This is a genomic window from Aeromonas sp. sif2433 (assembly GCF_019218705.1).
GTDB lineage: Bacteria > Pseudomonadota > Gammaproteobacteria > Enterobacterales > Aeromonadaceae > Aeromonas > Aeromonas encheleia.
In genome coordinates this window covers 56,840-105,532 of the sequence record NZ_JAHUXD010000013.1, presented here as the reverse complement: position 1 = coordinate 105,532, position 48,693 = coordinate 56,840, and the positions used below count along the sequence as shown (strand labels likewise).

The window sequence follows — 48,693 nt, the reverse complement described above, 5'->3', positions numbered from 1 at the left end:
TGCTAACAAGTCGTTTTGGTCACTTCATCAGACATTGAAAATCAAAAATTGTTTTTGATGCTCGATGCTGTGAGTGCCCACACAGATTGCTTGATTCAAATTGTTAAAGAGCGTCACGCTTATCGCGTTGAGGAGGCGCATATTACGCTCCTCACTTCGAAAGTCAAGCGCTTGTTTTCGCTTTTCTTTCGGCGCCCACTTCACTAAGGAAGCTGGCTCATCAGTCCGGCGTGTTCTGCCGTGCTGGTAGGGGCGCATTATAGGGAGCCAGGCCGGGATGACAAGGGCTTTTTGTGAAAAAGATCTCGTTTGCTGAAAAAGCAGGCTGACACGTATAAAACTCGAACTTTTCTCCAATTTCATGCCGCTTTTTTGTTCACCCCTTCGCTCTGGGCCTGGATATAGTTGACCCAGCTGGTCGCGCGCTGCTGCCAGTTGCTTTCCCGCTGCAGCTCCAACGCCAGTGTCAGCGCCTGGGCATACTGCTCCTTATTAAGGTATGCCTGCACCAGCAGCGCCTTGGCCCTGTTGCCCTGCTCACCCTTGGTCGACTTGATGACGGCCAGCTGGCTCATGGCCGCATCCGTCTTGCCCTGTTGCAGCAACAGCTCGGCGGCACGCATGCCGGCCTTGGGGTGCGCATATTGCTTGGCGAGTATCTGCCAGCTATCCACCGCTTTTGGCCACTCACGGGCACCTTCCCACAGCTGGGCCAGCAGTTGCTGGTTCTCGGCACTCGCCTGCATCTGTCCCTTGGCCATGGCCGCCTCCAGCAGGCGGGCGCCGCGATAAGGCAGCCCCTGCCAGGCATAGAGGCGAATGAGCTGATTGCGGGCGGCAGCGTCGTCCATCAGTTGACGATCGATGGCGGTCTGCAGCAGGGCCAGCGCCTGGTCCCCACGCTTGGCCGACAGGTTCAGCGACACGGCCTGCTGCCACCACTTGTTCTCTTTGGGCTCGTGACGGATCAGCTCGCCGACCTGATCGGCCGCCATCCCGTAACGCTGCTGGGCGGTGAGGGCAGAGAGGCGAATGATGGCAGCCTGCTTGTGCCAGCCTTTCTTCAGCAGCTGTTCGCTCTGGCTCGCGGCCTCACCGTACTGCTTGTTGTGGTAATAGAGGCCCGCCAACCGCAACCGCAGCGCATCGTCCGGCTTCAGTGCCAACGCCGCCTTGTAGCTGGCGATGGCACCGGACCAGTTGGATTGCTGGGCCTGGATGTCGCCACGCAGGCGCAGCAACTGAAGCTGCTGTTGCTCCGGCCACTCTTTATAGGCCAGCGCCTGCTCGACGTAGCGGCTCGCCTGCGCGGTCTGCTGCAAGTTGGCGGCCAGGGAGGCCTGCAACTGGGCCAACCAGGCCCGCTCGGCATCTGAGCCAGGCTTGAGCCCGGTGGCCTTGTTCTGGGCCTGTTGCCATTGCCCCGACTGGTAGAGCTTCATCACGGGTTCCAGCTGGCGGGAGAAATGAGGGCTCACCTCCATGGCCAGGCAGGCTTGGCTGACCAGGGCCAGCAGGCAGATCCAGATCCGCAGCATCGTTATGACTCCAACTTGAATTTGAGATTGATGACTTGCTCCAGCTTGTCGGTCGCGCCAGGCCGTGGCTGGTAGCGCCACTTGCTGACCGCCTGAATGGCCGCCCGCTCGAACTGGCGCTTGGGCTTGGCCTCAATCACTTCCACATTCTCGACCCGCCCCTCGCTGTTGATGGTGAAGCGAACCGTCACCGACCCTTCGATGCCAGCCTGCTGGGCACGGTATGGATAGACCGGTTCGACCCGCTGCAGCGGGGTCAGCATGTCGCCAACGCCGACCCCCATCCCTTCCGATTGACCATGAAAGTTGCCGCTCGCCACCGGAGTGGGACTGGTGGCCACCCCGGGGGCAGATACCTGCACGGCACTCAGGCTGGACACCAGATCCAGGCTGGGTTGTACCGAGGGCAGGGGCGCCGCCGCCGGCATGGGCAGCGGCGTGGAGGCCAGGGCGGCAGGAGGCTCAGGCAGTGGCTCGGGCTCTTGCGGTACCGGCCGCTCGCGTACCTGTACCTCGTTCACCTCGGTCTGCATGTTGATGACGATGGACTTCTGCTCGGCCGAGGCCTTCTCCCCCCTGGGGGGCTCCACCAGGGTGGCCATGAACAGCAGGATCCCCAGACTGAGGGCGACCCCCAGTCCCAGGCTCATCAGCTTGAATTTCATTTCGGTGCCACCGCCACGGCGATGTTGGCTATTCCGGCGGCCTTGGCCTCATCCATCACCCGCACTACCTTGCCGTGAGGCACCCGCTCATCGGCCTGGATCACCAGGCTGGCGTCGGGCTGCTCCGACTGCAGACGGGCCAGGCTGGCCTGCACCCGCTCCACATCCACCTGTTTGCGGTCGAGGAATATCTGCCCCTGGGCGCCGATCGCCAGCATGATGCTGGAGGACTTCTGCGCCTTGGCCTGGCTCGCCTGGGGCCTGTGCACCTCGAGCCCGGCTTCCCGTACGAAGGAGGTGGTCACGATGAAGAAGATCAGCATGATGAACACGATATCCAGCATGGGAGTCATGTCGATCTGCACTTCATCACGCTGGCGTTTGGATTGCCGTCTCATTGCATTACCTTCTCTTCTCGCAGGCCGTCCCTGGTCTTGGCCAGCGCACGCTTGGCCTGGCTCTCGAGACGACTGAGTAACAACACGCCGGAGAGCGCCACCACCATGCCTGCCATGGTGGGGATGGTGGCACGGGAGATCCCGCCCGCCATGCTCTCCGGGTTAAAGCGGTTGGCGGCGGCCAACGCATCGAATACGCCTATCATGCCGGTCACTGTGCCGAGCAGACCCAGCATGGGGCAGAGCACCACCAGGGTGCGGATGAAGATCAGATGACGGTTGAGCTCCAGCTCGGCCTCGGCCAGCCAGCGGCCACGAATAGCCTGAGCATGCCAGCTGTGGCGCTCGACGCGCCCCTGCCAGCGACTGAACAGCTGCTGCTGCAGCGGGCCAAAGCCCAGGTTGAGGTAGAGCAGCCGCTCGATCATCAGAATCCACATCAGCACCAGCAGGGCCAGAATGACCCAGAGCACGGGGCCGCCACGGCCCATGAAACTCTGCAACTGCTGCCAGATGTCGAGCATCATGCCACCCGCTCCATCCCGTTTCCGTTGCTCTCGGCGCGCTCGGCCAGGATGCCGGCGACCTGTTGCTCCAGCACATTGGAGAGCTCGGTGAAGCGGGATTGCAGCAGGCTGTGGGCCAGGATCAGCGGAATGGCGGCCACCAGCCCCTGTACCGTGGTGATCAGCGCCATGGAGATGCCGCCCGCCATGATCTTGGGATCGCCGGTGCCGAACTGGGTAATGGCCTGGAAGGTGCCGATCATGCCGGTCACAGTCCCGAGCAGACCCAGCATGGGCGCAATGGCGGCGATGACCTTGACCATGCCGATGCCGCGCTCCAGCCGTGGAGTCTCCTGCAGGATCGCCTCATCGAGCCGCAGCTCCAGGGTCTCCATGCTCAGCTCGGGATGTTGCTCTGCCACTGTCAGCACCCGGCCGAGGGCATTGTTGGCATGGTATTCACCGCTCTTGAGCTGGCGGCGCACCAGGGTCAGTTCGCGGGACAGCGTCCACAACCGCACCCCGGCAATGCCCAGACCGATGGCGGCCAGCAGCACTATGATGGCGCCGACCTGCCCCCCTTGCTGGACTTGCTGCCAGAAGGTGGGGGCCTGGGCCAGCATGTCGAGCAGCACGCCGTGGGAGGGATCCAGCGGCAGGGCCTCACCTTCCTTGCCCTGATAGGTGGTCAGTTCGGACAGCAGGCCGCCGGGCAGACCCAGTACCGGGCTCAGCCCTTCACCACTCGGCTGCAGGAAACCGGCGCTCCCGAACAGCGCGAAGCTGCCGATCCGGGTCAGCGACTGTTCGCTGGCCGCGCCCTGGGCATCGAGCACCTTGCCGCTGAACTGCGCCACCCGGCCCGATTCGCGGATCTCCTGCAGCAGGGTGGCGGGCAACAGGGCGAGGGCGGCGCGATCCGGCACCTGCTTGTCCTGTGCCAGCACCTTCAGCGCCGCCAGTCGATCCGGGAACTGACCCTGCACCGAGGATTCGGCCAGCAGCTTGACCGCATCGCTCGCCCCCTGACGGGTGACGGCGAAGATCTCGTTCATGTCGCCGGAGGCTTGCTCCCACTGAGCGTTGAGTTCAACCAGCTGCTTTTCATTGTCGGCAAACTGGCTGGCCAGCTGCTTGCTCAGGCTCTGGGCCGCGGCCAGCCTGGCGCGAGCACCGCTCAGCTGATCGGCGACCGAGGCCAGATCCTGCTGGGCATTCTGCTCACGAGCCTGCTCCTGCGCCTGCCAGTCGTCGTTGGCGAGGGCCGCGTGAGAGCCGAGGGAGAGCGTGATAAGAAGGGGGAACCATTTCATGACTGAGCCTCCTGGCTACGCGCGACAGACAGGGGCACATGCAACAGTTGCGGGACTCGCTTGTCGGCAGCCATGTCCAGCGCCTCGGCGATGGGCTCCAGCCACTGGCTGTCGAGTGCCAGCCACTTCTTGCTCTCCGCAGACCAGCGCCAGGCCTGGCTGCGATCGGCCGTCATCGCCAGCAGGGAGACGCGGCCCAGCGCCAGCACATCGACCCGACGCTCGGCACCATCCAGCTCCAGCTGAGCGGGATAGGCATCCATCCGGCTGCCGTACTCGGCTTCGATCTGATAGGCCTGCAGCAGCTGGCGGAATTTCTCGGCCTCGCTCACGTCGGCACGGGCCATGGTCAACTTGAGCTGCTCGATGCGCGCCAGACGATCGTCCTTGCGCAGGGGGATGTCCTCCTGCACCAGCTGCTCCAGCTCGGCCTGCATCTGCAGCATCAGCGGGATCAGCCCCTGCCGGGTCTGCTCTACCGCCGCCAGCTGGCTGCTGAGCTTGCCCAGTTCATTTTGCTGATCGGCCACCAGTGACTGCATGTAGCTGTTGTAGGCTTCCAGATCGCGCAGCTGCAGCTGCGCGTTTTGCAGCTCCATCCTGGCGGAAACGGCCGCATCGGCCGCCTTTTCTACTCGCTGCTGGGAGGCTTTCCCGGCAGCGATGCTGTTTTTCAGTGCGGGCGCGACCAGTTCGTCGGCACTGGCGACGAAGTGGGCGGCCAATGGCAACAAGGCCAGACCCCAGAGCTTTTTCATGGTACATAATCTTAACAATGATAACTATTCTCATTGTCTCAAAGAGTCGTGCCAGTGGCAATCAGATGATTTCCTTGGCCTGCGGCCGAAAAAACAGGATAATTTTTAGACAAGCACGGGAGTTACTGGCGTTGGTACTAACAACACCACATTAAATAACTAAAAAATATCTTTTCGATCAGGATGATAAGGGTCGAAAAAGGAGAGTGACATGTTTAACGATGCGATCTGGGAACACATAGATCGGTTCACCAAGGCCAAGAAGACCAGCGATATCCAGCAACAACTGGAGCGCTTCAGTCACCAGATGGGATTTGATTACTTCCGTTTGCTGATCATTTTCCCCATCAGCATGCAAAAATCCCACGTAGCCTTGTTCAACAACTGTCCGACCAGCTGGTTTGATGCCTACACGGAGCGGCACTACCTGACCCAGGATCCTGTGGTCTTCCTGGGACTGAAGCAGACCCAGCCCATCTTCTGGAACAAGCTCGACTGCGACTCGCCCTGGCTGCCCAGCGCCAGCCGGGAGGTGATGAACCTCGCCGCCGATTTCGGGGTGCGCAACGGCGTCTCCTTCCCGCTGCATACCCCCCAGGGGGAACACGGCATCCTCTCCTTCATCAGCAAGGAGAAGTCCAACTCCGACCTGATGTTTGAAAACGTTCCCCTGCTGTCGTTCTGTGCCAGCTACATCTTCAACTCGGCACTGCAACTGATAAAGAGCAGGCCGGATCTGATGAAATGCCTGGCCGAGCTGTCGGATCGGGAGAAAGAGTGCCTGTTCTGGGCCAGCGAGGGCAAGACCTCCTGGGAGATCGCCACCATACTCGGCATCAGCGAGCGCACCGTGAACTTCCACCTCAATCAGGTCACCAACAAGACGGATTCGAAGAACCGCAACCAGGCGATCGCCAAGAGCATCTCCAGCGGCATCATAGTGCCCTCGCTGAACGATGTGACCATCACCAACCTGCGGCTGTCATAGCCGGGTATCCGGCCAGACGAGCCCATAAAAAAGAGCCGCAATGCGGCTCTTTTTTCATTTCCGACAATGGCTTATTCCACGGTCACGGATTTCGCCAGGTTGCGCGGCTGATCCACATCCGTGCCCTTGATCAGGGCGACGTGGTAGGAGAGCAGCTGCAGCGGCACCGTGTAGACGATGGGGGCAATCATCTCTTCCACGTGGTTGAGGCTCATCACCCGCATGGTGGCGTCGCTCTTGAAGCCGGCATCCGCATCGGCGAACACGTAGAGGATGCCGCCGCGGGCACGCACCTCTTCCACGTTGGACTTGAGCTTCTCCAGCAGATCGTTGTTCGGCGCCACCACTATGATGGGCATCTCGGCATCGATCAGCGCCAGCGGGCCATGCTTCAGCTCACCGGCGGCATAGGCCTCGGCGTGGATGTAGGAGATCTCTTTGAGCTTGAGTGCCCCCTCCATGGCGATGGGGTACTGGCTGCCACGGCCGAGGAACAGGCTGTGCTGCTTGTCGGCAAACTCTTCGGCCAGGGTCTCGATCTGCTTGGCCAGCGCCAGGCTCTCCTTGATGCGCAGCGGCAGGGCTTGCAGCGCCTTGACCAGCTCGGCCTCGGCGGCGGCACTCAGGTTGCCACGGCAGTGACCGACGGAGGCCACCAGCATCAGCAGGCCGGCCAGCTGGGTGGTGAAGGCCTTGGTGGAGGCGACGCCGATCTCGGCCCCGGCCCGGGTCATGAAGGCAAGATCCGATTCGCGTACCAGGGAGGAGCCCGGCACGTTGCAGATCGCCAGCGAACTCATGTAGCCGGACTCCTTGGCCAGCCGCAGGGCGGCCAGGGTATCGGCGGTCTCGCCGCTCTGGGACAGGGTCACCAGCAGGCTGTTGGGGCGCACCACCGACTTGCGATAGCGGAACTCGGAGGCGATCTCCACGTCGCAGGAGACACCGGCGATCTCTTCGAACCAGTAGCGGGCCACCATGCCGGAGTTGTAGGAGGTGCCGCAGGCGACGATCTGGATGTGCTCGACCTGGTCGAAGATGGCGCGGGCGCCGTTGCCAAACGACTCGATCACCACGTGATCGGTGCCGAGGCGGCCTTCCAGGGTATTGGTGATGGCCTTGGGCTGCTCGTAGATCTCTTTGAGCATGTAGTGACGGTACTCGCCCTTGTCACCGGCATCGTGGGAGAGCTCGGACTCCAGCTCCTCGCGCACCACGGCGTCGCCGTGAGTGTCGAAGATGTGCACGTCGCGACGGGTCACCTCGGCCACGTCCCCCTCTTCCAGGAAGATGAAGCGGCGGGTCACCGGCAGCAACGCCATCTGATCGGAGGCGATGAAGTTCTCGCCGATGCCGCGGCCGATCACCAGCGGGGAGCCGGAGCGGGCCACCACCACGCGGCTGTCGTCGCGGCTGTCCATCACCACAGTGCCGTAGGCGCCACGCAGCTGCTTCACCGCCACCTGCATGGCGGCCAGCAGGCTGGGGGCGGATTTCAGTTCGTGGTGTACCAGATGGGCGATCACCTCGGTGTCGGTGTCGGAGCTGAACTCGTAACCCATGCCCTGCAGCCTGCTGCGCAGCTCTTCGTGGTTCTCGATGATGCCGTTGTGCACCACCACGATATGTTCGGAGACGTGGGGATGGGCATTGCGCTCGGACGGCTCACCGTGGGTCGCCCAGCGAGTGTGGGCGATGCCGGTGCCGCCGTGGACGGACTGCTCTTCCAGCGCCTTGGCCAGTTCGGCCACCTTGCCCAGACGACGCACCCGCTGCAGCGGCTGGTTGGCGCTGAACACGGCCACCCCGGCGGAGTCATAACCGCGGTACTCGAGACGGCGCAGGCCTTCCACCAGAATTTCAGCCACATCACGTTGGGCCACGGCCCCGACGATGCCACACATAGACTTCTCCTTGAACTTGAACTGTTAACAAACAATGGGATAGCAGGCGAGATTCAGCCTGCGAGGGGGGCGCAGATCAGCGTCACCCCTTTGGATTCGAGTAGTTGCCGGGTCTCGTCGGCCAGGCCGGCGTCGGTGACCAGGGTATGGATCTGTGCCCAGGGCAGCTCCAGATTGGGGATCTTGCGGCCGATCTTCTCCGACTCGACCATGACGATGACCTCGCGGGACACCTCGGCCATCACCCTGGACAGGCCCACCAGCTCGTTGAAGGTGGTGGTGCCTCGCTCCGGGTCTATGCCATCGGCACCGATGAACAGCTGGTCGAAGTCGTAGGAGCGCAGCACCTGCTCCGCCACCTGGCCCTGGAAGGATTCGGAGTGGGGATCCCAGGTGCCGCCGGTCATCAGCAGGGTGGGCTCGTTCTCCAGCTCGCGCAGGGCGCCGGCCACGTTGAGGGAGTTGGTCATGACGATGAGGCCGCGCTTGTTGCCCAGCATGGGGATCATGGCACTGGTGGTGCTGCCGCTGTCGATGATGACGCGGTTATGATCGCGGATGCGCTCGGCGGCGGCGCGGGCGATGGCCAGCTTTCGTTTCGAAACCTGCTCCGGATTGCTGTCGACCACCATCTCGCTCGGCAGGGGCACGGCACCACCGTAACGGCGCAGCAGCAGGCCACCGGTTTCCAGCACGGCCAGATCCTTGCGGATGGTCACCTCCGAGGTGGAGAAGTGTTTGGCGAGGGTATCGACGCTCACTTCGCCCTGTTCCTGCACCAGGGTCACTATGGTGTGGCGACGCTGTTGAGTGTTGCGTTTGGTCATCTTAAAGTTTCGATTCGAAAGAATGTCGAAATGTTAGCGCCTTTTTTGGAAAAATAAAACCGCAAATAGGATCCAATTTGGTTCGATGCCAGAATGGGCAGGCCGATTTGCGACGAGGACGCCATGCAAAAACGAGTCATCTGGCTGGTGGAAGATGAAGCCAGCATCGCCGATACCCTGATCTATGCGCTGCAGACCGACGGCTTCGAGGTGGAGTGGTTCCCCCTCGGCCAGCCTTTATTGGCGCGACTGGAACAGACGCGACCGGATTTTCTGATCCTGGATGTGGGGCTGCCAGACATCGGCGGTTTCGAGCTATGCAAGCAGGTGCGGGCCCGCTGCGACACGCCGCTGATGTTCCTCACCGCCCGCAGCGAGGAGATAGACCGGCTGATCGGGCTGGAGATAGGGGCCGATGACTACGTGGCCAAGCCGTTCTCGCCGCGGGAGGTGTGCGCCAGGGTGCGGGTGATACTGCGCCGTAGCCAGCCGGTCGCTCAGGCCACCAGCCAGCCGCTGGTGCTGGACGAGGAGCGGGCCCGTATCTGCTTCCACGGCCAGGCGCTGGCGCTCACTCGCTACGAGTACCTGCTGCTCAAGACCCTGATGCAGGCGCCGGGCCGGGTCTACTCCCGCCAGCAGCTGATGGATCTGGTGTGGAGCGGGGCCGAGGAGAGCCTGGATCGCACCGTGGATACCCACATCAAGACCCTGCGCGCCAAGCTGCGGGAGCGGGACTCGGAAGCAAATCTGATCCTGACCCATCGCGGGCTGGGCTACAGCCTGGAGTTGGCATGAGAAGCGGGATTGCAACGGCTGCGTGGACTGAGGCTCACATGACAAGAGAACGGCAACAGCTGTGCAGCCGGGTGTGGGCATGAGAATAGGGCTGCAACTGCTGTGCGGACTGGTGCTGATCTTCGCGCTGGCCGCCTGGTTCGTGCTGGAGATCTTCGTCGAGGAGATAAAACCCGGGGTGCGCAGCGCCACTGAGGACACCCTGGTCGACATGGCCCAGCTGCTGGCCCCGCTGGCGCTTGACGATCTGCAGGAAGGCAGGATGGAGGATGGCCGACTGGCCGGCGCCTTCGCCCGCCTCAACCAGAGCCCCATCAACGCCCTGATCGACGGCCACCTCAAGCAGCAGGCGGAGTACCGCATCTACGTGGCCGACGCCCAGGGCAAGGTGGTCTATGACTCGAGCGGTCAGGATCTCGGCAAGGACTACTCCCGCTGGAACGACGTCTACCGCACCCTGCGCGGTGAGTACGGCGCCCGCAGCACCCGCAGTGACCCGGACGATCCCGCCAGCTCGGTGATGCACGTGGCCGCCCCGCTGCGCTCGGGTGAGCAGATCCTCGGCTCCCTCACGGTCGCCAAGCCCAACCGCACCCTGCTGCCCATGATAGAGCGCAGCGAGCGCCAGCTGCTGCAGGGGGCAGCGGTGCTACTCTGCCTCGCGCTGCTGATCGGCGCCCTGCTGGTGTGGTGGCTCACCCGCGCCATCGGCAAGCTGGTGCACTACGCCGATGCGGTCAGTCAGGATCAGCCCGCCAGCCTGCCCAGGCTCCACAGCCCGGAGCTGGACCGGCTCGGCCGCTCCCTGGAGACCATGCGCCGCCAACTCGACGGCAAGTCCTACATCGAAGGCTATGTGCACAGCCTGACCCACGAGCTGAAGAGCCCGCTGGCGGCCATTCGCGGGGCAGGGGAGATACTGACCGAGGCGCCACCACCGGAGGTCGCCCAGCGCTTTATCGGCAACATCAACCTGGAGACGGCCCGCATGCAGCGGCTGATCGAGCGCATGCTGCAGCTCGCGCGCCTCGAATCGGGTCAGGGGCTGGACAGACAGGCCATCGCACCCGCCAGGCTGGGCAGGCGGACCCTGGATGCCCGCCAGATAGTCGCAGAGCGTCGCCAGATAAGCCTGCAGGCCGAGCTCGGCGAGGCCCCCAAGCAGCGATGGGATCCCTTGCTGGTGGAGCAGGCCCTCGGCAACCTGCTGGATAACGCCCTCGACTTCTCCCCCCTGGGCGGCCGAGTCTGGCTGAGCGGCGAGATGAGCGCCGACGGCTACTGCTTCCGGGTGCGGGATCAGGGGCCCGGCATCCCGGACTATGCGCTGCCGCGGATCTTCGAGCGCTTCTACTCCCTGCCCAGACCCGACAAGGGCAAGAGCAGCGGCCTCGGGCTCAGCTTTGCCGCCGAGGTGGCCCGCCAGCACGGCGGCCAACTGACCCTGGGCAACCTGCCGGAAGGCGGGGTACTGGCCGAGCTGTGGCTGCCGGCCGGCTGACTTCACACCGAGCACACAGAGCGACGCTAGGCTGTGCCTCCTCGAGAGCTTGCCCCACCAGGGGCATAGACGCGTATTCAGATGAATCAAGGAGATATTCATGTCCCGCATCCTGCTGTCCGGCCTGCTCGCCGCCGGCCTGCTCTGCTCATTGCCCACCAGCGCCGCCTCCGGCTGCCTGCTGTTTGCCGATGGCACAGGCAAACCACTCAGCGCCGAGGGTGACTGCGCCAGCCAGCTGCCACCCGCCTCCACCTTCAAGATCCCGTTGGCCCTGATGGGCTATGACAGCGGCTTCCTGGTAGATGAACAGCTGCCGGCCCTGCCGTTCAAACCCGGCGATGCCGACTTTCTGCCCGAGTGGCGGGAGACCACCAGCCCGAGCAGCTGGATGAAGTACTCCGTCATCTGGTACTCCCAGCGCCTCACCGAGTGGCTCGGGGCGGCGCGCCTCCAGCAATACGTCGACCGCTTCGACTACGGCAACCGGGATCTCGCGGGCAACCCGGGCAAGCACGACGGTCTGACCCAGGCCTGGCTCAGCTCCAGCCTCGCCATCAGCCCGCAGGAGCAGGCCCGCTTCCTCGGCAAGCTGGTGAGCGGCAAGCTGCCGGTCTCAGCCCAGACCCTGAACCACACCAGCGCCATACTGCGCCAACCGGACATCGATGGCTGGCAGATCCACGGCAAGACTGGCATGGGCTATCCCAAGCTGCTGGATGGCAGCCTCAACCGGGAGCAGCAGATCGGCTGGTTCGTCGGCTGGGCCAGCAAGCAGGACAAGAAGCTCATCTTCGTCCACACCGTCATCCAGAAGCCGGGCAAACAGTTTGCCTCGCTCAGAGCCAGGGAAGAGGTGTTCGCCGCCTTGCCGGCCCAGCTGAAGAAGCTGTAACCCCTTCCCTCAACCGGCGCCTGGCGCCGGTTTTTTTATGGCCCTTCACCCTCACTTCACAGGGCCCCATCACCCCTTCACCCTGACTCTGCACCATGGCGCCCATCAACAAGGAGATGCGTCATGGTCAAACAGATACTCACCCACAAGATTGTCCTGCTGCTACTGCTCAGCCTGCTGTTGATGATCCCCGTTCACTCCATCATGGAGCTGAACCGGGAGCGTCAGGCTTATCTCAGCCAGGCCATCCACAGCATCATGGCCAGCAGCAGCGGCCCACAGCGCTTGCTGGGACCCGTGCTGGTGAAACCCTATACCAGGGCCGTCACCGTGGAGCAGGACGGCAAGCGTTTCGTGCGCGAGGAGCGGGTCTATCGCTACCTGCTGCCGGATCAGCTGGATGTGCTGGCCAGCATGGAAGTCACCCCGCGCAAGCTCGGCATCTATCAGGCTCAGGTCTATCACAGCCGCCTCTCCCTCTCCGGCCGCTTGCCGGTGAGCCTGACCGACAAGGCGCTGGTGGCCGGCAATCCGGATCTGAGTTTCGACGGCGCGGATCCCGCCCTGATCCCGGGCAAGCCCTACCTCAGCCTGGTGCTGTCCGATGCGCGCGGCATCAACAGCGTGCCCGAGCTGCGACTCGGGGAGCGGCGCATCCCCTTCGTGCCCGGCGCCCTGCTGGGGGATGGGATGGCTGGCATTCATGCTCAGCTCGAGGCCCTGCCCGGCGAGGACGGGCGCTTTCACATCGAGCTGGATCTGCAGGGCATGAACGCGCTGGAGGTGGTGCCCCTCGGCCAGGACAGCAAGCTTAGGCTAAGTGGCAACTGGCCCCATCCCAACTTCATCGGCGATTTCCTGCCGGGCAGCCGCACCCTGAACGAACAGGGCTTCGATGCCAGCTGGCAGACCAGCTGGTTCGCCACCGACATGGAGACGCGCTTCAACCGCATGATGAAGGGGGTGGGGACCGAGCTGCCGAGTTTCAGCGTCAGCCTGGTACAGCCGGTGGATCACTATCAGCAGAACGAGCGGGCCGCCAAGTATGCCCTGCTGTTTATCGGCCTCAGCTTCCTCAGCTTCTTCATGTTCGAGCTGCTCAAGGGGCTGCGGGTTCACCCGATCCAGTACACGCTGGTGGGCATGGGGCTGGTCATCTTCTATCTGGTGCTGCTGGCGCTGACCGAGCACCTCGGCTTTGGCCTGGCCTATCTCGTCGCCAGCCTCGCCAGCGTAGCGCTCAACGGCTTCTACCTGAGCCATGTGCTGGGCGGGCCGCGTCAGGGGCTCGGCTTCGCGGCCCTGCTCGGACTGGTCTACGCCATCCTGTTCGGGCTGCTGCAGGCGGAGGAGATAGCCCTGCTGCTCGGCGCCCTGCTGCTGTTTGCCATACTGGCGCTGCTCATGATGCTGACCCGCAAGCTGGACTGGTACCAGGTGATGGCCACGCCCTCCTCCACCCGCGAGTCATAGCCGACAAGCCAAAAACAAAACCGGCGCCCAAGGGCGCCGGTTTCATTTCATTGATCGGGCATCACTTCTTCTTCACCGGGCGGGCCCAGTGCTTGATGTGACGCTGGGGTACCCGGGTGATGACCAGCTCGTGCTCGGCCACGTCCTTGGTGATGGTAGAGCCCGCCCCCAGAGTGGCCCCCTTGCCGATGCGCACCGGCGCCACCAGCTGGGTGTCGGAGCCGACGAACACATCATCCTCGATGATGGTCTGGAACTTGTTCACCCCATCGTAATTACAGGTGATGGTGCCGGCCCCTATGTTCACCCTGGCACCGATCTCGGCATCCCCCAGATAGGTCAAGTGGCCACACTTGGAGCCGACCCCGAGCCGGGACTTCTTCATCTCGACGAAGTTGCCCACATGGGCGTCCTGCTCCAGCACGGCGCCGGGACGCAGGCGGGCGAAGGGGCCCACCGAGCACTGATCGGCCACCTGGGCGCCTTCGATGACGGAGTAGGGCTTCACCTCGCTGTGATCGCCGATCTCGCAATCCTTCAGCACGGCGCCGGCGCCGATGCGCACATGATTGCCGAGCTTCACCTTGCCCTCGATGATGACGTTGACGTCGATCACCACCTCTTCACCTATCTCCAGCGTGCCGCGCAGATCGAAGCGAGCCGGATCGATCAGGGTGACGCCGGCGATCATCAACTTCTCGGCCTGCATCTTCTGATAGCTACGCTCGAGCGCCGCCAGCTGGACCCGGTTGTTGGCCCCCTCCACTTCCATGGCGCTGTCCGGGTGGACGGCGGCGATGGGGCAGCCATCCCCATGGGCCATGGCGATCACGTCGGTGAGATAGAACTCGCCCTGGGCATTCTTGTTGTCCAGGCGAGAGAGCCAGCTGCGCAGCTGCGCACCCTTGGCTACCAGCACGCCGGTGTTCACCTCGCGGATGGCGAGCTGCTCGGCGTTGGCATCCTTCTGCTCGACGATGCCGACCACCTGGCCGTGCGCACGCACTATGCGGCCATAGCCGGTCGGGTTGTCCAGCACCACGGTCAGCAGCGCCATGCCGTCGTCAGCCTTGGCGGCCAGCAGCCGTTGCAGGGTCTCCGGCTGGATCAGCGGGGTGTCGCCGTACAGTACCAGCACGTCGTCTTCGTCCTGCCAGAACGGGATGGCCTGGGCGACCGCATGGCCTGTGCCCAGCTGCTGCGCCTGCAGCACCCAGTTCAGGTCCGGAGCGGCGATCCGCTCCTTCAGCAGCTCGGCGCCGTGGCCGTAGACCAGGTGCAACTGCTCGGCACCGATCTGGCGAGCGGTCTCGATGACATGGGACACCATGGGTTTGTTGGCTACCGGGTGCAGCACCTTGGGCAGAACGGAACGCATACGAGTACCTTTACCCGCAGCCAGGATCACGACGTTGAGAGACATAGCTAGCCTTTGAAACATGAGGAAATACCCGGCGGAGTCTATCCAACGGATAAAAAAAAAGCGACCCGAAGGTCGCTTTTTGCATCACCGTGATTAGCGGTAATTCTTTTTGACGATATCGATAACCCGCAGCTGGGCCATCGCTTTGGCCAGCTCGGCAGATGCCTGAGCATAGTCGATATCACCATGGGAGCTGTTGATCCGCTCTTCGGCACGGCGCTTGGCTTCCTGGGCTTTCGCCTCATCCAAGTCGTCGGCACGAATGGCGGTATCGGCCAGCACGGTCACGGCTTCGGGTTGTACTTCCAGCATGCCGCCGGAGATGTACAGCACCTCTTCGCTACCATTTTGCTTGATCAAGCGGACCAGGCCCGGCTTGATGGCAGTCAGCAACGGAGCATGACCGTGACGGAGACCCAGCTCACCCTCGGAGCCTGTTACCTGAGCGGATTGCACGCGACCGGAAAACAGTTTCCCTTCGGCGCTCACCACATCCAGGTGAAATGAGATCATCTCAGCCATGGGCCCTCCTATCGAGACTTACAGTTTCTTGGCTTTCTCGACGACTTCGTCGATGCTACCAACCATGTAAAACGCCTGCTCTGGCAGATCGTCGTACTCGCCTTTCAGGATGCCCTGGAAACCACGAATGGTCTCTTTCAGCGGCACGTATTTGCCGGAAGAACCGGTAAATACTTCGGCCACGAAGAACGGCTGGGACAGGAAACGCTCGATCTTACGGGCACGGGATACGGTCAGTTTGTCTTCTTCTGACAGTTCATCCATACCCAGGATGGCGATGATGTCCTTCAGCTCTTTGTAGCGCTGCAGCACGATCTGCACACCACGAGCGGTCTCGTAGTGCTCCTTGCCTACCACCAGCGGATCCAGCTGACGGGAGGTGGAGTCCAGCGGGTCAACGGCCGGGTAGATACCCAGTGCCGCGATCTGACGGGACAGAACGATGGTCGCATCCAGGTGGGCGAAGGTGGTCGCCGGAGACGGGTCGGTCAAGTCATCCGCAGGCACGTAAACGGCCTGAACTGAGGTGATGGAACCAGTCTTGGTGGAGGTGATACGTTCTTGCAGAACGCCCATCTCCTCGGCCAGGGTCGGCTGGTAACCTACTGCGGACGGCATACGGCCAAGCAGTGCGGATACTTCGGTACCGGCCAGGGTATAACGGTAGATGTTGTCCACGAAGAACAGCACGTCACGACCCTCGTCACGGAACTTCTCGGCCATGGTCAGACCGGTCAGCGCCACGCGCAGACGGTTTCCGGGCGGCTCGTTCATCTGACCGTACACCAGAGATACTTTGTCCAGTACGTTGGACTCCATCATCTCGTGGTAGAAGTCGTTACCCTCACGGGTACGCTCACCCACCCCGGCGAACACGGAATAACCGCTGTGTTCGATCGCGATGTTACGGATCAGCTCCATCATGTTGACGGTCTTGCCGACACCGGCACCACCGAACAGACCGACCTTACCACCCTTGGCGAACGGACAAACCAGGTCGATAACCTTGATGCCGGTCTCCAGCAGCTCGGCGCTGTTGGACTGATCTTCGTAGCTGGGGGCTTCGCGGTGGATGGACCAACGCTCTTCTTCGCCGATCGGACCCTTCTCGTCGATGGGCTCGCCCAGTACGTTCATGATACGACCCAGGGTCGAGGTACCAACCGGTACCTGGATGGCCTTGCCGCTGTTAACTACTTCCAACCCACGACGCAGACCGTCGGAGGAACCCATGGTGATGCAACGAACGACGCCGCCGCCGATCTGTTGCTGCACTTCCAGTACCAGACCCTGGCCTTGGCCTTCGCTGATGACCTTCAGTGCATCGTACACCTGGGGCACGGCATTCTGCGGGAACTCGATGTCCACTACAGCGCCGATGATTTGGACGATGAAACCGTTACTCATGTCAAATCCTCTAAATCTTTGATAACCCTTGCCTTACACCGCAGCAGCACCGGATACGATCTCTGTCAGTTCCTGGGTAATACTGGCCTGACGGGCCTTGTTGTACACCAGTTGCAGATCGTTAATCAGGTTACCGGCGTTGTCAGTCGCGGCTTGCATGGCAACCATTCGGGCTGCCTGTTCACTGGCCAAGTTTTCTACCACACCCTGGTACACCTGGGATTCGACATAACGAATCAACAGGGTATCCAGCAGCTGCTTGGGATCCGGCTCATAGAGGTAATCCCAGTGGTTCTTCTTGTTCAGCTTGCTGTCTTCTGTTACGGGCAAAGGCAGCAGTTGATCGACCTTTGGTTGCTGAACCATGGTGTTGACGAACTTGTTGTACACCAGGTACAGCCTGTCAATCTCACCGTTGTCGTAAGCCTTCAGCATGACCTTGACTGAACCAATCAGGTCATTGACGCTCGGGTTGTCACCCAGTCCGGAGACATGGGCTTTCACCTTGGCGCCGTGCCGCTCAAAGAAGTTGGAGGCCTTGCTGCCGATCAGTGCCAGGTCAACCTTGGCACCTTTCGCGCTCCATTCCTTCATCTCATTGAGGGCGGCTTTGAACAGGTTGATGTTCAGGCCGCCACACAGGCCACGGTCGGTGGAGACGACGATGTAACCCACTCGCTTGACCTCACGTTCGATGAGGTAGGGGTGCTTGTATTCCAAGTTCCCCTGAGCGATATGGCCGATCACCTTGCGCATGGTTTCAGCGTACGGACGGCTGGCAGACATGCGTTCCTGCGCACGGCGCATCTTGCTGGCTGCCACCATTTCCATAGCGCTGGTGATCTTCTGAGTGTTCTTCACACTCCCGATCTTGTTACGTATCTCTTTTGCGCCGGCCATCTCTTCTCTCCATCAGGTGGCAGCTTGCGCTGCCACACACGCTTACCAGGTCTGGGTTGCCTTGAAGTCATCCAGCAACGCAGTCAGCTTGCCAACGATCGCGTCGTTGTAGTCGGCCTTGGCATTGATTTCAGCCATCAGCTCGGCATGCTGGGTATTGGCGTAAGAGAGCAGAGAGGCTTCGAAGTCGACGATCTTGCTCAGTTCGACATCGGCGAGGTAGCCCTTCTCGGCGGCGAACAGCACCAGAGACTGGTGAGCCACGCTCATCGGGGAGTACTGCTTCTGCTTCATCAGCTCGGTCACTTTCTGACCATGGTCCAGCTGCTTGCGAGTCGCATCGTCCAGATCGGAAGAGAACTGGGCGAATGCCGCCAGCTCACGATACTGGGCCAGCGCGGTACGGATACCACCGGACAGCTTCTTGACGATCTTGGTCTGAGCAGCACCGCCCACACGGGATACGGAGATACCCGGGTCAACTGCCGGACGAATACCGGAGTTGAACAACTGAGTGGTCAGGAAGATCTGGCCATCGGTGATGGAGATCACGTTGGTCGGAACGAACGCAGACACGTCGCCGGCCTGGGTTTCGATGATCGGCAGCGCGGTCAGAGAACCGGTCTGGCCAGTCACGGCACCCTTGGTGAACTTCTCGACGTACTCGACGTTGACGCGGGAAGCACGCTCCAGCAGACGGGAGTGCAGATAGAACACGTCGCCCGGGTAGGCTTCGCGTCCTGGCGGACGGCGCAGCAGCAGGGAGATCTGGCGATAGGCTACGGCCTGCTTGGACAGGTCATCATAGATGATCAGCGCGTCTTCACCGCGGTCACGGAAGTACTCACCCATGGAGCAGCCGGCATAAGGAGCCAGGTACTGCAGGGCGGCGGCTTCGGAAGCAGAGGCAACCACCACTATGGTGTTGGCCAGTGCGCCGTGCTCTTCCAGCTTGCGCACCACGTTGGCGATGGTGGAGGCCTTCTGGCCAATCGCAACGTAGACACACTTAATGCCGGAGTCTTTCTGGTTGATGATGGTGTCGATCGCGATGGCGGTCTTACCTACCTGACGGTCACCGATGATCAGCTCACGCTGGCCACGACCGATAGGGATCATGGAATCGATGGCTTTCAGACCGGTCTGGACTGGCTGGTCAACAGACTTACGCTCGATAACGCCCGGGGCAATGACTTCGATCGGCGAGTAGCCGTCGTTGTCTACCGGACCCTTACCGTCGATCGGCTGACCCAGGGTGTTGACCACCCGGCCCAACAGACCACGACCGACCGGCACTTCCAGAATACGGCCGGTACCTTTGACTTTCATCCCTTCCGCCAGGTTGGCATAGGGACCCATTACTACGGCACCAACGGAGTCACGCTCCAGGTTCAATGCCAGAGCGAAGCGGTTGCCCGGCAGCTCGATCATCTCACCCTGCATGGCATCGGCCAGGCCGTGGATACGAATGATACCGTCACTCACAGAGACGATGGTACCTTCGTTACGCGCTTCGCTTTTGACATCAAACTGCGCAATGCGCTGCTTGATCAGCTCGGCGATTTCAGTGGAATTCAGTTGCATGCTCTAATACCCCAATCAAGATTGCAGCGCATCGGCCATGCGATCCAGCTTACCGCGGACAGTGCCGTCGATAACCAGATCACCGGCCTTGATGAGCACCCCGGCCATCAAGGACGCATCTGTGCTGCAATTCAGCTTCACTTTGCGCGCGAGACGTTGTCCCAGAGAAGCCTGAATATTGGCTTTCTGCTGGTCGGTCAGTTCGATCGCCGAAATCACGTCAGCCTGAACTTCTTTGTCCAGTTCAGCCTTGAGCGCTACAAATTCAGCAACGACAGCCGGCAGCACACCCAAGCGACCATTCTCGGCCATCACCCGGATCAGGTTCTGACCATGCTCGTTGAGCTGCTCACCGCAGACGCCCACAAACAGATTTGCAAGCTCTTCGGCAGCCATGGAGCCGTTAACCAGAACGTGGATGGTCTCGTTCTCTGCAACTTGTGCAGCGAAGCCGAGCATCTCCAGCCATTGGTCAACCGCCTTGTGCTCAACGGCAAACTCGAAAGCAGCCTTGGCGTAGGGGCGAGCGATAGTAGTCAGTTCAGACATAGCCCCGTTCCCGTTACAGTTCTGCTACCAGTTTGTCGACGATGTCGCTGTTGGCAGCCTGGTCGATTTGGCGTGCCAGGATCTTCTCTGCACCCGCGATGGCAAGAGCAGCAACCTGCTTGCGCAGTTCTTCTTTGGCACGATGACGTTCAGCTTCGATCTCTGCACGGCCCTGAGCCAGGATTTTTTCCCGCTCTGCTTGAGCGCCGACAGCGGCCTCATCAATGATCTGGGCCTTGCGTTTGTTGGCCTGATCGATGATTTCGGCAGCCTGGTGCTTGGCTTCTTTCAGCTGATCGGTGGCGTTGGCCTTGGCCAAATCCAGATCTTTCTTGGCACGCTCGGCAGAAGAGAGACCATCAGCAATTTCTTTCTGACGGGCTTCGATGGCAGCGATCAACGGCGGCCATACGTACTTCATGCAAAACACTACGAAGATGAAAAAAGCAATTGCTTGGCCGAGGAGGGTGGCGTTGATATTCACAGCCGATGTCCTCTTAAGTTAGTTAATGGGTTATGCCTGGAGAGTCGCAACGACTTAGCCAGCAACCGCAAACATCACATACAGACCCAGACCAACGGCAATCATCGGGATCGCATCTACCAGACCCATAACGATGAAGAACTGGGTACGCAGAACAGGGATCAGGTCAGGTTGACGAGCCGCACCTTCCAGGAACTTGCCACCCAGGATACCGATACCGATGGAGGCGCCGATAGCCGCCAGACCCATCATCATTGCAGCAGCGATGTACAGCAGGTCCATGTTCAAGTTTTCCATGAGGATCTCCATTTATTTAGATGTAATTGATTGTATAAAAAGGATTATTTGAGTTGCATCATCAATGGTCTTCTTGTGCCATCGACAGATAGACGATGGTCAGAACCATGAAGATAAACGCCTGCAAAGTGATGATCAGGATGTGGAAAATTGCCCAAGGCACGGACAGGATCCACTGTGACCACCAGGGTAACAAACCCGCAATAAGGATAAAGATCAGTTCGCCAGCATACATGTTGCCGAACAGTCGCAGACCCAAAGAAACAGGCTTGGAAATCAACGTGACGGTTTCAAGGATGAAGTTAACCGGGATGGCAGCGGGGTGATTGAAAGGCTGAAGCGTCAGCTCCTTCACGAATCCGCTGATACCCTTGACCTTGATACTGTAATACAGGATCAAGAAGAACACGCCCAAAGCCATGGACATGGTGATGTTAACGTCAGCAGAGGGAACCACACGCAGATAGGGAACACCCATCAACTGTGCAGCGTGAGGGATAAAGTCAACGGGGATCAGATCCATCAGGTTCATCAGGAAGATCCACACAAACACCGTCAGGCCCAAAGGTGCGATGACCTTGTTGCGACCATGAAAGATGTCTTTGACGTTACCATTCACAAACTCGACCAGCATCTCCACAAAGCACTGCAGCTTACCGGGTACACCGCTGGTAGCCTTGACGGCCACGCGGCGGAACAACCAGATAAACAGGGCGCCTAGCAAGACGGAAAATATCATAGAGTCGATATTCACCGTCCAGAACCCGGACCCGACTTGCAGGTGGGTCAGGTGGTGGGAGATATATCCCTGAGGAGTCAGGACTTCTCCGGTTGCAGACATGAGTTTTCCTAATAGTGGTTGTTAAGCGTGAATGAAACTATCCACTGTACAACGAGGGCGAGGATATAAGTGGCGAAGAACGAGACGGTGTCGACCTCGATCCCGGAGCCAAACATCAGGGCGAAAAGTCCTGTTGTAGTAATGAGCTTAATCCCTGCCCCACCATAAAAGTCCCGCAAAACCAAGCCCACACTCTCCTTCGTCACCTTGCGGCGCAGAACCCAGAGTGTAAACAGGGCTTGAGGAACCCAGTACATTCCGCCCCCATAGAGGGAGGAACGTCCGGCGAACGCCCCCGCCTGATAAAACCAGACGGAACTGATCGCCAGGATCAGGATGAGCTGACAAACGAGCATAGCCAAGGCTAGCGTCAAACCTTCCAAGGCTATTTTCTGTTTCACCAACCTACCCCTGAACATTACAGAACTGTAAAAAATCGGGATCCGAAGACCCCAGGTTCACAGCTCTAAAAGCCGGTCAAATTATACCCGTGAAGACAGCTATTGCAACATGGCAAAAATCCTTAATTTTTGCGGCTTTCCGCGCGAAATTAAGGTTATGTTCATATCAAAAGGAATGGATGTTTTATTACTACAAAAAGCGTAAAAATCACGATTCTGACAGGCCAAAATAGCACAGTAAGCGGTCCAAATCCGCTAAGTTATCGTAACTTATTACTAACTTACCGCTATCCTGCTTGCCCGGTTGAAGTTGTACCTGATTGCCAATTTTTTCTGAAATCTGGCGCTCGATGTAACCGAATTGGGGATCGCGGACGGGTTCAACCTTGGTTTTTGCCGGATCCAGCGCTTTTTGCACCAGTTTCTCGGTATCTCGTACGGTCAGCCCCTTCTGGGCGACCAGCTTGGCCAGCTCGGATTGGGCCGGGCCGCTCAGGGCCAGCAGGGCACGGGCATGGCCCATGTCAAGGTCGCCGTGCTCGACGAACCGCTTCACATCCTCGTTGAGCTGGTTGAGGCGCAGCAGGTTGGTCACGGTGGTGCGGGACTTGCCCACCGCCTCGGCCACCTGCTGGTGGGTCAGCTCGAATTCGGTCAGCAGCCGCTGCAAGGCGACCGCCTCTTCGATGGCGTTGAGATCTTCGCGCTGGATGTTCTCAATCAGCGCGATGGCCACCGCGGCCTCGTCGGGCACATCCTTGACGATGCAGGGCACCACCTCAAGCCGGGCCAGCTGGGAAGCGCGCCAGCGCCGCTCACCGGCGATGATCTCGAAACGGTTCTCGCCGATGGAGCGTACCACTATCGGCTGAATCACACCTTGCGCCCGGATCGAGTTGGCCAGGTCTTCCAGCGCATCCTGCGACATGTCCTTGCGCGGCTGGTACTTGCCGGACTGCAGCCACTCCAGCGGCAGCTTGCGCAGCTCGCCCTGGTTGGTGGGCGCCATGGCCTGCTCGGTACGCTGATCGCTCATCACCTGTTTCTGGCGGGCGGCCGTGCTGGTGCTAAGCAGGGCATCCAACCCCTTGCCCAGCCCACGTTTCTTCAGAGTCATATGCGCTCTCGGTCTGCGGTGATCGGCTGTGGTTCCTGCTCCTGACGACGCAGGATCTCGCCAGCCAGGGCCAGATAAGCCTTGGCCCCCACCGATGATTTGTCATAGTGCATAGCCGGGGCACCGAAGCTCGGGGCCTCCGCCAGTCTTACGTTGCGGGGGATGATGGTGCGATAGACCTTGTCCCCGAAGTGCTGTTTCAGCTGATCGGACACATCATTGGCCAGCCGGTTGCGGTGATCGAACATGGTGCGCAGCACCCCCTCGATCTTCAGCTCCGGGTTGACCACGGCCGCCAGCTTGCTGATGGTGTCGACCAGGGCGGTGAGCCCTTCCAGCGCGTAATACTCGCACTGCATGGGCACCAGCACGGAGTCGGCGGCGGCCATGGCGTTGACGGTAAGCATGTTGAGGGAAGGCGGGCAGTCGATGAAGACGTAGTCGTATTTGTCCCGCACCGAGGCCAGCGCATTGCGCAGGCGGAGCTCGCGGGCGAAGAATTCCATCAGACGGATTTCCGCCGCCGTCACGTCGGCATTGGCGGCGATGAGGTGATAGCCACCCGAGGTCTCGGTGATGATCACCTCGTTGATGGGGGCATCGTCGATCAGCAGTTCATAGGCGGTGCGTTCGACTTCGTACTTGTCGACACCGCTGCCCATGGTGGCATTGCCCTGCGGATCCAGATCGATCACCAGCACCTTGCGCCGGGTGGCGGCCATGGAGGCGGCCAGATTCACACAGGTGGTAGTTTTACCCACTCCACCCTTCTGGTTGGCTATGGCAATGACTTTTCCCACACTATCCCCTAAATGAATACGGCGGCCCTATTCGGGCTGGATGGCTTTAAACTCCAGCAGATGACGTTCACCTTCCAGCTCCGGCACCACCAGCTGATGGGTGGCGACCAGACGGATGCTGGCGGGCAACTGCGCCAGTTCCTGCTCGGGATATTGTCCCTTGAGCGCCAGGAAGCTGCCCTGAGGCGACGGCAGATGGTGACACCAGGTGAGCATGTCCTCCAGGGAGGCAAAGGCCCGGCTGAGCACCCCATCGAACCCCACTTCCGGTTGATACTCTTCAACCCGGGATTTGACTGGCGTCACATTGGTCAGTCCCAGCTCCTGGATCACCTGGCGGATGAAGTTGATCCGCTTGCCCAGGCTGTCGAGCAGCACGAACTGCTTGTCCGGGTTGATGATGGCCAGCGGCAGGCCGGGCAGGCCGGGGCCGGTGCCCACATCGATGAAACGCTCACCGTGCAGGTGCGGGCTCACCACCAGGCTGTCAAGGATATGCTTGACCAGCATGGCGTCCGGATCTCGCACCGAGGTGAGATTGTAAGCCTTGTTCCACTTGTGCAGCAACTCGACCAAGTGTACCAACTGGCTCTTTTGATGGTCGGTGATAACAATACCGGCCTGCATGAGCAGGCCGTTCAATCTTTCCAGCATGGGGATCCTCAGGCGGTTTTACGCAGCAGGCCGTGTTTCTTCAGGTGAACCAGCAGGATGGAGATGGCCGCGGGGGTGATGCCGGAGATGCGGGAGGCCTGACCTATGGTCTGCGGCCTGGCATCGCTCAGCTTGGCGATCACCTCGTTGGAGAGACCATTCACGTCGCGGTAGTTCATGTCCAGCGGCAGCAGAGTGTTCTCATTGCGCAGCTGCTTCTCCACCTCGTCGTGCTGACGCTCGATGTAGCCGGCGTACTTGATCTGGATCTCCACCTGATCCGCCGCCGCCGTATCTTCCAGCGCCGGGCCCACCCCTTCGATGGCCATCAGGGCATCGTAGGTGACCTCCGGCCGACGCAACAGCTCTTCCAGGCTCTGCTCGCGGGTCAATGGGGTGTTCACCAGGGCGTTGACCGCCTCCAGTGACGGGTGTTGCGGGTGGATCCAGGTCGAGCGCATGCGCTGACGCTCCAGCTCAACCTGCTCCATCTTGGCGTTGAACTTGCTCCAGCGCTCGTCATCCACCAGACCCAGCTCGCGGCCGACGGCGGTCAGGCGCAGATCGGCGTTGTCTTCACGCAGCAGCAAGCGGTATTCGGCGCGGCTGGTGAACATGCGGTAGGGCTCGCGGGTCCCCAGGGTGGAGAGATCGTCCATCATCACGCCCATGTAGGCCTGATCCCGGCGGGGGTGCCAGGCTTCTTTGCCCTGGGCACGCAGGCCGGCGTTCAAGCCGGCCATCAGCCCCTGAGCCGCCGCCTCTTCATAGCCCGTGGTGCCGTTGATCTGGCCAGCGAAGAACAGGTTGGCGATGCACTTGCTCTCCATGTTGGCCTTGAGATCCCGCGGATCGAAGAAGTCGTATTCGATGGCGTAGCCGGGACGGGTGATATGGGCATTCTCGAAGCCGCGGATCGAACGCACGATCTGCACCTGCACATCGAATGGCAGGCTGGTGGAGATCCCGTTCGGATAGAGTTCGTGGGTGGTCAGGCCTTCCGGCTCGACGAAGATCTGGTGCGCTGTCTTGTCCGCGAAACGGGTGATCTTGTCCTCGATCGACGGGCAGTAACGGGGGCCTATCCCCTCGATCACCCCGGCGTACATGGGGCTGCGATCCAGGTTGTTGCGGATCACCTCGTGGGTCTGCTCGTTGGTGTGCGTGACGTAGCAGGGCACCTGGCGTGGGTGCTGGCTGGCATCGCCGATAAACGAGAAGACCGGGCGGGGATCGTCACCGTGCTGCTGCTGCATCACGGAGAAATCGACGGTGCGGGCATCGATGCGCGGCGGCGTGCCTGTCTTGAGACGATCGATGCGCAGCGGCAGTTCACGTAACCGCTGGGCCAGGGCGATCGAGGGAGGATCCCCGGCGCGGCCGCCCTTGTAGTTTTCCATGCCGATGTGGATCAGGCCGTTCAGGAAGGTGCCGACGGTCAACACCACCGTCTTGCCGCTGATGCGGATCCCGCTCTGGGTGACGACACCGGCGACACGATCCCCGTCCATGATCAGATCATCACAGGCCTGCTGGAAGATCTTCAGGTTGGGGTAGTTCTCCAGAGTCTGGCGAACTACGGCCTTGTAGAGCAGACGATCCGCCTGGGCGCGAGTGGCTCGTACCGCCGGTCCCTTGGAGGAGTTGAGGGTACGGAACTGGATCCCGCCAAGATCGATGGCTCGCGCCATGATCCCGCCCAGGGCGTCAACTTCCTTGACCAGGTGTCCCTTGCCGATCCCGCCGATCGCAGGATTACAGGACATGTGCCCCAGCGTATCGATGTTGTGGGTCAGCAACAGGGTATTGAGACCCATGCGGGCGGCCGCTGTTGCTGCTTCGGTTCCTGCGTGACCGCCACCGACGACGATCACATCAAATTGTTCATGGTATTGCATTGGGGATCACCTTGATCTGCACGCCTGAAGATCTGTATTTGCCTGGGCTGAGGGGCGGATCATTCTATCCGTTTCGCATCCTGAGGGGAACGTCTACTTCAGGATCAGTATGGATGAAGGATCCGGTAATTAGATCTTAAGGATCTTTAGATCGATCTTTTATTGGATCTTTTATTAGGATCCAGGGTTTCTGTTGATAAGCACTTTTTGATCATAAAGATCATCTGGTTAAAGACGATCCCAGCTTGTGGAAAAGCTTGGATCCTGGGACCGTGAATAGGGGGATAACCAGTGCTTTTATACACAGGCGGCTGGCGGGCTGGATCTCATACATGGATAACTATAGGTTTTGCAGAGCTTTACACGGTAGTTATACACATTACCCCCGAGTGTTGTGGGTAACAATGTAGAACAACTCGTTCGGATCAATCTGTTAATAACCTGGTGGATAGGGATCTGGGGATAAACGGGGAGATCAAGGCTTTTCTGCCGGATCTCCCAGGCCCTGATCAGGCGATCATCTGCATCCAGTCCTGGATCCAGGCTTCGGCGGCATCTTCCGGGATCTCGTGCTGGGTGACATCGATGTCTAGACGATCCCCGATCCGGCTGGCGCCACACTCGGCCAGCAGCTGATCCAGCGTCCTGCCACCCTGGCAGAAGGTGTCATAACTGCTGTCACCGAGCGCGATCACGCCATATTTCAAGGCATTAAGATCCGGATGCTGGTCGGCAAGATCCTTGACGAAGGGCTGCAGGTTATCGGGAACATCACCGGCGCCATGGGTGGAGGTGACCACCAGCAGGATGGCATCAGGCTCTGCCAGCACCTCGGCGAGGCTGGCCGGGTTGTGGATCTTGGGCTGATGACCCGCCTGCTCCAGCAGGTTGGCGACATGATCTGCGACATATTCGGCGGCGCCCAGCATGGAGCCGACGATGAGATTGAGTTTGGCCATGGAATGGATCCTGAAAGAATGCGGAGAGTGCGGAACCGGATTCTACCGCCAAAGGATGTGGATAAATATGGATAAAGCTTGGGGATAAAGGATCCTTCCGGCTTTTTCATGCAGAGGCGGGTTTCACCGCTATTTTTGATCCTTCCCAGAATCCCGCCATCTTGCTCAATGCATGAATGAGTCCTTCTGCTCAAAATCCCGCCTCATTGATACGTTAAGTAACAATGCAGATGCAAATGATTAGCAATTAATGAATCGATTCGATCATGGCTCCTGTAGTAGCATGACGCTGCTTTATTCGCCTAAGGAACCGGGCTAACCGGCAGGATTGGGCGGTCATAATAAGAAACCAAAATAACTTATTGATATTTGAGACATTTAATATGATTGCGCAAGATAACAACTCAACTGCAACTATGCGGAAGAAGGGTGTCCAGCACCTGCTGCCGCTCTCCTGTTTACTAGCCAGTCTGCCGGTTCTGGCAGCGGAACAAGCCGATAAGGAATTACCCAAGGCCAGCGAGACCATGGTGGTGACAGGTACCGCCATGAAGATCGAAGTGCCGATGGCCGAGACGCCCCGTGCCGTCTCGGTGGTCAATCGCGAGGAGCTGGATCAGCACGCCGTGCTTCAGCTCGATGAGTCCGTGCGCTACCGCTCTGGCGTGCTCACCGGCCTGTATGGCTCGGACAACAACACCGACTGGTTCAAGGTCCGTGGCTTCGATGCCGCCTCCTACCTGGATGGCAACCGCCAGTTCAGCACCGGCTACTATGTGTGGACGCCGGAGCCCTTCGGCCTGGAAAGCGTGGAAGTGCTGAAGGGACCGGCCTCCATCCTCTACGGCGAGGCCCCTCCCGGCGGCGTGATCAACTCCATCAGCAAGCGTCCGACCGCGACCCCGCAAGGATTGGTCAATCTGCAGCTGGGCAACCGGGATCTGCGCCAGATCGGCGTCGACTTCTCCGACGAGCTGACCGACAACAGCCGCTATCGCATGGTTGCACTCTATAAAGAGCGTGACGGCGTGCTGGATGGCACCTATAACGAGCGCTCCTATCTGGCGCCAAGCGTCACCCTGGATATCTCGGATCGCACCAGCCTCACCCTGCTGGCCAGCTTCCTGCACGACGAAGGGGTGCCGACCAACGGCTTCTTCCCCGTCTATGGCACCCTCAACACCGAGGGCGGCCAGATCGATCCCAGCACCAACCTGAGTCAGCCGGATTACGATCGCAACCGCAACACCCAGATCTCCACCGGTTACGAGCTGGCCCACCAGTTCAACCAGACCTGGGAGTTCAAGCAGAACGTCCGCTTCAACTACAACGATCTGCTGCTGCGCCAGACCTACATCTTCCCGACTTACGAAGGCACCACCGCCTACCGTGGTCTGGTCTACCGCGATGGCGACACCAAGAGCGCCACCATGGACAACCAGCTGGTGGGTTACTGGAACACGGATCGCACCGAGCAGACTCTGCTGCTGGGGATCGATCTGCAGCGTCACGTGAACGAAGGGGTCGAGGCCGACAACTACGCCATGGGATCCATCGATACCATGAACCCGGATTACGGCAACTTCCCTGGCTTCGATGAATCCACCGCCACCTATCAGAAGAACACCAAGGGCCAGAGCGGCCTCTATGCCCAGCACCAGATCCGTTGGGACGATCGCTGGTTGCTGACCGCCGGCGGCCGCTTCGACTATGTGGAGACCCACAACATCAGCGAAGCGGCCAGCAAGAACGAGAAGCAGTACGATGACAACCTCTCGCTCTCCGGCAGCCTGATGTACCTGGCCGACAACGGCCTCTCCCCTTACTTCGCCTATGCAGAGTCGTTCGAGGTGCTGCCGGGGATCGATCCCAACACCAAGAACTCCTACAAGCCGCTCGAGGGCAAGCTGTACGAGACCGGCATCAAGTACGCGCCGAGTTTCCTCGATGGCTACATCAACCTGGCGCTGTTCGATCTGGAGCAGACCAACTCCCTGGTCTCCACCGGTTCCGGCCAGCAGACTCAGGCAGGCAAGGTCAAGTCTCAAGGCGTAGAGGTTGAGGGGAGCGTGCAAGCCACAGAGGCACTGCGCCTGACCGCGGCTTATACCTACACCGATGCCAAGACCAACGACACCGGCAACGGTGATCGCCAGGCCAGCCTGATCCCGCGCCACCAGGCCTCCTTCTGGGGTAACTACAAGGTGCAGCAGGGTCCGGTCTCCGGGCTGGAAGTCGGCACCGGGGTGCGCTATATCGGCTCCAGTGTCGGCATAGGTGCGGTGGATGCCAACTACAACCCCATCTATGGTTCGGCAGAGGTGCCGGCCCAGACGGTGTGGGATGCGATGATCGGGTATGACTTTGCCAAGAACTGGCGGGCCCAGATCAACGTCAACAACCTGCTGGACGACACCTATGTGGCGAGCTGTGATTACTACTGCTACTACGGTGAACCGCGCAGCATAGTCGGATCTGTCAACTACCGCTGGTAAGATACAGGCCGGGCGGGGGCCTCAAGCTCCCGCCCTCCTTCTTTTTGTACACAGGCCTGTCATGGAACTCTTGTCACTGGTTTACCGCCAATATCGTTGGCCCTTCATTGCCATTACCCTGCTCAGCCTGCTCAGTGCGGTGAGCGGGATAGGCGTCATCGCCTTCATCAATCACTCTCTCATCGAATCCGTAGGGGATCCGCTGTCGGTGCTCGGCCAGCTGATCGGCCTCATTCTGCTGTTGCTGGTGATCACACTCGGCTCTCAATTGGCCCTGACCACGCTCGGTCATCATTTTGTCTATCGCCTGCGTGGCCGCCTGCTCAAGCAGTTGCTGGACACCGACGTCGCCCGCATTCGCCAGATAGGGCAGGGGCCGTTGCTGGCCTCCCTCTCCAGCGACATCGGCCAGATCACCATCGCCTTCGTGCGCCTGCCGGAGCTGGTGCAGGGGCTGGTACTCACCATAGGCTCTGCGCTCTACCTCGGCTGGTTGTCGCCGGCCCTGCTCGGGGTCACCGCACTCTGGGTCACCCTCACCATGGTGGTGGGCTGGCTGCTGGTCAACCGGGTCTATCGCCACCTGTCCCACATGCGCCAGGCCGAAGACAAGCTCTATCAGAACTACCAGGCCATCATCGCCGGCAGCAAGGAGCTGGCGCTCAATCGCGAGCGGGCGCACTTCATCTATCACCGGCTCTATGAGCAGAACGCGCAGGACTATCGTCGCCACATCATCAGTGCCGACACCTATCACCTGAGCGCGGTGAACTGGTCGAACATCATGATGCTGGGGGCCATCGGCCTGGTGTTCTTCCTGGCCAACGGGCTGGGTTGGGCCAACACCAACGTGGCGGCCACCTTCGCCCTGACCCTGCTGTTCCTCCGTACCCCCTTGTTGCAAGGGATAGGGGCGCTGCCGACCCTGATCTCCGCTCAGGTGGCATTCGACAAGATAGCGAGCCTGACCCTGGCCGAGCCGGATCCCGCCTTCCCGCTGCCACCTGCACCCCAGGCCTGGCAACGCATCCAGCTGGAGCAAGTGAGCTTTCACTATCAGGGGGAGGGCGGCTTCGCAGTGGGGCCCATCAGCCTCACCATAGAGAAAGGGGAGCAGATCTTCATCATCGGCGGCAACGGCTCCGGCAAGTCGACCCTGGCCATGCTGCTGACCGGGCTCTATCAGCCGGTCTCGGGCCGGATCCTGCTGGATGGTGAGCCCATCACCGATCGCAACGCCTACCTGGCGCTGTTCTCCGCCATCTTCACCGATTACCACCTGTTCCAGCATCTGCTGGGGCCAGAGCCGAAAGAGGCGCTGATCGCCGAGTGGCTGGAGCGGCTGCAGATGGGCAGCAAGCTCGTCATCGAGGACGATTTCATCGCCAACGTCGAGCTCTCCCAGGGGCAGCGCAAGCGGGTCGCCCTGCTGCTGGCACTGGCCGAGCAGCGCGAGGTGATGCTGTTTGACGAGTGGGCGGCGGATCAGGATCCCCAGTTCCGCCGCATCTTCTACCAGGTGCTGTTGCCGCGCCTGAGAGAGATGGGCAAGACGGTGATCGCCATCAGCCACGACGATCTCTATTTCTCCCAGGCCGATCGCCTGCTGGAGATGCGCCAGGGCCAGCTCACCGAGCTGACCGGCGCGCGCCGTGAGCAGGTCAGCCAGGATGCCGTCGCCCATCTGGATAATGAAGTGCCGGTCTGACACCGGCACTGACAGGACTGGCACCAAGGCCAGCACAGGAACAGATCATGTTTGAGACGAAATCTGCCGGTTTTATGGTGAACGATCGCCGATCGATGGCGCACACCGACTTGAGCTTCGGGCATCGAGCCAGTGCGGGAGCAGATCATGTTTGAGATGAAAGCCGCCAGCTTCACGATAAGCGACCGTAAGCTGCTGCAACCCACCAGCCTGCGCTTCGAGCAGGGCCAGGTCTATGGCCTCATCGGCCACAACGGCTCCGGTAAATCCACCTTGCTCAAACTGCTGGCGCGCCAGCAACCCCTGAGCGATGGCGAGATCCTGTTCGACGACAAGCCGCTGTCCGAGTGGGGCAACCGGGACTTCGCCCGTCAGGTGGCTTATCTGCCACAGCACCTGCCGAGTGCCGAGAACCTGCTCGGCCGGGAGCTGGTGGAGATGGGTCGCTACCCCTGGCGCGGTCTGCTGGGGCGTATGCAGGAGGCCGATCACCGTCAGGTCGACAAGGCCATCGCCCTCACCCATACCGAACGCTTCGCCGACAGGCTGGTGGATACCCTGTCCGGTGGCGAGCGGGGCCGGGTCTGGCTGGCCATGTTGCTGGCCCAGGAGAGTCGCTTCATCCTGCTGGATGAGCCGCTGGCCGCGCTGGATGTGGCCCACCAGGTGGAGGTGCTGACCCTGGTGCAGCAGTTGAGTCGTCAGCTCAACCTCGGGGTCATCATCGTCATCCATGACATCAACATGGCGTCCCGCTTCTGCGATCGGCTGGTGGCGCTGCACAGTGGCCGCCTGCTGACCCACGGCGAGCCGGAGCAGATCATGACCAGCGAGACGCTGCACGCCATCTACGGCATCCCCATGGCCGTGATGCGCCATCCGGATCACGCCCACAATATCGCCATCATCTAGTCGGGGATATCGATGCGTTTACTGAAAAAAACGGGCTGGATCTGCTGTCTGCTGGCTCCGCTGCTGTTGCAGGCCCAACCGGCAACTACCGAGCAGGAAGTGCAATCCATCCCCCGCATCGCGACCGTCGACTGGACGGTAGCTGAAACCCTGCTGGCCCTCGGCGTCACGCCGCTGGCCATGGGGGATGTGGACTCCTATCGCGCCTGGGTGGGGGAGCCAGAGCTCCCCGCCGAGGTGGTGGATATAGGCCTGCGGATGCAGCCCAATCGCGAGCTGCTGGCGGAGCTCAAACCCGATCTGATCCTCATCTCGCCGCTGATGGCATCGCTGGAACCCACCCTGTCCCGCATTGCCCCGGTACTATCCATCGCCCTCTATGAACCCGATACCGATCTGTGGCAGCGGCTGCACGAGGCGACCCTGACCATAGCCGCCCTGGTGGGTAAGAGTGCCGAGGCCGAGCACCAACTCGCCGCGCTGGACAGGGATCTGGCGCAGCTGAAGGCACGGCTGCCCGCGGATCTGCCGCCGCTGCTGCTGGTGCAGTTTATCGACGAGCGCCATGTGCGGGTGTTTGGCCGCCACAGCCTGTTCGAGGCGGTGATGGGGCGGCTGGGGCTGCGCAACGCCTGGCAGGGGGAGACCAATGCCTGGGGCTTCTCCGTGATCAGTCTGGAGCAGTTCCTGGCCCTGCCAGAAGCACTGCTGGTGGTGGTCGACCCCATCCCGGTGGGGGTGAGCGAGCGGCTGCAGGAGCCTGGGCTCTGGCAGCATCTGCCGTTGGTGAAGCAGGGCAAGGTGCTGCACCTGCCCGCCGTCTGGAGTTTCGGCGGTCTGCTGGCCGCCCGCCGCTTCGCCGAGCTGCTGAGCGAGGCCCTGCAGGAGGACGCGGCCTCCGATCTGGCAACCCATGTGTCCGCCGAGGGGGCCACCCAATGAATCAAATCCTTCCCGTCTCCCTGCTGCGCCCCGGTCTCGTCCTGCTGCTGTTGACCCTGTCGCTGGCCGGCTGGGATCTGGCTCATCAACTGCCGCAGGCGCTCTGGTGGCAGACCCTGTTCTCGCCGCAGCTGGATGATGTCCGCCAGGCGGTGATCCACTTCAGCTGGCTGCCCAGGCTGGCCATCTGCCTGCTGGCTGGCGCTGCCCTCGGCCTGGCCGGCACCCTGATGCAGCAGGTGCTGCGCAATCCGCTTGCCTCACCGACGACCCTGGGGGTCGCCTCCGGCGCCCAGCTGGCGCTGATGATGGTGACCCTGTTTGCCCCGAGCTGGTTGCTGATCGGGCGCGAGTGGATTGCCATGCTAGGGGGCAGCCTCGCCATGGGGCTGGTGTTTGCCCTGGCCTGGCGTCGTCAGCTCAACCCCGTGGTCATCGTATTCGCGGGCCTGGTGATCAACCTCTATCTCGCGGCCATCAGCCTGGGGCTGCTGCTGTTCTTCCAGGAGGAGCTCAAGGGCCTGCTGGTGTGGGGCAGTGGCTCATTGGCCCAGACCAGCTGGAGCGGTGTCGGCTACCTGCTGCCACGGTTGCTGGTGGCCGGTGTGCTGGCGGCGCTGCTGGCTCGCCCCTTGGCGGTGCTGGAGCTGGATGACGCCAGCGCTCGCAGCCTGGGGGTCTCCCTCAAGCACCTGCGCTTCGCCGGCCTCGGCCTCGCGGTCTTCATCACCGCCTGTGTGGTGAGCGTGGTGGGGCTGATCGGCTTCATCGGGCTGGCGGCCCCTGTGATGGTGCGGATGCTGGGGGTGAGGCGGCTAGGTTTGCGCCTGCTGTGGGCCCCGGTGCTGGGTGCCCTGCTGCTGGCGGCCACCGATCTGCTGCTGCAATCCCTGACCCGCTTCTGGCCCGTGTTGATCCCGACCGGCGCCATGACTGCCCTGCTGGGGGCGCCGCTGCTGCTCTGGCTGATCCCGCGCCTCAGCTTCAAGTCGACGACCCCGAAAGCAGCCGTCGGGCTGGTGGTGGCGCGGCATCCGGCGCCGGCGCGTTTCATCGGTATTTTGGTGGCCGGGCTGGTGGTCGCCATGCTGGCCTCCCTGCTGTTTGGCCAGGGGATGAACGGCTGGGGTTGGCCGAGCTGGCTGAGGTGGCAGGCCCAGCTGGAGTGGCGTCTGCCGCGTACCCTGGCGGCCGGAGCTGCCGGTGTGCTGCTGGCGCTGGCGGGCACCCTGCTGCAGCGGGTCAGCAACAACCCCATGGCGAGCCCCGAGCTGCTGGGGGTGAGCGGTGGCACCTTCATGGGCGTGATCGTCATGGCCCTGCTGCTACCCGCCCTGCCGCTGCCCCTGATGTTGCTGGGGGGCCTGCTGGGAGCCTTCGTTTGCCTGCTGCTGCTGGTGCTGATCAACCGCAAAAACGGCTTCCAGCCGGAGCGGATCCTGCTGTCTGGCATCGCCATCACGGCGCTGTTCGAGCCGCTGCAGGCCATCGCCCTGGCCAACGGCGACATGCGGGTGCAGCAGCTGCTCGCCTGGATGTCCGGCTCCACCTATTACGTCACCCAACCGGTGGCCAGTGCGCTGGCCCTGCTGGCGCTGTTGATGCTGGCGGTCTGCCTGCTGGTGAGCCGCTGGCTCGATCTGATGCCGATGGGACCGGCGGTGGCGACCGCGCTGGGGGTTCGCCTCAGCCGTGCCCAGCTCGTCATACTGCTGCTGGTGGCCGTGCTCACCGCCAGCGCGACCATGGTGATAGGGCCACTCTCCTTCGCCGGCCTGCTGGCACCCCACATGGCCAAGCTGATGGGGCTGGTGCGGGCCCGCTGGCACCTGCTCGGCGCGGCGGGCTGTGGCGCCCTGCTGATGGTGTCGGCCGACTGGATCGGCCAGCAGATCCTGTTCCCGCAGGAGCTGCCGGTCGGGCTGGTCTCCACCCTGTTAGGGGGCGCTTACTTCATGTGGTGCCTGCGCCGCCTCTAGGGTCCTGAATAAAAAACGCATAATAAAAAGCCCGGGACCATGCCCGGGCTTTTTTGTGGGTGGCTGATGCCGGCTTACTTGCCGATGCAGAAGCTGGAGAAGATGCGGCCCAGCAGATCGTCCGAGCTGAACTCGCCGGTGATCTCGGACAGGGACTCCTGCGCCAGGCGCAGCTCCTCGGCCACCAGCTCGCCAGCCACATAGACTTCAAGCTGCTCCTTGGCCACCAGCAGCCGATCGGCGGCACGCTCCAGTGCATCCAGGTGGCGACGGCGGGCCATGAAGCCCCCCTCGGTGTTGCCCTGAAAGCCCATGCAGGCCTTCAGGTGCTCGCGCAGGGCGGGCAGCCCCAGCTCGGTCTTGGCGGAGATGCGATAGACCGCGTGGCCCAGCTCACTGCGAGGAGCCAGATCCTCGCCGGTCAGATCGGCCTTGTTGCGTACCACGGTGAGACCGATGTTTTTTGGCAGGCGATCGACAAATTCCGGCCAGATCTCCCGCGGGTCTATCGCATCCGTGGTGGTGCCATCCACCATGAACAGCACCCGGTCGGCCTGCTCAATCTCGGCCCAGGCGCGCTCTATGCCGATCTGCTCAACCTTGTCCTGGGTGTCGCGCAGGCCGGCGGTGTCGATGATGTGCAGCGGCATGCCATCCAGGTGGATGTGCTCGCGCAGCACGTCGCGGGTGGTGCCGGCGATCTCGGTGACGATGGCGGACTCGCGTCCGGCCAGGGCATTGAGCAGGCTCGACTTGCCGGCGTTGGGACGGCCGGCGATCACCACCTTCATGCCTTCCCGCAGCAGGGCGCCCTGCTTGGCCTCGCCGCGCACGTCGTCCAGCTCCGCCATGATGCCGTACAGATCCCCCGCCACCTTGCCGTCGGATAGGAAATCGATCTCCTCGTCCGGGAAGTCGATGGCGGCCTCCACATAGATACGCAATCTGGTGAGACTCTCCACCAGTTGCTGGATCTTGCCGGAGAACTGGCCCTGCAGGGAGTGCATGGCACTGCGGGCGGCCTGCTCGCTGGAGGCCTCGATTAGATCGGCGATGGCCTCGGCCTGGGCCAGGTCCAGCTTGTCATTGAGGAAGGCGCGTTCGCTGAACTCGCCGGGACGGGCGGGGCGGAGGCCTTCAATTTGCAGGATGCGGCGGATCAGCATGTCCAGGATGACGGGGCCGCCGTGACCCTGCAGCTCCAGCACGTCCTCGCCGGTGAAGCTGTTGGGGGCCTTGAACAGCAGGGCTATGCCCTGGTCCAGCGGCTGGCCCTGCTCATCCTTGAACGGCAGATATTCGGCATAACGCACCCTGGGCAGTCGACCGAGTACGATTTCGGCGACTCGTTCGGCGGCGGGGCCTGAGACGCGGACTATGCCGACGCCACCCCGGCCGGGGGCGGTGGCCTGGGCCACGATCGTATCTGTTGTCATCTTGCTTGGCTCATCTGTTCGGTAATAGGGTCGGTCATTGCGGACATTGTAATAAAAAAGGCGGCCCGAAGGCCGCCTCTTTTGTCATCAGGGGGAAGATCAGCTGCGGGTGTGCAGGCCTTTCTTCTCCAGCTGACGGTAGATGATGGTCTGCTGGGTAATGGAGATGACGTTACTCACCAACCAGTACAGGGTCAGGCCAGCCGGGAACCAGAGGAACATGAAGGTGAAGATGATCGGCATGAACTGCATCACCTTCTGCTGCATGGGGTCCGTGATGGTGGTCGGGCTCATCTTCTGCAGGTACCACATGGAGGCACCCATGAGGATCGGCAGCACGAAGAAGGGGTCCTTCACCGACAGGTCGGTGATCCACAGGGCGAACGGTGCGTGACGCAGCTCGACAGACTCCATCAATGCCCAGTACAGGGCGATGAAGATCGGCATCTGCACCAGGATCGGCAGACAGCCACCGAGCGGGTTGACCTTCTCCTTCTTGTACAGCTCCATCATGCCTTGGGACATCTTCTGGCGATCGTCACCGAAGCGTTCCTTGAGCGCAGCCAGCTTGGGTTGCAGCATGCGCATCTTGGCCATGGAGGTGTACTGGGCCTTGGTCAGCGGGAACATGATACCGCGTACCAGCAAGGTCAGCATGATGATGGCCAGACCCCAGTTCTGGACGAAGCCGTGGAACACGGTCAGCAGCCAGTGCAGCGGCTGAGCGATGAACCAGAGCCAGCCGTAGTCGACGGTCAGGTCGAGGTGGTTTGCCACCTTGGCCATCTGATCCTGCAGCTTGGGACCGACCCACAGCTTGCTGGTCACTTCGGCCTGCTGACCGGCAGCCACGTCAACCAGCGGCGCCTTGTAACCAATGATGGCCTGGTCTTTACCCGGGATCACGCGGCTGTAGAAGCTGTTGGTATCCTCGGCATTCGGTGCCCAGGCGGAGACGAAGTAGTGTTGCAGCATGGCGACCCAACCACCCTTGGTGGTCTTGTTCAGGTCGGCATCCTTCATCTCGTCGAAGGTGTACTTCTTGTAGCGGGTATCTTCGCTGGAGAAGGCACCACCACGGTAGGCGCTGGCCACCATGGCATGACCTTCCTGGTCCTTCGGCGTGGTCACTGTCTGCTTCAGCTGGCCGTAGAACTGTACCTGGACGGGTGCGGCAGACTTGTTGTCGATCTTGTAATCGACGCCAATGGCGTAGTCACCGCGCTTGAGCACGAACTCCTTGGTGAAGACCACGCCCTTGCTGTCGGTCCAGGTCATGGGGACCATGACCTGATCCTGACCGTCGGCCAGCTGGTAGCTGGTCTGGGCGGCTTCGTAGGTGGGACGACCCTGAGCCTGGCTGTCCGGGCCATCACGACCCACCAGACCGCTCTGGGCAACATAGAGGTGCGCAGGTTGACTGGTCAGCAGGGTGAACGGCTGCTCCTTGCCTTCTTCCAGCTTGTGGGCCAGCAGTTCGGCAGAGACGATGTCACCGCCCTGGGTATCCAGGGTCAGCTTGAGCACGTCGGAAGAGACGGTGATCAGCTTGCGTGCGGTGGTGGCGTTGGCTTGCTCGGAAACCTGAGGAATATCACCGGTCTGACCGGCTTCAGGTACGAAATGTTCGGTTTGGGCCACGGTAGTCGGGGCCGGCTTCGGAGCCTTGTCGGACTCCCACTGTTGCCAGAGCAAAAAGCTCACGAACAGCAAACCGATCAGGAGTAAATTGCGTTGTGATTCCATAGTCTTCAGTTTCTTCGCTTTGGTTGCGGAACCGGGTCATAACCACCCTCGGATAAGGGATGGCATTTTAATAGACGTTTGCTAGCTAACCAAACGCCTTTTATGAAACCGTGAAGTCGGATGGCTTCTATCGCAAATTGGGAACAAGTCGGAGTGAAACGGCAGCGTGGCCCGAGCAGGGGACTAATGATTAGCTGATACAGGCGTATCAGTTTGATAGCTACCCATTGCAACGGCGTGACAGAGTGCGCCATAGCTTTTCCAGTAACTTGAACAACTCTTCGTTGTCCATCTCTTTGACACCGCCTTTGGCTATGACGACGATGTCGATAGCGGGCAGGTTGGCCTGATTGAGACGGAAGCTTTCCCGTACCACTCGTTTGACACGGTTACGCCAGACGGCACGCTTGAGTGCTTTTTTGGGCACGGCGAGGCCAAGGCGGGGATGTTCGAGAGTATTGGGGCAAGCAAGAAGTGTAATTTGCGGAGAAGCGGCCCGTACAGGCTCGGCGAAAACGCGTTTGAAGTGTTCGGGAGTTAACAGACGTAACTCCCGAGAGAAGGTGTGCTGGGTAGGCATTAGACTACCAGGCGGGCACGACCCTTGGCACGACGAGCGGCCAGAACCTTGCGACCGTTGGCAGTAGCCATGCGGGCGCGGAAACCGTGAGAGCGCTTGCGCTTCAGGTTGGACGGCTGAAAAGTACGTTTACTCATGATTAGATTCCGTATTTCTGTACAGTTTTGATTGTCACACTGAGCCGACGCGCCAGCTATAGCGTGTGACGACTAGCAAAAGAGGCCGAATTCTAAACAGAGTTCGGCTTCCAGTCAATCCGCCGTACCCCCTCATCTTGCTCTAACTCGTGAAGAGGCAGCGAAAGTTGACAGGATCCGTAGGATCAAGGGCCCGAATTATACTGGCAACCCGGGGTTAAACAAGGATCCTCCAAGAAAAAAGGCGGCTAGGCCGCCAAAGAGAGAGCTATTTAAGTACTTTGCGCAGGAACTCCCGGGTACGGGGATCCTGCGGATCGACCAATATCTGATCCGGCGGGCCCTGTTCGACGATCCGGCCCCCCTCCATGAAGATCACCCGATCGGCGACATCACGGGCAAACTCGATCTCGTGGGTCACCACCACCATGGTCTGGTGCTGGCTGGCGAGTTGTTTCATCAGCCCGAGCACCTCGTCGACCCACTCGGGATCGAGCGCCGAGGTGGGCTCATCGAACAGGATTACCTTGGAGTGCGCCGCCATGGCGCGACCGATGCCGACCCGCTGTTGCTGGCCGCCGGACAGCGACGCCGGGTAGGCATCCCGCTTCTCGGCGAGGCCGATGTCCTTGAGGATGCCTAGCGCGGTGGCACGCGCCTCCGCCTTGGGCCGCTTCCAGACGGTGATCAGCCCCTCGGCGATGTTGTCCAGCGCCGTCTTGTTGGCAAACAGGGCGTAGTTCTGGAACACGAAGGAGGCACGCTTGCGCAGCTCTATGGCCTGCTGCTCGCTGGCGTTGGCCAGGTCCAGCTGCAGGTCATCGATGGCCAGCCGGCCCGCATCCGGGGTCTCCAGCAGGTTGAGGCAGCGCAGCAGGGTCGATTTACCGGTTCCAGAGGGGCCGATAATGACCACTATGTCCCCCTTCTTGACCTCAAGGTCGATACCGTTCAGCACCTGATTACCGTCAAACGCCTTGGAGAGGCCCGTTAATTTAATCATGACAGACCTCCTTTAATAGGCACGGTTCAGGTGCACTTCCAGCAGGTGCTGCAAGCGGGTGAAGATGATGACGACGACCCAGTAGACCAGGGCGACCGCCATGAAGCTCTCGAAGAACTTGAAGGAGGAGGAGGCTTCCATCTGCGCCTTGCCCATGATCTCCGCCACCCCCAGGGTGAAAGCCAGGGAGGTGCTCTTGATCATGTCGATGAAGTAGTTCATCAGCGACGGGGTCGCGATGCGGGCCGCCTGCGGCAATATGATCCGCTGCATCGCCTGATAGCGACTCATGCCTATGCTGAGGGCCGCCTCCATCTGGCTCTTGTGGATGCCCAGAATGGCGGCGCGGATCGACTCGGCCATGTAGGCCGCAAAGTGCAGGGTCAGGCCGACGATGGCGGCGGTAAAGGCATCCATTCCCACGAAGATGGGGAACAGTTGTGGCAGGCCGTAGTAGAGCAGGAACAGCTGGACGAGCAGGGGGGTACCCCGGAAGAACGAGATGTAGAGCATCGCCAGCCAGTGGATCGCGGGGACGCGAAACACCCGTACTATCGCCAGGGTCAGCGACAGTACGAGTGCCAATGCGAATCCCCACAGGGCCATTTCCATCGTGGTGCCCAGGTATTTGAGCAGGATGGGAAACAGCCCCAGTGTGTACTCGAGATCGAATTCCATCATTTATTTGTTAGTGATGTCCGCTGCGAACCATTTTTCCGAGATCTTGGTCAGGGAGCCGTCTTTGCGCATGGCGGTGAGGGCGTCGTCGACCTTCTTCAGCACGGCCTGCTTCTCCGGGGTCTTCAGGAAGGGCAGGGCGTTCTCGATGGTCTCGAACGGCTTGCCAGCCTGTTGCAGCGGCAGCTTGGATTCCTTGATCAACTGGGCGGTGGAGACGCGGTCCATCACGAAGGCATCGATGCGGCCCAGGGCGACATCCTGCTCGAAGCTGGAGTCATAGGTACGGATATCGATCTTCTTCTCTGGATCATTTTTGCGCAGCAGCTCTTCGAAGTTGGAGCCGAGGTTCACGGCGACTGTCTTGCCGGCCAGATCCTTGAAGCCCTGGATGGTGCTGTTGCCCTTGCGCACCACGATCTGGGCGCCGTCATAGACATAGGGTTGGGAGAAGGCGTACTTGGCCTTGCGCTCGTCGGTGATGGTGATCTGGTTGGAGATGGTATCGACGCGACCGGTTTCCAGCATGCCAAACAGGCCGGAGAAGCTGGCGGTGACGAATTCCACCTTGTAGCCGGTGCGCTCACCGATCTGGTTCCACATGTCCACCTCGAAGCCCTGCAGCTTGTCCTGCTTGACGAAGGTAAAGGGGAAATACTTGCCGGACATGCCGACCTTGATGGTTTCCTGGGCGATGGCCTGGCCGGACAGGCTGGCCAGCAGAATGGCGGCGCCGGAGATCAGCTTGATGGTGGATGTCATGGGGATTCCTCTCTCTGTTGTTCTGTATTTTTAGTTGTAATCACGGGTTGGCGCTGATGTTATTGGAATAAAATATAAAGAATAAATGATATTTGGTTATATAAAATAACCGCGGCAGCATCGAATCATTCTGTCCACACCCCAGTCGGGGGCTGTGGGTAACTTTGGGGATGAAATCAGATCCTGGGGCGCTGGATCCTTGAAAGTCAAGGATCTTATTTGCTGGATCCGGGTGGCGGCAACTAGAGATCCAGCCGCTAAAAACGTAGAATAGCCGGTCTTTAGTTAATCAATTGACGGGAGTCTAGAGTGACTGCTTCGCTATGGCAGCAGTGCCTAAACCGGCTGCAAGATGAGTTGCCCTCGGCAGAATTCAGCATGTGGATCCGGCCGCTTCAAGCGGAGTTGAGTGACAATACTCTGACCCTGTATGCACCGAATCGCTTCGTTCTGGATTGGGTACGCGACAAGTACCTGCTCCGGGTCAACGGCATCATCAACGAGCTCTGCGGAGTCGATGGTCCCACCCTGCGTTTTGACATAGGTAATCGTCCCCATCCCGTCGCGGTCGCCAGAGCGCCGGCGCGGGGTGCTGCGCCTGTGAATAACTTGCAGAAGAGCTGGGAAAGCAAGACGGAAACCAAGCCCGAGCCGAACCACAAGAGCAACACCAACGTGAACTATACCTTCGAGAACTTCGTCGAAGGTAAGTCCAACCAGTTGGCCCGTGCTGCGGCCCGTCAGGTAGCCGACAATCCGGGTGGCGCTTATAACCCGCTATTCCTCTATGGTGGCACCGGTCTGGGCAAGACCCACCTGCTGCACGCCGTCGGCAATGCCATCAAGGAGCGCAAGAAAGACGCCAAAGTCATCTACATGCACTCCGAGCGCTTCGTCCAGGACATGGTGAAGGCGCTGCAGAATAACGCCATTGAAGAGTTCAAGCGTTATTACCGTAGCGTCGATGCCCTGCTCATCGATGACATTCAGTTCTTCGCCAACAAGGAGCGCTCCCAGGAGGAGTTCTTCCATACCTTCAATGCGCTGCTCGAGGGTAACCAGCAGATCATCCTGACTTCGGATCGTTATCCGAAGGAGATCAACGGCGTCGAGGATCGTCTCAAGTCCCGCTTCGGCTGGGGCCTGACCGTGGCGATCGAACCGCCCGAGCTGGAGACCCGTGTCGCGATCCTGATGCGCAAGGCGGACGAGAACCAGATCCACCTGCCGGACGAAGTCGCCTTCTTCATCGCCAAGCGACTGAGATCCAACGTCCGTGAACTGGAAGGGGCCCTCAACCGGGTCATCGCCAACGCCAACTTCACCGGTCGCGCCATCAACATCGATTTCGTGCGTGAAGCGCTGCGCGACCTGCTGGCCTTGCAGGAGAAGCTGGTCACCATCGACAACATCCAGAAGACGGTGGCGGAGTACTACAAGATCAAGCTGGCGGATCTGCTGTCCAAACGCCGCTCACGCTCCGTTGCCCGTCCGCGCCAGTTGGCGATGGCACTGGCCAAGGAGCTGACCAACCACAGTTTGCCGGAGATAGGTGATGCCTTTGGTGGCCGTGACCACACGACCGTTCTTCATGCCTGCCGCAAGATCGAGCAGCTGAAGGAGGAGAGTCACGACATCAAGGAAGACTATTCCAACCTGATCCGTACCCTTTCCTCCTGATTACAACGGTGAGTGGACAGATGCAGCGCGAATATTCCAACCTGATTCGAATCCTTTCGTCCCGATAACAACGGAGAGCACAGATGCAGCTCGAAATTAGCCGTGAGGCCCTGTTACGTCCTCTGCAACTGGTGTCCGGTGCCCTCGGTGGCCGGCCGACCCTGCCGATCCTCGGCAATGTCCTGCTCGATGTCAGCAACGGTCTGTTATCCCTGACCGGTACCGACCTCGAGGTGGAGATGATCGGTCAGGTCTATCTCAACAGCGACAGCCAGGATGGCCGCACCACAGTGCCGGCCCGCAAGTTGCTGGATATCTGCCGTGGCCTGCCGGAAGGGGCGGACATCCGCCTCAGCACCGAAGGCGAACGGTTGATCATCCGCTCCGGTCGTTCCCGCTTCAACCTCTCGACCCTGCCGGCGACCGAGTACCCGAATATCGAGGACTGGGAGTCCGTGCTCGAATTCGACATCGGTCAGCTGGAACTGAAGAGGCTGATCGATGCGACCCAGTTCTCCATGGCCAGCCAGGACGTGCGCTACTACCTGAACGGCATGCTGTTCGAGAGCGAGGGCCACGGCCTGCGCACCGTCGCCACCGATGGTCACCGTCTCGCTACCTGCCGCCGTGAGGTGGTACAGGAATCGCTGCCCGATCATCAGGTCATCCTGCCCCGTAAAGGGGTGCTGGAACTGGTGCGTCTGCTCGAGGCGGAAGACAAGCCGGTACGGCTGCAGATCGGCCGCAGCAACCTGCGCGCCGCGCTGGATGGCTTTATCTTCACCTCCAAGCTGGTGGACGGTCGCTTCCCCGACTGGCGCCGGGTCATTCCGCGCAACAGCGACAAGGCCCTGATCGCCGGTCGTGAAGATCTGCGCCAGGCATTCGCCCGCGCCGCTATTCTTTCCAACGAAAAATTCCGTGGGGTGCGTCTCAATTTGCAGCAACATCTGCTGCGCATCACCGCCAATAACCCGGAACAGGAAGAAGCGGAAGAGCTGCTTGACGTACAATACGAGGCCAGCGAGATGGAGATCGGCTTCAACGTCTCCTATGTGCTGGACGTGTTGAATACGTTAAAATGTGACCAGATCCGGATCAGCCTGAGCGATTCCATCAGCAGTGCCATTATTGAGGACTTTGACAGTCAAGATGCTCAATACGTGGTGATGCCGATGCGGATCTAGTCGTGTCCCTGGTCAAGCTCCAGCTCAGTGACTTTCGCAATATCCAGCAGGCCAGTCTCAAGCTGTCCCCCGGCCTCAATATCCTGGTCGGGTGCAATGGCAGCGGCAAGACCAGCGTGCTGGAAGCCATTCACTACCTCGGTCTCGGTCGTTCCTTTCGCACTCACCTGACCGGGCGGGTCATCCGCCAGGGGGAGCGGGCCTTCACCCTGTTTGCCCAGTGCGAGCTGGAGGGGCGCCAGGTGCCCATCGGGCTCGCCAAGGACAAGAGTGGTGAGACCCAGCTCAAGATCGCCGGGGCCCAGGCCCAGCGGTTGGCCGAGCTGGCGGAGTTGCTGCCGGTCCAGTTGATCCATCCCGATGGTTTCAACCTGCTGACCGGCGGGCCCCAGGCGCGCCGGGCCTGGCTGGATTGGGGCGTTTTCCATCAGGAGCCGACCTTCTTCTCCCTGTGGGGACGAGTGCGGCGGCTGCTGAAGCAGCGTAACGCCTTGCTGCGCCAGAGCAGCCAGTATCGCCAGCTGGCGTTCTGGGATCAGGAACTGGTACGGCTGGGGAGTGAACTGGCAGAGTTTCGCGCCAGTTATTGTCAGGCCATTACGCCCCTGATCAAGGAGATGACGGCGGATTTTCTGCCGGAATTCGACATCAGTCTCGGTTTCTATCGGGGCTGGGAGAAAGACCGCCCCCTCGGCGAATTGCTGGAGGCGGGGTTTGAGCGGGATCGCTCGCTGGGGTACACAGGGGTAGGCCCGCAGAAGGCCGATGTCCGACTCAAGGCGAACGGGGTGCCCGCTCAGGATATTTTGTCCAGGGGTCAGCTGAAGTTGTTGGTCTGTGCCATGCGACTGGCCCAAGGGCTCTATTTGAATCAACATAGCAGCCGCGGCTGTATTTTTTTAATTGACGATTTTGCCTCTGAACTGGATGTCGACAAGCGCCGCTTGCTGGCCGCAAGGCTGAAGCAGTGTGCGTCCCAGGTGTTTATCACCGCCATCGACACCGGTCAGCTCGCAGACATGATGGATGCGAATGACTGCAAGTTGTTCCACGTGGAACAAGGCAAGATCTCCGAAACGTTAGAGAAGGCAGAGAGTAAGCTATGAGTGAAAATACTTACGACTCCTCGAATATCAAGGTGCTGAAGGGTCTGGATGCGGTCCGCAAGCGCCCGGGGATGTACATCGGCGATACGGATGATGGCTCGGGTCTGCACCACATGGTGTTTGAGGTCGTCGATAACTCCATTGACGAGGCTCTGGCTGGCTACTGCTCCGATATTCTGGTCAAGATCCATTCAGACGGTTCCGTCTCAGTGCGTGACAACGGTCGGGGCATCCCGGTCGACATCCACGAGGAGGAGGGCCGTTCCGCCGCAGAGGTCATCATGACAGTGCTGCACGCCGGCGGTAAGTTCGATGACAACTCCTACAAGGTGTCCGGTGGCCTGCACGGCGTGGGCGTCTCCGTAGTCAACGCCCTGTCCGACAAGCTGTTGCTGACCATCCGTCGTAACGGCCATGTCTATGAGCAGACCTATCACCTGGGTGAGCCGCAGGCGCCGCTCAAGCAGATCGGCGACAGCAGCAGTGGCACTGGTACCGAGGTGCGCTTCTGGCCGAGCCCGACCATCTTCACCGATACCCTGTATCACTACGAGATCCTGGCTAAGCGCCTGCGCGAGCTCTCCTTCCTCAACTCCGGCGTGTCCATCCGCCTCGAGGATGAGCGTGATGGCCGCGAGATGCATTTCTGCTACGAGGGCGGCATCAAGGCCTTCGTCGAATACCTGAACCAGAACAAGACGCCGATCCACCCCAAGGTGTTCCATTTCTCCACCGAGCAGGACGGCATCGGCGTCGAAGTCGCCATGCAGTGGAACGATGCCTATCAGGAAGGGGTGTATTGCTTCACCAACAACATCCCGCAGCGGGATGGGGGTACTCACCTGGTGGGCTTCCGTACCGCGCTGACCCGTACCCTCAATACCTATATGGATAAAGAGGACTACAGCAAGAAGGCCAAGTCGGCCGCCAGCGGCGACGACGTGCGTGAAGGCCTGATCGCGGTCATCTCGGTCAAGGTGCCGGATCCCAAGTTCTCCTCCCAGACCAAGGACAAACTGGTCTCTTCCGAAGTGAAGACCGCCGTTGAACAGGCGATGGGTGAGAAGCTGGGTGAATTCCTGCTGGAAAACCCTAGCGATGCCAAGATCGTGGTCAACAAGATCATCGATGCGGCCCGTGCCCGTGAGGCCGCCCGCAAGGCGCGTGAGCTGACCCGCCGCAAGGGCGCGCTGGACATCGCCGGCCTGCCCGGCAAGCTGGCGGACTGCCAGGAGAAAGACCCGGCCCTGTCCGAACTCTACATAGTGGAAGGGGACTCTGCTGGCGGCTCCGCCAAGCAGGGTCGCAACCGCAAGAACCAGGCCATACTGCCGCTCAAGGGCAAGATCCTGAACGTGGAGAAGGCCCGTTTCGACAAGATGATCTCCTCGCAAGAGGTGGGCACCCTGATCACCGCCCTGGGCTGTGGCATCGGTCGTGACGAGTACAACCCGGACAAGCTGCGCTACCACAACATCATCATCATGACCGATGCGGACGTCGATGGTGCTCACATCCGGACCCTGCTGCTGACCTTCTTCTACCGCCAGATGCCGGAAATCATCGAGCGTGGCTACGTCTTCATCGCCCAGCCGCCGCTGTACAAGGTCAAGAAGGGCAAGCAGGAGCAGTATCTGAAAGATGAAGATGCGCTGCTGCAGTACCAGACCTCCATGGCGCTGGATGGTGCGACCCTGCACGTCAACGAGTCTGCCCCGGCCATCGGTGGCGAGGCGCTGGAGCGTCTGGTCAACCAGCACCGCGCCGTCTCCCACCTGATCACCCGCATGTCTCGCCGTGCGCCGGATGCCGTGCTGACCCAGCTGATCTATCAGCCTGAGTTGAACGAGATCCTGCTGGCCAGCGAGAGCGACCTGCAGGCCTGGTGTCAGAGCATGGAAGCCGTGCTCAACGAGAGCAACCACGGCATCCAGTACCAGATGCAGGTGCGTCGCGACGAAGAGCGCAGCCTGTTCGTGCCGCACGCCGTGGTGCGTCAGCACGGTGTGGATCGTGAATACGCGATCAGCTACGACTTCCTGCAGTCCGGTGAATACCGTCAGCTGGTCTCCCTGGGCAAGGAGATCGCCAACCTGATCGAGGACGGCGGTTTCATCAAGCGTGGCGAGAAGGTCAAACCCGTTGCGAACTTCGTGGAGGCCGTCGACTGGCTGATGAGCGAAGGCAAGCGCGGCATCTACATCCAGCGCTATAAAGGGCTGGGTGAGATGAACCCGGAGCAGCTGTGGGAAACCACCATGGATCCGGAGGCGCGTCGCATGCTGCGGGTCACCATCGACGATGCCGTCGGTGCCGACCAGCTGTTCTCCACCCTGATGGGGGATGCCGTCGAGCCGCGTCGTGACTTCATCGAGACCAACGCCCTGCGGGTAGCGAACCTCGACGTCTAATTGACGCCGTCAGGCAGACAGTAAAAAGCCGGTCCTCGTGACCGGCTTTTTTATATCGGTAATCTGCGGGATTTGAGCCGTTTGCTTGGGATGGCCCGCTTCCGGATGGGCTTGGATCTTGATGGATGTTCCACGTGAAACACCGCACCTGATGACTATTTCCAGTCTATCACTAGCCCACCACCTCTCGTCAGGCCAGCAGCTCGGCGGCCAGGCAGTAGAAGCGCAGACGATGGCCGTCCGGATCGAGCGCCATGCAGCTGTAGCCAAACTCCATTCGGGTTGGTGGCTGGGCTATGGTCAGGCCATGTGACTGCCATTTTGCAAACACGGCATCGACGCTGGCATCGTCAGGCAGAGGGAAAGCCAGCTCCATGGCGCCGGCCCCTTGCGTGACCTTGGGCTCGACCGTGGCACTGGACCAGAGTGCCAGCCTGGCGCCCGACTCGAAGACGAACATGGCGAAGGTGGGGGACTCTTCGACCGGCGGGTGATCGAACAGTTCGCGATAGAAGAGGGCGCTGTGGGCCG

Annotated in this window: 47 protein-coding genes (1 of these 47 running past the window's edge); 14 read left to right on the top strand and 33 right to left on the bottom strand. The window is 60.7% G+C overall.

Annotated features, from left to right (window positions below; all coding sequences use genetic code 11):
- Window positions 1–27: 27 nt before the first annotated feature.
- From KW825_RS18030 to KW825_RS18000, 7 genes are read right to left on the bottom strand one after another with little or no spacing between them, the layout of a single operon-like run.
- Entirely contained in the window at window positions 28–363 is a 336-nt protein-coding gene (locus KW825_RS18030) for a hypothetical protein (protein WP_218329964.1), read from the bottom strand.
- The gene (locus KW825_RS18025) at window positions 360–1,538 is read right to left on the bottom strand and encodes a tetratricopeptide repeat protein (protein WP_218329963.1); all 1,179 of its coding nucleotides are present in this window, start codon (window positions 1,536–1,538) and stop codon (window positions 360–362) included. The genes KW825_RS18030 and KW825_RS18025 overlap by 4 nt, the downstream gene beginning before the upstream one ends.
- Before the next feature lie 2 nt (window positions 1,539–1,540).
- On the bottom strand, window positions 1,541–2,203 hold the full coding sequence (locus tag KW825_RS18020; protein ID WP_042651604.1) for an energy transducer TonB: 663 nt from the start codon (window positions 2,201–2,203) through the stop codon (window positions 1,541–1,543).
- Complete coding sequence (locus tag KW825_RS18015; protein WP_218329962.1) at window positions 2,200–2,601, bottom strand: biopolymer transporter ExbD; 402 nt, start codon at window positions 2,599–2,601, stop codon at window positions 2,200–2,202. The genes KW825_RS18020 and KW825_RS18015 overlap by 4 nt, the downstream gene beginning before the upstream one ends.
- Complete coding sequence (locus tag KW825_RS18010; RefSeq protein ID WP_042651602.1) at window positions 2,598–3,128, bottom strand: MotA/TolQ/ExbB proton channel family protein; 531 nt, start codon at window positions 3,126–3,128, stop codon at window positions 2,598–2,600. Before KW825_RS18010 ends, KW825_RS18015 begins: the two co-directional genes overlap by 4 nt.
- On the bottom strand, window positions 3,125–4,420 hold the full coding sequence (locus KW825_RS18005; protein ID WP_218329961.1) for a MotA/TolQ/ExbB proton channel family protein: 1,296 nt from the start codon (window positions 4,418–4,420) through the stop codon (window positions 3,125–3,127). Before KW825_RS18005 ends, KW825_RS18010 begins: the two co-directional genes overlap by 4 nt.
- A complete protein-coding gene (locus KW825_RS18000) occupies window positions 4,417–5,178 on the bottom strand; it encodes a DUF3450 domain-containing protein (protein WP_218329960.1) in 762 nt (253 codons plus the stop codon). The genes KW825_RS18005 and KW825_RS18000 overlap by 4 nt, the downstream gene beginning before the upstream one ends.
- A gap of 211 nt (window positions 5,179–5,389) precedes the next feature.
- Here KW825_RS18000 and KW825_RS17995 point away from each other — a divergent pair, with 211 nt between their 5' ends.
- A complete protein-coding gene (locus tag KW825_RS17995) occupies window positions 5,390–6,166 on the top strand; it encodes a LuxR family transcriptional regulator (protein ID WP_042651599.1) in 777 nt (258 codons plus the stop codon).
- Between the two features lie 71 nt (window positions 6,167–6,237).
- Here KW825_RS17995 and glmS read toward each other — a convergent pair whose 3' ends face one another.
- Window positions 6,238–8,070, bottom strand: a complete 1,833-nt coding sequence (gene glmS, locus KW825_RS17990) for a glutamine--fructose-6-phosphate transaminase (isomerizing) (RefSeq protein WP_218329959.1) — start codon at window positions 8,068–8,070, stop codon at window positions 6,238–6,240.
- A 53-nt stretch (window positions 8,071–8,123) separates the two neighbouring features.
- Window positions 8,124–8,897, bottom strand: a complete 774-nt coding sequence (locus KW825_RS17985) for a DeoR/GlpR family DNA-binding transcription regulator (RefSeq protein WP_042651597.1) — start codon at window positions 8,895–8,897, stop codon at window positions 8,124–8,126.
- Window positions 8,898–9,020: 123 nt separating this feature from the next.
- Here KW825_RS17985 and blrA point away from each other — a divergent pair, with 123 nt between their 5' ends.
- The 4 genes from blrA to creD all read left to right on the top strand — a co-directional run bounded on the left by blrA (window position 9,021) and on the right by creD (window position 13,564).
- Window positions 9,021–9,695: a two-component system response regulator CreB gene (blrA, locus tag KW825_RS17980; protein WP_218292543.1), complete on the top strand. Its 675-nt coding sequence runs from the start codon at window positions 9,021–9,023 to the stop codon at window positions 9,693–9,695.
- 79 nt (window positions 9,696–9,774) lie between these two features.
- A complete protein-coding gene (gene blrB, locus KW825_RS17975; protein ID WP_218329958.1) occupies window positions 9,775–11,196 on the top strand; it encodes a beta-lactam sensor histidine kinase BlrB in 1,422 nt (473 codons plus the stop codon).
- Between the two features lie 100 nt (window positions 11,197–11,296).
- Complete coding sequence (gene blaOXA / locus KW825_RS17970) at window positions 11,297–12,091, top strand: class D beta-lactamase (protein WP_218329957.1); 795 nt, start codon at window positions 11,297–11,299, stop codon at window positions 12,089–12,091.
- 123 nt (window positions 12,092–12,214) lie between these two features.
- Entirely contained in the window at window positions 12,215–13,564 is a 1,350-nt protein-coding gene (gene creD, locus KW825_RS17965) for a cell envelope integrity protein CreD (RefSeq protein ID WP_218329956.1), read from the top strand.
- Window positions 13,565–13,625: 61 nt separating this feature from the next.
- Here the strand turns inward: creD and glmU are convergent, their stop codons facing one another.
- From glmU to mioC, 15 genes are all read right to left on the bottom strand, one after another.
- Window positions 13,626–14,987 (bottom strand): bifunctional UDP-N-acetylglucosamine diphosphorylase/glucosamine-1-phosphate N-acetyltransferase GlmU, encoded by a 1,362-nt coding sequence (glmU, locus tag KW825_RS17960; RefSeq protein ID WP_218329955.1) that lies wholly within the window; start codon window positions 14,985–14,987, stop codon window positions 13,626–13,628.
- Between the two features lie 93 nt (window positions 14,988–15,080).
- A complete protein-coding gene (locus KW825_RS17955) occupies window positions 15,081–15,509 on the bottom strand; it encodes a F0F1 ATP synthase subunit epsilon (RefSeq protein WP_042651592.1) in 429 nt (142 codons plus the stop codon).
- 18 nt (window positions 15,510–15,527) lie between these two features.
- Window positions 15,528–16,916: a F0F1 ATP synthase subunit beta gene (gene atpD, locus KW825_RS17950; RefSeq protein ID WP_042651591.1), complete on the bottom strand. Its 1,389-nt coding sequence runs from the start codon at window positions 16,914–16,916 to the stop codon at window positions 15,528–15,530.
- Window positions 16,917–16,949: 33 nt separating this feature from the next.
- Entirely contained in the window at window positions 16,950–17,816 is an 867-nt protein-coding gene (gene atpG / locus KW825_RS17945) for a F0F1 ATP synthase subunit gamma (RefSeq protein ID WP_042651590.1), read from the bottom strand.
- A gap of 42 nt (window positions 17,817–17,858) precedes the next feature.
- The gene (gene atpA, locus KW825_RS17940; RefSeq protein WP_042651589.1) at window positions 17,859–19,400 is read right to left on the bottom strand and encodes a F0F1 ATP synthase subunit alpha; all 1,542 of its coding nucleotides are present in this window, start codon (window positions 19,398–19,400) and stop codon (window positions 17,859–17,861) included.
- 15 nt (window positions 19,401–19,415) lie between these two features.
- Window positions 19,416–19,949 carry a F0F1 ATP synthase subunit delta gene (atpH, locus tag KW825_RS17935; protein ID WP_042651588.1) on the bottom strand — a complete coding sequence of 178 codons (534 nt, stop codon included), beginning with the start codon at window positions 19,947–19,949 and terminating at the stop codon, window positions 19,416–19,418.
- A 13-nt stretch (window positions 19,950–19,962) separates the two neighbouring features.
- Window positions 19,963–20,433, bottom strand: coding sequence for a F0F1 ATP synthase subunit B (gene atpF / locus KW825_RS17930; protein ID WP_042651587.1), 471 nt, complete (start codon window positions 20,431–20,433; stop codon window positions 19,963–19,965).
- Between the two features lie 54 nt (window positions 20,434–20,487).
- On the bottom strand, window positions 20,488–20,730 hold the full coding sequence (gene atpE / locus KW825_RS17925) for a F0F1 ATP synthase subunit C (RefSeq protein WP_005307205.1): 243 nt from the start codon (window positions 20,728–20,730) through the stop codon (window positions 20,488–20,490).
- Between the two features lie 61 nt (window positions 20,731–20,791).
- Window positions 20,792–21,571 carry a F0F1 ATP synthase subunit A gene (gene atpB / locus KW825_RS17920; RefSeq protein ID WP_042651586.1) on the bottom strand — a complete coding sequence of 260 codons (780 nt, stop codon included), beginning with the start codon at window positions 21,569–21,571 and terminating at the stop codon, window positions 20,792–20,794.
- Between the two features lie 8 nt (window positions 21,572–21,579).
- Entirely contained in the window at window positions 21,580–21,990 is a 411-nt protein-coding gene (locus KW825_RS17915; protein ID WP_042651585.1) for an ATP synthase subunit I, read from the bottom strand.
- Window positions 21,991–22,180: 190 nt separating this feature from the next.
- Complete coding sequence (locus tag KW825_RS17910) at window positions 22,181–23,089, bottom strand: ParB/RepB/Spo0J family partition protein (RefSeq protein WP_218292549.1); 909 nt, start codon at window positions 23,087–23,089, stop codon at window positions 22,181–22,183.
- Window positions 23,086–23,889: a ParA family protein gene (locus KW825_RS17905; protein WP_042651583.1), complete on the bottom strand. Its 804-nt coding sequence runs from the start codon at window positions 23,887–23,889 to the stop codon at window positions 23,086–23,088. The genes KW825_RS17910 and KW825_RS17905 overlap by 4 nt, the downstream gene beginning before the upstream one ends.
- A gap of 27 nt (window positions 23,890–23,916) precedes the next feature.
- Window positions 23,917–24,543, bottom strand: a complete 627-nt coding sequence (rsmG, locus tag KW825_RS17900; RefSeq protein WP_042651582.1) for a 16S rRNA (guanine(527)-N(7))-methyltransferase RsmG — start codon at window positions 24,541–24,543, stop codon at window positions 23,917–23,919.
- 8 nt (window positions 24,544–24,551) lie between these two features.
- Window positions 24,552–26,441 carry a tRNA uridine-5-carboxymethylaminomethyl(34) synthesis enzyme MnmG gene (gene mnmG / locus KW825_RS17895; protein WP_042651581.1) on the bottom strand — a complete coding sequence of 630 codons (1,890 nt, stop codon included), beginning with the start codon at window positions 26,439–26,441 and terminating at the stop codon, window positions 24,552–24,554.
- A 509-nt stretch (window positions 26,442–26,950) separates the two neighbouring features.
- The gene (mioC, locus tag KW825_RS17890) at window positions 26,951–27,400 is read right to left on the bottom strand and encodes an FMN-binding protein MioC (RefSeq protein WP_218329954.1); all 450 of its coding nucleotides are present in this window, start codon (window positions 27,398–27,400) and stop codon (window positions 26,951–26,953) included.
- Window positions 27,401–27,783: 383 nt separating this feature from the next.
- Here mioC and KW825_RS17885 point away from each other — a divergent pair, with 383 nt between their 5' ends.
- The 5 genes from KW825_RS17885 to fhuB all read left to right on the top strand — a co-directional run bounded on the left by KW825_RS17885 (window position 27,784) and on the right by fhuB (window position 35,436).
- Window positions 27,784–29,895, top strand: coding sequence for a TonB-dependent siderophore receptor (locus tag KW825_RS17885; RefSeq protein WP_218329953.1), 2,112 nt, complete (start codon window positions 27,784–27,786; stop codon window positions 29,893–29,895).
- A gap of 61 nt (window positions 29,896–29,956) precedes the next feature.
- Window positions 29,957–31,603 carry a multidrug ABC transporter permease/ATP-binding protein gene (locus tag KW825_RS17880; RefSeq protein WP_218329952.1) on the top strand — a complete coding sequence of 549 codons (1,647 nt, stop codon included), beginning with the start codon at window positions 29,957–29,959 and terminating at the stop codon, window positions 31,601–31,603.
- Between the two features lie 147 nt (window positions 31,604–31,750).
- Window positions 31,751–32,515: an ATP-binding cassette domain-containing protein gene (locus tag KW825_RS17875; protein WP_218292553.1), complete on the top strand. Its 765-nt coding sequence runs from the start codon at window positions 31,751–31,753 to the stop codon at window positions 32,513–32,515.
- Window positions 32,516–32,527: 12 nt separating this feature from the next.
- A complete protein-coding gene (locus KW825_RS17870) occupies window positions 32,528–33,457 on the top strand; it encodes an ABC transporter substrate-binding protein (RefSeq protein ID WP_218329951.1) in 930 nt (309 codons plus the stop codon).
- Window positions 33,454–35,436 carry a Fe(3+)-hydroxamate ABC transporter permease FhuB gene (gene fhuB / locus KW825_RS17865; RefSeq protein WP_218329950.1) on the top strand — a complete coding sequence of 661 codons (1,983 nt, stop codon included), beginning with the start codon at window positions 33,454–33,456 and terminating at the stop codon, window positions 35,434–35,436. The genes KW825_RS17870 and fhuB overlap by 4 nt, the downstream gene beginning before the upstream one ends.
- A gap of 74 nt (window positions 35,437–35,510) precedes the next feature.
- On the opposite strand, the gene mnmE is transcribed toward fhuB, so the two are convergent.
- From mnmE to KW825_RS17825, 8 genes are all read right to left on the bottom strand, one after another.
- Window positions 35,511–36,872 carry a tRNA uridine-5-carboxymethylaminomethyl(34) synthesis GTPase MnmE gene (gene mnmE / locus KW825_RS17860; protein WP_042651574.1) on the bottom strand — a complete coding sequence of 454 codons (1,362 nt, stop codon included), beginning with the start codon at window positions 36,870–36,872 and terminating at the stop codon, window positions 35,511–35,513.
- A gap of 99 nt (window positions 36,873–36,971) precedes the next feature.
- Window positions 36,972–38,618, bottom strand: a complete 1,647-nt coding sequence (gene yidC / locus KW825_RS17855) for a membrane protein insertase YidC (RefSeq protein WP_218329949.1) — start codon at window positions 38,616–38,618, stop codon at window positions 36,972–36,974.
- Window positions 38,619–38,623: 5 nt separating this feature from the next.
- The gene (yidD, locus tag KW825_RS17850) at window positions 38,624–38,872 is read right to left on the bottom strand and encodes a membrane protein insertion efficiency factor YidD (protein WP_010672280.1); all 249 of its coding nucleotides are present in this window, start codon (window positions 38,870–38,872) and stop codon (window positions 38,624–38,626) included.
- Window positions 38,839–39,198: a ribonuclease P protein component gene (gene rnpA / locus KW825_RS17845; RefSeq protein ID WP_033129678.1), complete on the bottom strand. Its 360-nt coding sequence runs from the start codon at window positions 39,196–39,198 to the stop codon at window positions 38,839–38,841. The genes yidD and rnpA overlap by 34 nt, the downstream gene beginning before the upstream one ends.
- Window positions 39,198–39,335 carry a 50S ribosomal protein L34 gene (gene rpmH, locus KW825_RS17840; protein ID WP_033129679.1) on the bottom strand — a complete coding sequence of 46 codons (138 nt, stop codon included), beginning with the start codon at window positions 39,333–39,335 and terminating at the stop codon, window positions 39,198–39,200. Before rpmH ends, rnpA begins: the two co-directional genes overlap by 1 nt.
- 268 nt (window positions 39,336–39,603) lie before the next feature.
- A complete protein-coding gene (locus KW825_RS17835) occupies window positions 39,604–40,338 on the bottom strand; it encodes an amino acid ABC transporter ATP-binding protein (protein ID WP_042651572.1) in 735 nt (244 codons plus the stop codon).
- 12 nt (window positions 40,339–40,350) lie between these two features.
- Window positions 40,351–41,019, bottom strand: a complete 669-nt coding sequence (locus KW825_RS17830) for an amino acid ABC transporter permease (protein ID WP_126623440.1) — start codon at window positions 41,017–41,019, stop codon at window positions 40,351–40,353.
- A complete protein-coding gene (locus KW825_RS17825; RefSeq protein ID WP_042651571.1) occupies window positions 41,020–41,778 on the bottom strand; it encodes an amino acid ABC transporter substrate-binding protein in 759 nt (252 codons plus the stop codon).
- A 309-nt stretch (window positions 41,779–42,087) separates the two neighbouring features.
- Here KW825_RS17825 and dnaA point away from each other — a divergent pair, with 309 nt between their 5' ends.
- From dnaA to gyrB, 4 genes are all read left to right on the top strand, one after another.
- Window positions 42,088–43,458, top strand: coding sequence for a chromosomal replication initiator protein DnaA (gene dnaA, locus KW825_RS17820; protein ID WP_042651570.1), 1,371 nt, complete (start codon window positions 42,088–42,090; stop codon window positions 43,456–43,458).
- 83 nt (window positions 43,459–43,541) lie between these two features.
- Window positions 43,542–44,645 (top strand): DNA polymerase III subunit beta, encoded by a 1,104-nt coding sequence (gene dnaN / locus KW825_RS17815; protein WP_042651569.1) that lies wholly within the window; start codon window positions 43,542–43,544, stop codon window positions 44,643–44,645.
- Between the two features lie 2 nt (window positions 44,646–44,647).
- A complete protein-coding gene (gene recF / locus KW825_RS17810) occupies window positions 44,648–45,751 on the top strand; it encodes a DNA replication/repair protein RecF (RefSeq protein WP_218292557.1) in 1,104 nt (367 codons plus the stop codon).
- Window positions 45,748–48,162 carry a DNA topoisomerase (ATP-hydrolyzing) subunit B gene (gyrB, locus tag KW825_RS17805; RefSeq protein ID WP_218329948.1) on the top strand — a complete coding sequence of 805 codons (2,415 nt, stop codon included), beginning with the start codon at window positions 45,748–45,750 and terminating at the stop codon, window positions 48,160–48,162. Before recF ends, gyrB begins: the two co-directional genes overlap by 4 nt.
- 190 nt (window positions 48,163–48,352) lie before the next feature.
- Here gyrB and KW825_RS17800 read toward each other — a convergent pair whose 3' ends face one another.
- Window positions 48,353–48,693, bottom strand: the 3' portion of a protein-coding gene (locus KW825_RS17800; protein ID WP_218329947.1) for a VOC family protein. 40 nt of this gene lie beyond the right edge of the window; the window shows 341 of its 381 coding nt (coding positions 41–381); its start codon lies off the right edge, out of view — the gene reads right to left on this strand; it ends in the stop codon at window positions 48,353–48,355.

What these genes read in the sequence shown, in the direction of transcription:
- KW825_RS17880 (WP_218329952.1), top strand. Translation starts at nt 29,957, where the DNA reads ATGGAACTCTTGTCACTGGTTTACCGCCAATATCGTTGGCCCTTCATT.
- yidC (WP_218329949.1), bottom strand. Translation starts at nt 38,618, where the DNA reads ATGGAATCACAACGCAATTTACTCCTGATCGGTTTGCTGTTCGTGAGC.
- atpB (WP_042651586.1), bottom strand. Translation starts at nt 21,571, where the DNA reads ATGTCTGCAACCGGAGAAGTCCTGACTCCTCAGGGATATATCTCCCAC.
- glmS (WP_218329959.1), bottom strand. Translation starts at nt 8,070, where the DNA reads ATGTGTGGCATCGTCGGGGCCGTGGCCCAACGTGATGTGGCTGAAATT.
- KW825_RS18015 (WP_218329962.1), bottom strand. Translation starts at nt 2,601, where the DNA reads ATGAGACGGCAATCCAAACGCCAGCGTGATGAAGTGCAGATCGACATG.
- KW825_RS17835 (WP_042651572.1), bottom strand. Translation starts at nt 40,338, where the DNA reads ATGATTAAATTAACGGGCCTCTCCAAGGCGTTTGACGGTAATCAGGTG.
- rpmH (WP_033129679.1), bottom strand. Translation starts at nt 39,335, where the DNA reads ATGAGTAAACGTACTTTTCAGCCGTCCAACCTGAAGCGCAAGCGCTCT.
- KW825_RS17955 (WP_042651592.1), bottom strand. Translation starts at nt 15,509, where the DNA reads ATGGCTGAGATGATCTCATTTCACCTGGATGTGGTGAGCGCCGAAGGG.
- KW825_RS18005 (WP_218329961.1), bottom strand. Translation starts at nt 4,420, where the DNA reads ATGAAATGGTTCCCCCTTCTTATCACGCTCTCCCTCGGCTCTCACGCG.
- KW825_RS17910 (WP_218292549.1), bottom strand. Translation starts at nt 23,089, where the DNA reads ATGACTCTGAAGAAACGTGGGCTGGGCAAGGGGTTGGATGCCCTGCTT.
- blrB (WP_218329958.1), top strand. Translation starts at nt 9,775, where the DNA reads ATGAGAATAGGGCTGCAACTGCTGTGCGGACTGGTGCTGATCTTCGCG.
- atpE (WP_005307205.1), bottom strand. Translation starts at nt 20,730, where the DNA reads ATGGAAAACTTGAACATGGACCTGCTGTACATCGCTGCTGCAATGATG.
- KW825_RS17985 (WP_042651597.1), bottom strand. Translation starts at nt 8,897, where the DNA reads ATGACCAAACGCAACACTCAACAGCGTCGCCACACCATAGTGACCCTG.
- KW825_RS17825 (WP_042651571.1), bottom strand. Translation starts at nt 41,778, where the DNA reads ATGACATCCACCATCAAGCTGATCTCCGGCGCCGCCATTCTGCTGGCC.
- atpG (WP_042651590.1), bottom strand. Translation starts at nt 17,816, where the DNA reads ATGGCCGGCGCAAAAGAGATACGTAACAAGATCGGGAGTGTGAAGAAC.
- KW825_RS17830 (WP_126623440.1), bottom strand. Translation starts at nt 41,019, where the DNA reads ATGATGGAATTCGATCTCGAGTACACACTGGGGCTGTTTCCCATCCTG.
- mnmE (WP_042651574.1), bottom strand. Translation starts at nt 36,872, where the DNA reads ATGACAACAGATACGATCGTGGCCCAGGCCACCGCCCCCGGCCGGGGT.
- yidD (WP_010672280.1), bottom strand. Translation starts at nt 38,872, where the DNA reads ATGGCGCACTCTGTCACGCCGTTGCAATGGGTAGCTATCAAACTGATA.
- atpD (WP_042651591.1), bottom strand. Translation starts at nt 16,916, where the DNA reads ATGAGTAACGGTTTCATCGTCCAAATCATCGGCGCTGTAGTGGACATC.
- gyrB (WP_218329948.1), top strand. Translation starts at nt 45,748, where the DNA reads ATGAGTGAAAATACTTACGACTCCTCGAATATCAAGGTGCTGAAGGGT.
- KW825_RS17875 (WP_218292553.1), top strand. Translation starts at nt 31,751, where the DNA reads ATGTTTGAGATGAAAGCCGCCAGCTTCACGATAAGCGACCGTAAGCTG.
- KW825_RS17870 (WP_218329951.1), top strand. Translation starts at nt 32,528, where the DNA reads ATGCGTTTACTGAAAAAAACGGGCTGGATCTGCTGTCTGCTGGCTCCG.
- mnmG (WP_042651581.1), bottom strand. Translation starts at nt 26,441, where the DNA reads ATGCAATACCATGAACAATTTGATGTGATCGTCGTCGGTGGCGGTCAC.
- rsmG (WP_042651582.1), bottom strand. Translation starts at nt 24,543, where the DNA reads ATGCTGGAAAGATTGAACGGCCTGCTCATGCAGGCCGGTATTGTTATC.
- blrA (WP_218292543.1), top strand. Translation starts at nt 9,021, where the DNA reads ATGCAAAAACGAGTCATCTGGCTGGTGGAAGATGAAGCCAGCATCGCC.
- KW825_RS17995 (WP_042651599.1), top strand. Translation starts at nt 5,390, where the DNA reads ATGTTTAACGATGCGATCTGGGAACACATAGATCGGTTCACCAAGGCC.
- atpH (WP_042651588.1), bottom strand. Translation starts at nt 19,949, where the DNA reads ATGTCTGAACTGACTACTATCGCTCGCCCCTACGCCAAGGCTGCTTTC.
- glmU (WP_218329955.1), bottom strand. Translation starts at nt 14,987, where the DNA reads ATGTCTCTCAACGTCGTGATCCTGGCTGCGGGTAAAGGTACTCGTATG.
- mioC (WP_218329954.1), bottom strand. Translation starts at nt 27,400, where the DNA reads ATGGCCAAACTCAATCTCATCGTCGGCTCCATGCTGGGCGCCGCCGAA.
- KW825_RS18025 (WP_218329963.1), bottom strand. Translation starts at nt 1,538, where the DNA reads ATGCTGCGGATCTGGATCTGCCTGCTGGCCCTGGTCAGCCAAGCCTGC.
- KW825_RS18000 (WP_218329960.1), bottom strand. Translation starts at nt 5,178, where the DNA reads ATGAAAAAGCTCTGGGGTCTGGCCTTGTTGCCATTGGCCGCCCACTTC.
- rnpA (WP_033129678.1), bottom strand. Translation starts at nt 39,198, where the DNA reads ATGCCTACCCAGCACACCTTCTCTCGGGAGTTACGTCTGTTAACTCCC.
- creD (WP_218329956.1), top strand. Translation starts at nt 12,215, where the DNA reads ATGGTCAAACAGATACTCACCCACAAGATTGTCCTGCTGCTACTGCTC.
- KW825_RS18020 (WP_042651604.1), bottom strand. Translation starts at nt 2,203, where the DNA reads ATGAAATTCAAGCTGATGAGCCTGGGACTGGGGGTCGCCCTCAGTCTG.
- KW825_RS17885 (WP_218329953.1), top strand. Translation starts at nt 27,784, where the DNA reads ATGATTGCGCAAGATAACAACTCAACTGCAACTATGCGGAAGAAGGGT.
- fhuB (WP_218329950.1), top strand. Translation starts at nt 33,454, where the DNA reads ATGAATCAAATCCTTCCCGTCTCCCTGCTGCGCCCCGGTCTCGTCCTG.
- KW825_RS18030 (WP_218329964.1), bottom strand. Translation starts at nt 363, where the DNA reads ATGAAATTGGAGAAAAGTTCGAGTTTTATACGTGTCAGCCTGCTTTTT.
- blaOXA (WP_218329957.1), top strand. Translation starts at nt 11,297, where the DNA reads ATGTCCCGCATCCTGCTGTCCGGCCTGCTCGCCGCCGGCCTGCTCTGC.
- KW825_RS17915 (WP_042651585.1), bottom strand. Translation starts at nt 21,990, where the DNA reads ATGTTCAGGGGTAGGTTGGTGAAACAGAAAATAGCCTTGGAAGGTTTG.
- dnaN (WP_042651569.1), top strand. Translation starts at nt 43,542, where the DNA reads ATGCAGCTCGAAATTAGCCGTGAGGCCCTGTTACGTCCTCTGCAACTG.
- atpA (WP_042651589.1), bottom strand. Translation starts at nt 19,400, where the DNA reads ATGCAACTGAATTCCACTGAAATCGCCGAGCTGATCAAGCAGCGCATT.
- KW825_RS18010 (WP_042651602.1), bottom strand. Translation starts at nt 3,128, where the DNA reads ATGATGCTCGACATCTGGCAGCAGTTGCAGAGTTTCATGGGCCGTGGC.